Below are 57,671 nucleotides of genomic sequence, written 5' to 3'. Positions count from 1 at the left end.
CACGAGACTGGTCCGTACAGCCCGGTACGATCAACGTTGACGATGCGTTCGTCGTCGATCCACAGATAGAATGCCCCGCCTTGCCTGGAAAAAACTGCGATAACGGTACGTCGAGCGGTTGGCTATTCGAGAATGTGCTCCGCTACGAACTGCAGGTGCCGCTCCCTGAGGACATCGAAGTCAGCGTCGCGCGGGTTTCTACAGGACCTAACCAAGGCGTGTGGTACGTAACTCCTGGAAGCGGAGATCGGGGACCCTTCGAGTTCGATCTTCAACTGCGAGTCGCGCCGTTCATTGCGAATCCCGGCCGCCCGGATCTGTGTCCGACGTTTGCATTCCAACAGTGCGACGAGCCAGATCGGCAACCCTTCCCCGCATTCGCAAGCTGGCGTGAACACGTTCTGGAACTCTATGATGACCCGTCTGGTGGCTATCTTGAATACCTCCGAGATCTGATAGACAACGGAACGTTGGTAGATCCAAACGCTGAGGCGGAAGCCTTCACTGGGCCGCCGGAGTGGAACACCGAGACGTTTGAACAACTCGTTCAGTCAGTGGTTCAGGTTAGTGCGCAAGGGATGTGGTCACAGTTCGTCGCTAACGCAACGGAATTGGATCTGGATTGCGAGAGTATCGTGGGTCAGTTTACGGACTGGCCGAGCGGTATTGGCAAGCTTGGAGCTTTTGACCCGAACTCAGGCAATGATTGTCGTCATCTGGTTTCATTCGTACGGCCTTCGGATCAGGTGGGGCTGCTTCTGTACGCCTACCATCACACAGAGCCATCTGTTGAGGTCAGGGTAGATATTGACAACGTGGACGCATCCGGCAACCATACATCCTGCCTGGAGAATCAGAGCATAACTCTTTACCAGGCGCAAGACGGTCAACAACGCGATCTTCCAGGAGTCTATGTCTATCCCGGACCCGGCCAGATCCCTGCCCTGCCATTCTACGGCCAGTGGTGCGCCGGACCCGTGTTGGAGGTTGAACCTCACTCGCTGTGGAGGCTTGAGTTCACGGACGGCTTCGGAACAGTCTTGGGCGAAGTCGCGGTGGATCGCCGCGTGAATTATTTTGAAATCGGTCAATTGCCTGAGTCGATGACCTATGCTGATTACCGGCCAATGTACGGGCAGACGTTGTCGTTCCGCCTCACGCCTCGGTACCCAGCCCGATGGATGGTTGTTTGCAAGCCGTCCATGTACGAAGGCGCGGCCATGAACTGGGCGGTACCGCAGGAAGAGGATCAGTATCTGGACGCGGTCATGGTCGCTGACGCGGGATGGGAGACTCCTTTGAATGATCATCAGGACTTTGGGCAGTCCACGATGATCAGCAGTGAAGCCACGGAAGACCCAATTGAATTCCGTGTTTTGGTGCTCGACTACGCGGCTGAGATGGAAATCAGTGTCTGGGAAATCGCGGAAGACGGTACGCGTATCAGGTCCGCGGAGTTCCGCCCCCCGGATGGGGGCTCTGCATTGGAAAGCTGTAAGCTCCCGCTGGGATACGATCAATGGCACGACGATGTGGATTGGGCAAGTGATGATTCCGACCTCGACGGTTTGACGCGGTGGGAAGAGTATCGGGGTGTCATTACTGCCACCGATCCCTTCAGTTGGAGAAGCCTCGATCACACTCGGCCGCAGATGTTTGTCACGGACATGGGGAATGTCCTCAGCTTCTCCTACTTGAGCGATCCATGGTTCCAGAATGAGGTGATTCCGTCGGTTATTGGCGGCGATCTGATTCTCCTCAGTTCTGATGCAGCCCAGTTGGCCGCGCTGACCGATTCTTTTGAGACGTCAGCGGGCATCCAGTACTTCCTGGATACCAAGCAGCAGCACTATAGCGTGGCGGATGACCAGTGGACGGCGGTGGCCTACGCCGTGATGCCACGCCCGCTGTACCCTTTGCCCCCGGGGTTTCCCAATAGCGACATCGTCCCTCGCCCCCAACAGACGGTGATCCCGCTTCGTCGTACTGGTGACCCCGAGATCGAATACGGTCGTGTCATCCGTACGGGCGACGCGTTCCCGGGGAGCGCGGGTTGCGTTGAGATCGGGGTGCTGGTTAACCTGATTGACGACCGGGTGACAGATTGGAGCGAACACAGCAATCTGGAAGGCAATCAAGTTCAACAAGTGCGCGAAATACTCCTCCAGCGAGTTCTGCTTCATGAGCTTGGACACGCACTCGACATCGATGACCATGTCCCTCAGACCGCGGGGAATGTCGACGGTTGCTTCCTGAAAAACCCGCTGGGAACGATTCCCAATGACGATGACAGTTGGGCACAGTGGATCACACAGTACGCCAACGGCTCGGGGAATTCCGCTTGGGGATTTCGGCATGATCAATTTAGTTGCGATACTCAACGGAGGTACCGTCCGTGAAATGGTCACGTCTCTGGTCTGCGAGCGATGCGATACGGCGGGTCTCGATCAATGCAGTCTTCACGTTTGCCCTAGCCACGGTTGTCCAATTCGCCTGCAGCGCGGTACCGTCGGCGCGGGATGTTTCGGTAGTGCTTGCGGAGGTAGCTGCCCCCGGCGGGGATGGGGACTGTGCAGACAGGATTGATGCGATTCTTGCAGGCAGTTCACTCTACTTCGTGATTAGTGCCTATCTCATGCCAACTGAGGCCAATGCTGACCCGTTCCTGCGGCTCGACCCGGGGTGGCCCGCATACGTAGAAATCGAGTTCAGCTGGGCCGGGGGGAAGAACTTCAGTTCAGATCCGATCCTTCAGCAGCGTTTTCGACTGCGTCCATTCTTCAGCCGCCAGCAACTGAAAGACGATAGCCTTCGCGCGCTTGGGCAGCTGGACTCCAGTCATTGGTCCTCCTTCCGCGAGTTCCAGTTTGCAGCGGTAGTTCCTCCAGAGCTAGCCGGGAAGACTGTCTACGCCCGTGCTTACTATACGACCTCCGAGTTCGGACGTAAGCATAGCAATTACGACCGTGTCTATCACATGGTTGCCCCATGTTCTCGCGAAGACACTCTACAGATCTTGGGGAGCCGGGTTCGGATGGCATATCGCACGAGTGACTTCGCGGAAGGAATCGCTCTCGGCGATTCTCTCGTCGAAGTAGGAATGATTGGGACTCTCGGCCTTCAGTTCGCGCGGTATTGCGCTTCTCAGGTGGGCGATTACGACCGTAGCATATTCTACTTGGACACATTATATCGCGCTACCGGCAAGACAGAGTGGGCTCCGACGGGATGGCGTACGCCGGCACAATGGCAAGAGGAGTACATTAGCATACGCTCTCACCTCCTCGAAGATGCGGCCGGCGGGCCGCGGTAGCGGAGCAGCAGCGCCACCGAGGGTTACGATCTACGGGCCAGGCCATGATGATCCAAATCGCGCTCATATCGTTGTCGCTGCCCCGCGCCGCGCTCTCGCTCCTGCTTGCGGTAGTGACCTGGTCGAACGTCTGGGCGCTGCCAAGTGCGGATCGCATGTCGGTGGTGGTGTCCGAGGTTACGCCAGATGGCCCGGGGGGGGATTGCGGCGGCGGAGTTCACCCACGGTTGGCCGGAACGTCGCTCGACTTGATTGTCCGTTACACGCTGTATCCGTCCGAGGCCAATGTGGATTCATCCCTCCGACTGATCCGCGGCTGGCCGGAGGGCGTGGACATCGAGTTCAGTCTGGCAGGCGGCGCGGGCTTTCGCGCCGATCCGGCGCTACGCGAACGGTTCTCCTTGCGGCCGATCGTCACCCGCGATCAGCTCTATCAGGACAGCTTGTGGGCGGCAGGCCAGCCGTGGAGTGCATACATGTCGTATGAGTTTCGCACGTTTCACTTTACGGCGGTTGTCCCGGCGGAGCTTGGCGGGAAGACCGTGTACATTCGCGGGTATTGCGAGACGCCGGAGTTTGGTCGCGTGCCGAGCAACTATGACCTTCGATTTGATGTCGTGGCTCCGTGTTCGCGGGATGACACCCTGTGGGTTGTGGGTAGCCGGATCTGGCTTGCGCAGCACGCGTGCGACTTCGCCGCGGGAATCGCCATCGCGGATTCTCAGCTTGCGGCAGACATGGTGGGTACCTTGGGCTTTGAGCAGGCGAGGCATTGTGCAGAGCGTCTCGGTCGCTTCGACCTCGCGCTCTTCTATTTGGATACGCTCTACCAGACGACGGGGCAAGTGATTTGGTTTCCGCGGAGTCACGGCGTGACACTCGAGAAATATGAAGAGTTCTATCAGGTGATCCGCCGCGGGCTTCAGGAGGACGCCGCCCGGAACGAGCGGTGAGTTGTCAAGTTGGGGTGGATAGAAGTGACCAAGTCAAGACTTCGGGAGTCGCCATGAATACAAGAATCTTCGCCGTCTCACTACTCCTGCTCTGGGTGCGTGCTGCTTTCGGGCAGTTGCACTTCGTCCAAGAGAGTGACTTCTTCAGTATTCCTGGATTGGACGCGCTGAGCGACGAGTGGTTCATCGCAAGCTCGGACTCCACGGACTTCGGATTCCAGGATCCACTGGATATCGAGGTCATTCGGCTGTCCCCTTACGACTATCGCATCGTGGTTCTCGATGGTGGCCGACCGCACTTCATCCAGTTCCGAGTCACCACCACCGACAGCCTTCACTACTTTGATGTCGTTTCATCCGGTGATGATCCCGGAGCAACAGATCCGCTCCGCATGCCGAGGGCTATGTGTCAGATGAAACGAGGAACGTACTTTGATCCGGTCACAGACTTTCTGGTTGTCGCCGATGCCGCGGAGAGTCGCCTGGCACTCTATCGCTTCTCTGATTCGACCGGAGAAGTAACTCTCTCCCACTTTGTATCGAGTCCGATGCTGGGACGGCCGGTTGGAGTGTACTGGGGCGTGGGAAGTTTCTTTGTGCTCGATGAGACGAATAGCAGAATTGTCAGAGTCGACACCAGCGGAGCCGTTCTCTCTACCTACGGCAGGTGGGGCGTATCTCCGTGGAGCTACCGCTGGATCAGTGACATCGCAGGATTCGTCGATAGTACCGGGACTGCGCACCTATACGTCGTCGATACAAAGAATAGCCGGGTTGATCACCTGACTGCTCGCGAATCCAATGCACGAATCTACAGGCACTCCAGTGTTTGGTGCGTAGCTGATGACTCCCTCTACATGTACCCGCGGGACGTGACGTTGATGCCTGGCGTGGGAGTCGTGGTTTATGACTGGGCAAAGCTCAAGCTCCTCTGCTGGACTACATTCGACTCGTTGAATAGCTCAATCCGCTATGATGCTGAAGTCGAGGATCTGGTACCCGGGGAACAACTGGTGCGAATTCGTCAGGCGTCTGGACGACTTGTGCTAATCTCAGTTTCCGAGGATGGGATCTTTCGACTCCGATCCTTTGGGATTGGATCTACATTGGACGCCATGGGTTCTGAATTCGACGATCCTGCCAGGGAACTGATCGTCTTGCCTACTGAGTATTGGCTCTACCAGAACTTCCCCAACCCGTTCAATCCGAACACGGAGATCCGGTTCGACCTACCCGAGGCTGCGCAGGTTCAGCTCAGAGTCTTCAACATCCTCGGCCAAGAAGTCGCGACGCTGGTTGATGCCATGCGCCCCGCGGGTGCCTACAACATCCTCTGGGACAGCAAGAACATGGGCGGCTCAACTGTAGCGTCCGGCGTCTATGTGTACCAGCTGAAAGCCGGCAAGTTCACCGATCAGAAGAAGATGGTTCTGATTCGATAGTGCCAACGCCAACTTCATAGCTAAAAGAGAAGCCCACGGGATTTCCTGTGGGCTTCGTGCATCCAGCAAGTAGCAATGCTACTCGTCGTCATCGCTTGACCGGTCATTTCCGCAAATGCGATCCGCAATGCCACACACGGCATCGACGATTTTGCATCCGGTTCGAGGTCCGTTCATATTGTCCTTTCAGGTTGTGATTCATTGGGGAATCGTCAGCAACGTGAATGTTGCGAGATCGAGGATAACTCGCGACGGCAGTTGCTCGTCGTTCACGTAACGCCGAATCAGATTGCAGATTATGCTGGCCGCCATCAGCGGCGTGTAGCAGACAGATCGTGCAGTGCAAGACTCTTGCAGGGTCTCCGCGTCGGAGACCAATGTCGCGGAGTATCGAACACGATCCTCCCTGATCTGCGGCCGCACGACATGGACGTCGAGTGTTTCGAGACCCATGCGAGAATCGATGTACAATCGCATTTGCGACTGCTCGCGAACTGCACGCCATATCAACTTGCGACTCTCCATCGAATCAACTGCGGAGATCACGATCTCGGTCAGCGTCTGTTCAGCGAAGCGAGCTGGCACAGCATTGGGTGTCTGACCTCCGTACGTTTCAAGCAGCATAGTGAATGCTGTGGCCTTCAGAGAGCCAATATCGCTGTCAGAATACATCTGATTCGACCAGTTGTGGCTTTCCACAAAGTCTGCATCGTATGCAGTTAGCCCCACCACGCCGAGTTTCGCAAGTGCCAAACCCGTTACGCTGCCAATGGATCCTAATCCGATAAGGGTAATCCCCAACTGGCTCACCTTGCTGGCATCGAGGACATCCGATTGGCGGAGGAATCGATCGTCGGTCATGGCACCTCATCGAAGTCTTCCATGGACAAGCCGCACCACGACATTTCCTCCTGCAGATCTTCGTCCGTAAGACTGCCGCGTTCGTGTGCAGACTTTAAATCAGCAATGTGATCAAATCCCGAACGAAGGTTCGGCATCAGCAATCCGGAGGCCTCCGTGACTTGTGACTTGAACTCCGCAAAGCATGCTTCAGCCAGACCGTCCGCTGTTCGATAATGCACTTCCCAGACGCAATCAGACATGTACAAATGCGCGGGATGGTACTGATCCAAGCGCATGATCGAGTCGCGCCGCTTGTTCACAACGAGGCTAAGTAGCCATTCACCGTTCGCCAGTCCCTCGATACACTGGTCATCTTGCCCCGACCAGAACACAGACATGCCGCCGTGACTATGTGCCCAGCAGCGCAGCTTCTTCGTGTCGACATCTCGAGACTCGAGATCCATGAGCAGCTCGGCTACACCTGCGGGATCCATCGTGGTCTCATCCATGCTGCAGACTTGCTTGGTCAGGAGGAAGTCGGTCACGAGCAGCCCGTTCAGCACACCAGATTCAGCATCACGAAGCTCGTCGACCAGACCCAACGCACTGACTTCGCCTTTAGCCTGATCAGTCCAGAGCCACAGCTTCTGCATCGCAACGGCATCCACTTGTATCTTGATCGGCAGCTTGACCGGATCACGCTGCTTGTTCGTCTGCCACTGCATCGGCTTCCTCCGTTTCTTCGACTTTAGGACGGTTTGGACAGTCTTCTTCTTCATGGTCAACATGTTCGTTACAGTGATCACACCACTAGCAGGATTCGCAATCGCAGATCTCGTGACCATAGTCGTCGCACCAAGAGCAGTACGGTTCGTCATCGTCGCACTCTTCTTCCCAACTCGGGTCCCACTTCTCGATGCGTTGATACGGATCACTCGCATTATACGTCGTGAGAAACGTGTGCACGAGTTGGAACAATCCGAACAGATCCAGCTCGCCGGTCATCCTGCTGACCATGTGTCCGATGTTTCCGAAGCAAACGGAGTCTGACGAAATGTGCGGGTGCAGATAGTCGTTCACGTTGGTCCCGCCTCGGATCATCAGCTTCCCTGTTCGCATGTTGATCTCGATCTCGTACGGGTCAAAAACGTAGGTGTGATCATCATACGTGATTGCGATCTCATGCGTTGTCCCAAAGATGCTTTCCTCGTCGATGACAAAGTGCTGATAGCATCCCGGCACCAGCTTTAGCAGGTCAACGTACGTCCGAATCGCACGAGCCTTGATCCATTCCGCCGACTTCTCGAACAGCCGCAGAATCTGCCGGTCGCTTTCAATCTTCCGCGACAATTGCATCAGCTGTAGACTGAGCCGCTCGAGCTCGTACTGATCTTCGCGCAGGCTTGATTGCAACTCACGCTTGCGATCCTGCACACAGGATGCAATTGCATCGACGAGAGCATCTTTCTGTTCGTGCCTGTACTCCCGACACATCCTGGGCAGTTGCTGATCGATCACATTGCGAACGAATGCGCTTGCAGATGCGTTCACCGGGCACAGATGCAACGCGAGCCACGTCTTGCCGCTGCGACCGACGGACTGGGCATTCTGCACCAGCAGATCACCGCGCAGCTTCAGTCCAAATTCTGGGTCGAAGTGGAATATTGCTTCTCCCAGAAGCAATTCAGCCGGCCCAGACATCGGCATCGCAACGATCAGCCCATTCCGATCCCATGCATCGATCTGGTGTGCTTCGACCAGCAGGTCGATCGGCACATGATAGCGCTGCGAGTAGAATCGCAGCAGGTCTTTGATTTGTTCGATCATCTTTATCTCCCAACGAAAGAGGGCTCCAGCCAGTTACGACCAGAGCCCTCTCGTTGGTGGGTAGCTGCTTAAGACCTGCAGCCTCCCTTGACCTGCGGCACGAGGGTCAATACCGCTCCCTCCGACAAGATGTCTGAATCGAAGGCCGGACTGCCGTTGACATGCCGGGTGTAGCTGGAGTCCTTGGGGAAGCCGGACTGCTGGATTGCCTGCTCGACGGTGGTCTCGGGCGAGACCTCGATTTCCTTGGCCGATCGGCCGAGGCACAAGACCTTGATTTTCACGGCGACCTTCCTCACTGAGTTAGGTGATCAATTCGTTATCCACAATGTGTTCCACCATCTTATGCCATATATTTCTTCACTTTGGAGCTAAATTGAATTCTCCCGTTTAGGGGATGCATTATTCCATTAGATTCAGTAGATTCTCAATAGTCTTAATGGAGATAACATTTTTGTCACCCAACGTAGGAGCGTTTGCAATGGAGTGGTTTGAGCAACAAATAAGGGACTTGCTCTGCAGCTGGGTAAACGATGGCTCACTCAGGGGCAGAAGCGAAGAAGTGATTCAACTCATCGATTCAATCGGACCTCAGAGCTTTGTGCACCAGTTAGTGACCGAATACATGGTGCAACACGACCAACCGTTCAGTTATGAGCTTGAATGGCCGAACTTTAGGCTGCAGCTTTCGATGAGCGTCTGGTTCAGTCAGGACATCAAGAGTTACGAGTTGTACATTCTACCGGCGGATAGTCGCATGAATTTTGACGCTCCCGAGCTTGCAACAAATGGATGGATCCGATCTCGCGGGGAAAATGCTTCGGATTTAGCTTATGGTCCGACTGAGGACGAGCAATTACCGGACAATTTGCGATTTGTGCGCAGCCAGTCGACAGATGGCGTGACATATTGTTTTGTGCCGCTGTTGCGTCGAACAGAAAACGGTCAGTATGAAGTAATGGTGAGTGACGTACAAAAAGGTCTGCGCAAGGCGCTGAATTCAATAATATGGGGAAATGACGGCAGTTCGTACGCCACGGTCCTGATCATACCGTTCGGACTCGAGCTACTCACACATGAGATGGACGATTTGATTTGGGTCGTTTGGAATGAGCTTCGCAGCGCTGGACACCGGCGATCACTTGACGACCGGAAAAGTGTTGAAGGGATGACGATCAAGCTTGCGTTCGGAAACCCAGGCGTTGTGACTTCGTTCTTGAAAGTAATGTTGAATGAAGGTGAAGTTATGCACAACCTTCAAAAAGGTATAGAAGCGACCGATCCGGATATCGTTGAGGTACCTCTCCCGCCGGCCATAACCAGTACATGGAAGAAATCCTACTTGTCTGACTACGAGATTGCAAGACGTAACCCCGCGATCTGGAAGCGGCATCAAACAGATGTGCCTCGAATCGCATCCGACATATTGACAAAGATCCAATATGACAAGGGCGTGCGAGGCGTCACCTTCCGAGAGTATATGACCCGCGAGGCTCCCGAGAGAATACAACGAATGTTAGTCGCGCGGCGGGTAATAGTCGCCTATAACGAGCTCGTAAAATCAAGAAGGAAGGACTATCGCACCTTGCTGCTTGAACTCGGTTTTATCAGTCGTGATGAATCGGACGAACCAGGCGGAGCTGAAGCGGCGAATCACGTTGGCTTTAAGAACTACATGAGCGATCTTGGGTTGTCCAAGTCTGTCCTCAGCTCCCCCAGGAATTCGTATGGACTTTGGCCCGAGGAACTGGAATGGCTAACTGATTACTTGGGCCCGCTTGATTGAATAACTTGCTACTGTTTCTTCTAAATGCCCGGCAAATGCTGGGCATTTCTATATCTGGGATGTGGTTAGGCTAACCATTGGAGACTTAGCGATACTGCCTTCGTCATCTAAAACTGGTACTTTTGTGTTCGCGAGACTTGATTATTCTCGCTTCACCAGGTGTGGCCACGCCTTAACAAATCGGCTACCGGTAGCCGTACACCCAAGCTTAAGGGGTACGGCGATGATTTTGAAACGGAAGAAGATTCAAGCAAGGGATGGATTCGACATTGTAGGAATTGCGAAAAACGAAACACTGTTCACCGACTGGGAGGCACTGCATCAACGTCCCATCTCCGAAGACGAGGCGCTCGCCGATCCTAATTGGCAAGCACCGTTCGACGAAATTGACTGCGAGAATGAAGATGCACCTGGTCAACAGGTGGAACCAAGCAAGGCCATGATGGCATTGGACGACCTGCCGCCTCGATGGAAGCAAGCGGTCGAGTTGCATATGGAGAAGATGACACAGGAGGAAGCGGCGGAGATCATGAACATTAGCCAACCGCGCTATTTCGAGATCCTGCGTGGCAAGGACGGAAGAGAAGGAGCGTTGGGCAGGTTGCGCAATGTCTTGATTGCTGAGGGCTTGGGACCAAAACAAGTGGGAAACAGCCGGGCCTGATGGCTGCCCCTATAAGAAAACCATACTACGTGGGGGCATGGATCCACCCCTACGTAGACGGAATCGGCGATTGGGACGGCCGATGATCTTGGAAGCGATTGTAGCGGCACCCCTATAAGAAAACTAGTCTATGAGGAGACAAGATGGAAAGGAGGTAGTTGTTGTCGAACGCGAACCCCGTCATCGCATGGTGTTGACAGGCCGGAATCCGGCAATCGGTTAACTGCCAGACTACACACAAATATGGAGGTTCACAAATGAGTGAATCAACAGTATTGCCGATTCGCAAGGCTGCCGAGGAGATTGGTATCCCCGACATTGAAACCTTGCGACGTGCGGCAAAGAAGTTCGGCGCTTTGATTCTCGTGGCCGGTCTCGAGTATGTAGACCGAGAACGTTACGATGCCGGCGTTCAGACCGTTTTGCTGACGAAGATTGAGCAGGCCGCTCGGCGCGCCAGGACGAAGAGCACTGGTGGAAGATCGATGGGTCTCGTGAAGGCACGGACCGAACGCGCTCCAGGGCTCATCATGGCCAAGGAATCCACGATTGTCGCCGCAAAGAAGCAAGTCGAAGACGCCCCAACTCCTTACGAGAAATCCCGCGCTAAGAAGACATTGGCTCAGTTGGAAGCCAGTCTGAAAAGTCAGAAGGAAAACTTCGCGAAGGACAAGGCTGAACTCGACCGCCTGCTTAACGAAGAGCCCGAGTAGGGGCGCCCGATACACCCCAGGTGTTCGTCCCGATCCTTAGATCAGACGGCATCAGCGACGGCACCTGGGGTGTTCGTGTCGAAAATTGAGTCAAGCACTAACAACCTAACAATGGAGGAATAAAATGGCACAGCTGCCAAACCCGTTTAATCTGTCGCAGGCCGAGTACGAGCGATTGTTCGAACTACCTGCAATTGACGAAGTCACCATGTCAATTCTTCTGATGGGTGATCCCGGTGCAGGCCCACATGACTTTCAAGCCTGCGGCGATCGCCTCAACACTGACATGAACGACAGTATTATGAGGACTTTACACTCTACCAGCCATCTGGTAAAGCTCTTTGAAAGGCTTCCGGACATTTATGTGGTTGGCACCGGAATTCAGCAGGCTGCCTTATGGAACGTGCTCCCTATATCGGCCAAGAAGTGGGCAGTAGACGGGATCTACGTGCAAGCGGGATACTGTACTGATGAATTTCCTGGTTGCGGCCACCAAATTGCCAACGATGCGATGATGATCTGCGACGCCGCGGTGACAACTGCCGGATCATTCGAGCCTAAGGACAATGTGCCGGTCCGGTTGCCAGATCAGTTCGCGTCGACGTGGAATGCAGCCATAGGAGACCTGTTTCAGTCTCGAAGGGCTGTCTGGTGTCGTGAATTGGTTGATCATCGCAATCTCGTACTCATTGTGTGTCGGGCCATTCTAATGGATCGTGATCCGGAGGACGAGTATGGGAAGTTCATCAAAGCCGGCGGCAAGTATTTTCTCGAGTATCCACGACTCTGTCCGTAGGATACCTCCACATAAAATCCCTCAAGCCGGCAAGAGCTCACCGGCTGGAGGGATTGTAATTATGGTATAAGAAGATGTCGACGACACAAGATCTCAAACACGAGGAGGTGATGGCGATGCTGCGCGAGCTGCGAACCAGGGTGTCAGCGGACCCCAAGCGCTGGCTGTCGCCAGAAGAAGTTGCCGTTTACCTCGGCATCTCGAGATCGCGCGTCTACCAGTATGTCCGCGAAGGCACGATGCCAGGGCACTACCTGCCAGATTCGAGCCTGATTCGACTGGACAGGAACGAACTTGACAACTGGGTTCGATCAGGCCACCGAGCAACTGATGAACTAACCACGAATACAATGAGGAGGTTGTTGAAATAGTATGTCTGTGATTATCCGTTCTCGCATCACGAAGGGACGTCCGACCGTACTGTATCTTGATATCAGCCATGACGGGAAACGGAAGCGCGTTGACCTCAAGACTTCTGACATGCGAGAAGCAAAGCGGATCGCTGCCGAAGTTGAACGCGACCTAGTGCTCAACGGATGGGGCAAGGGGCGCGGGGAGGCCATTCGACTCGATGACTTGATGCGTAACTACCTTTACCACTCACGCACCACAAAAGCTGCAAAGACGACCGAGACCGAGCGCGACGCATTCGCGGCCTTTTTCAAGGTTATAGGGAACCCGAAGCTTGGCGAAATCACTGCTGATCACTTCGAGCGCTTCCGTGCGGTTCGAATTCAAACGGTCAAACCGAGCTCCGTGAACGTCGCGTTGCGGCATCTGAAAGCAGCGTTCAACTGGGCTGTGGAGCGGGGGCTACTGAGGGAAAGCCCGGCAGCAAAGGTTCGGCTGAACCGCGTGCCCAAGAACCTGCATCCACGATTCCTGAGTGAAGCGGAAGTCGAACGACTGCGTGTTGAGATTGCCGATGATCCGGAACTGCTCCACGTTGTCAACTTTGCCCTCTGGACCGGCATGCGGCGAAACGAGATCGTGAATGTGTGCTGGTCCGATCTGGACATGGAGAGACGTACGATCACCGTGCAGAACCGTGTCGGTTTTCAGACGAAGTCAGGTCGGTCCCGCGTGATTCCGATTAACCCCGCGCTGCATACGATGCTGGTCTCGATTCGACCCGTTAGTGCACTGCCAGGCGATCGCGTCTTTCCGATCAACTACTGGTCGTTGGGCAAGAGGTTTCTGCTCTCCGTCCGTCGCGCCAAGATCGAAGGCAAGGTCTCGCTTCACACGCTGCGACACACCTTCGCCAGCCATCTGGTCATGAAGGGTGTCGACCTGGCATCCATCCAGGAGATCCTCGGCCATCACGACGTTACCGTGACGATGATCTACAGCCACGTGTCACCAGAACATCTTGCACGAACGGTGGACAAGTTGCCGTACTGAAAAGGGAGACCGATCACTCGGACCTCCCTTTCTTTTTAGCTTGGGGCGGCCAACCGTCTGGTCAACCTTACGAAAAACTGGGTGCTCTAAATTCTCGGAAGTTATTTCGTCTATATAGACGTTTCGTAGACGAAATCCTTGTCACAGGTTCCTAAACATTGGACTTACATCGGAACTTATGTTCAACGAGCACCCAAACAACAAGCCCGTAAGTCACTGACCTACGGGCTTTTAGCTGGTGCACCCACCAGGACTTGAACCTGGAACCCACTGATTAAGAGTCAGTTGCTCTACCAATTGAGCTATGGGTGCGAAAGACCTTGAATTTATGGGTTTTCCACCTGAAAATCAAGGCCTTCGTGCGCGCAGGTGGTTCACGACTTCATATCTAAATGCATAATTAAAAAAGCGTTACAGCGATAACCGCGAACATCGCTGCTAACTCACGAGGCTTAGTTCGCGCATATTCTAAACGAATCAAGGCCAGCGGACGCTGGCCTTGTTCACTCAAGCCGACAAGTCAAGCTACTTCGCGTCCGGTGCAGCCGGGGCATCAGCGGCCGGGGCCGGCGACAGCATCTTCAGGTACTTTTCCGGGTCTTTCTCGAAGCTGCCGATGCAGCTCTTACAACAGAACTTCACCAGCTGGTTCTTATACATGTAGTTGACCGGGTCGCCCATTCCGCCAAGCTTCTCACCGCTGACGACGCAGGTCTCGATCGGATACGTCTTGCTCTGAACGCTGATGATCGCGTCATCGAGCTTCGTCATCCACTTGGTCTGATCCTTCTCGAACGTCTTGACGCAGTTGTTGCAACAGAACTTCACTTCACGGCCGTCGTACGTCTTCACGACGGGCTTGCCCATCTCCCCCAGGCTTTCGCCGGACACGATGCACTTCTCGAGCGGATATGCGGCCGCCTGCGAGGTTGTCGAGGCCGCGGTCTGTACGGTCGCTTCCGCGGCCGGCGCCGCATGTGACGGGTGATCTTCGGCCCAGAGCGGTACAACGGATGTTGCCATCAACAAGCCCGCGCAGATGGTGGTCGTCAGAATGTGTTTCATCGATTTCTCCTTGTGTGAACGGTGGTCGAATTCTTGCAGAGGGTTAACGGAAATTGACTGGGAAAAGTTCCCCGGCGGCGACTGATTTCCGAATCATGTGGAGCTCAGTGCCGGTGTTTCGGCTGCTGATCCTGAGGCGCAGAATCCGGATGCGCTGTCGCCGCTTTCGATGTGTTTTCGGTGCGGTAGGCATCGCTGATGATCCGCAAGTACTTGTCGGGATCCTGCTCGAACGTCGCCGGACACCGGTTGCAGCAGAAACGCACGAGGTGGTTATCGTAAACATAATCCACGGGGACACCCCGCGTGCTGGGCGTCAGTTCCGCCCCGCTTACCACGCAGGTCCGGAGCGGATAGGCCGCCTGCTCGGCCGCGACAATTGCAGCGTCCAGCTGCTGCATGTGCGTTGCCCAATCCTGCTCGAAACTCCGCGCGCACACCGCGCCGCAAAAGCGAACTTCGCGGCCATCGTAACTGTTCGTCACGGGGTCGGCCGCGTCACCCAGCTTCTGGTCGCAGACGATGCAGTAGTCAATGGGGTAAGTGCTCGTCGCCGCGGAGCGTCTGCTTGCGCTACCGTGCGGTGTGTCACCCGCTGGCGGTTCCGCCGGGCGGGTGTCGGTGGACTCCCGGATTCCGTGACTCATTCCGCACCCCTGGCCGGTCGTATCGGCCTGTCCGGCGTGGTGTCGCTTGCCGGGAGTAATGAGTGTGGAAACGGTATAGGCCGTCATCATGGCCACCATGACGATCGCCATCGTAAGTCCCATTGTTTCTCCCTTTCTTTGCCTCCGATCGGCTGCGATTCGCGCGCGCGGCTCGTCAGCTATCCCGGAGTGACGGAGGTTCCGGATTTCGGTGGTTGCACGGGATCGCGATTCAGAATCAGGCGCCGATCAAGCCGTGATCGGTTCGAGCGCCGACATCCCTTCCGCGGGTGAGGTCGGCGGTCCGGGCACGACTTCCTTGCGCTTCCACAGATAGTAGATCGCCGGATAGACGAGCAATTCCAATACAAACGATGTGATCAGCCCACCCACCATCGGCGCGGCAATTCGCTTCATCACGTCGGATCCCGTTCCCGTTGACCACATGATCGGCAGCAATCCGATGAACGCCGCACAGACCGTCATCGCCTTGGGCCGAATGCGCTTGACGGCACCATGCACGATGGCCTCGGTCAGATCGCCGGTCGTGCGGAGCATTCCTCTGGATTTCGCTTCCCCGTGCGAGAGATCGAGAAACAGCAGCATGAAAACGCCGGTCTCCGCATCAAGGCCGAGCAGCGCAATCATGCCGACCCACACGGCGATCGAGATGTTGTAACCCAGAATGTAGAGCAGCCAGATCGCGCCAACGGCCGAGAACGGGACCGCCAGCATCACCACGAGCGACTTGAAGCCCGATTTCGTATTCATATAGAGCAGGGCAAAGATCAGCACCAGCGTAAGGGGCACGATGAACTTCAACCGCTCCTGCACACGCAGCATGTTCTCGTACTGCCCGCTCCAGACCAGTGCATAGCTGGTCGGCAGCTTCACCGAGGCGGCAACCGCCTGCTTAGCCCGCTCCACATATCGCCCGACATCGACCTTAGCGGGATCAAAGTCCACATAGACGTAGCCTGCCAGGAGTCCGTTCTCGTCCCGGATCATGGACGGTCCCTCGACGAGCTTGATGTCGGCAATCTCTTCCATCGGGATCTGACCGCGGCCATCCGGCAGCGGAATCAACACGCGGCGCATGGCCTCCAGGTCGTTTCGAAAGTCGCGGGCATAGCGCACGTTCACCCCGTACCGCGCCCGCCCTTCGAAGGTCGTGGACTGGTTGTCACCGCCCACGGCGGTCATCACCATCATGTTGGCGTCGTCCACCGACAACCCATATCGCGCCAGCTGGTCGCGCCTGAGATCAAAATCGAGAAAATAGCCACCGGCCACGCGCTCCGCATACACGCTTCGTGTATCCGGCACCGTTTGCAGCGCGCTCTCGACATCCACCGCAATCTGCTGAATCGTGGCCAGGTCAGCTCCGGAGACCTTGATTCCCACCGGCGTGCGAATGCCGGTGGACAGCATGTCCAGACGCGCCTTGATGGGCATCGTCCAGGCATTGCTGATGCCGGGCAGCTGAAGCGTCTCGTCCAGCTCCGCCACCAGCTCCGCTTCCGTGATGCGGTCGCGCCACATCGTGCGCAAGATGCTCTTCAACCAATCGGGTGCCCAGCTTGAATACCAGCGCGCGTGTTCACGCCACTCAGTTTCCGGCTTCAGGAGAATCGTCGTTTCCATCATCGTGAACGGCGCCGGATCGGTGGACGTTTCCGCCCGGCCCGCCTTGCCGAATACGCGATAGACTTCCGGGAAGCTGAGCAGCAGCTTGTCTTGTACTTGCAGTGCTTTTTGCGCTTCGGCCACGGACATTCCCGGCTGGACCGCCGACGGCATGTAGAGCAAACTTCCTTCGCGCAGTGGCGGCATGAACTCAGAGCCCAGCTTCCAATAGACGGGAATCGTCAAGATCACGACCAGAATGCTCGCCGCGATGGTCGCCCGTGGATGCCGCACGACAAACCGGCATGGGCGTTCGTAGATGCGATGCAACAGTCGGCTGATCGGATGTCGCTCTTCCGCGTAGTACTTGCCAACCACGAGTTTCGTGGCCGTCCACGCCAAGAAGCGGGGCCGGAATCGAAAGGGCTCAATGCGGGCGAACATCATTCGCATGGCCGGATCCAGCGTGACCGCGAGCACCGCCGCGATCGCCATGGCCAGGTTCTTGGAATAGGCCAGCGGTTTGAAGAGCCGGCCTTCCTGGTCCACGAGGGTGAAGACGGGCATGAAGGCGACGGCAATGACCAATAGCGAGAAGAATACGGACGGTCCGACCTCGAGCAGCGCTTCGAGCCGCACCTTATAGAAGTCGCCTTTGGATCCGGCCGCCTGCCAGTGATAAATCTTATTGTAGGCGTTCTCCACCTCCACGATGGCCCCGTCCACGAGCACGCCGATCGAAATCGCAATTCCCGCGAGCGACATGAGGTTGGCAGTGAGTCCCATGATGTACATGGGAATGAACGCCAGCGCGACGCTCAGTGGAATGGTCACGATGGGAATCGCCGCCGACGGAATATGCCAGAGAAACAGCAGAATGATGACGGCGACGACGATCATCTCCTCGATCAATTTGCTCGTGACCGTGTCGATCGCGCGGCCGATCAGCTCCGACCGATCATAGGTGGTAACGATGTCGACGCCCGGCGGCAACGACGGCTTAAGGTCCTCCAGTTTCACCTTCACGCGCTCAATCACGTTCAGCGCATTCTCCCCCTGGCGCATCACAACGATGCCGCCCACCACGTCACCTTCGCCGTTGTAATCCGAGATCCCGCGCCGCAGCTCCGGTCCCAATTGCACGGTAGCCACGTCCTTGACGGTAACCGGAGTCCCATTCTCCGTTTTGAGAACGAGCAATTCGAGATCGGCGACGGACTTCACATAGCCGCGGCCCCGCACCATGTATTCGCGGCCCGAGATCTCCACCAGGCGGCCGCCCACATCGTTGTTGCCGTTACGCACGGCCTGAATCACGGCGTCCAACGGCAAGTCGTAACTGGCCAGAGCGTTCGGGTTTACCGTGATCTGATACTGCCGGACCTGACCGCCGACCGTCGCGACCTCGGCGACGCCGGGTACACTCTGAACCGCGTAACGCAGGAACCAATCCTGATAGCTGCGCAACTCGTCGCTCGTGTTCTTCCCGGTCGTATCCACCAGGGCATACTGAAAGACCCAGCCGAGACTGGTCGCGTCCGGTCCCAGTTCCGTTTTCACGTCAGGCGGAAGCTGCGAAGTGATCTTGGACAGATATTCGAGCACGCGGGTCCGCGCCCAGTAGATATCCGTGCCGTCCTCGAAGATCACGTACACATAGCTGTAGCCGAAATCGGAAAAGCCGCGAATCGCCTTCACCTGCGGCGCCCCGAGCAGGGCGCTGATGATCGGATAAGTAACCTGATCCTCCAGGATATCCGGGCTGCGATCCCATCGGGAATAGACGATCACCTGCGTGTCGGAGAGATCAGGCAAGGCATCGAGCGGGATGCGTTTCATCGTCCACACCGCGATCACCAGGGTGACCAGCGTGGCGCCGATGACCAGGAACTTGTTTTCGGCCGAAAACCGGATGATCCGCTGTAGCACGCTAATTCCCTTCGACGGCTGCCAGCGCCGCGCGCAACGAGGATTCAGAATCCACCAGGAAGTTCGCCCGGGTCACCACCGCCTCACCTGCATCCAGGCCCTTGAGCACCTCCGCCACACCACCGGCCTGTTCGCCCAGTGTTACGACGCGGGGTTCAAACCGCCCATCGCCAATCGCGACAAACACGAAGTAACCTCGCCCGGATGGGATGAGCGCATCCGCCGGGATCGTCAGCCCCTCACGGCTTTCTCCCCGCAACATTACTTCACCGTACATACCCGGCTTAAGTTCACCCTCGTCATTCTGCACATTGATCCGGACTTTCAGGGTTCGACTTCGGGAGTCGAGCATGGGATCGATGAATGCCACCTTGCCGATGAATACGCGATCGGGCACCGACTCGAACGCCATCGACGCTCGCATGCCGGTTTTCACCCGCGCGAGATCAGGTTGGTAGGCGTCGGCAAGCACCCATACCGTGTTGAGATCGGTGACTTCGTACGGCGTATCTCCCGGCTCAACGGCGGCTCCTTCGACAACGTTCTTGGCCGTGACGACGCCGGTCACCGGTGAGGTAAACGTCAGTGACTTCACCGCCTCGCCGGTCTGTTCCAGTCGTTCAATTTCGGCGCTCGGCACGTCCCAGCGCAACAGCTTGCGGCGAGCGGCGGCCGTCACCGCATCGCTGGTGTCGCCGACCGCGCCGGACGGATTCCCGCTCTTGAGCGCCAGCAGAAACTCCTGCTGTGCCACCAGCAGCTCGGGACTGTATAGCGTGAACAAGGGCTCGCCACGCTTCACCGGTTTACCGACGAAATCGACGAAAATCCGCTCGACATAGCCGGAAACCTTGATGTTGATCTTGCGCACGTTGGTCGGGTCGATCTCCACCCGCCCCACCGTCTGCCAGCTTCCGCCCACTTCTCCCGGCGTGGCCGTCGCCGTCCTGAGTCCGATCAGCTGCTGCCGGGTGGGGTCAATGACCACTGCGCTGCGACCTTCCACACCGCTCTTTCCACTCCCGTCAGTCTCGTACACGGGAAGATAGTCCATCCCCATCTCATCCTTGCGCGGAACCATGGAAGTCTGCTTCGGATCCATCGGCGAGCGGTAGTATGAAACCCGGTGCATGCTCCCATCGGACTTTTCCGTCTCCGCAGTGGAGCCTTTCATCTTCACGAGTTTCATTCCGCAAGCCGGGCAGTCTCCCGGATGATCCTGCACGATCGCGGGGTGCATCGGGCATTGGTAGTTCTCTTCAGCCGGCGCGTCCGCGGTCAGCTTTTCCATCGTGGCCGGTTCGCGACCCTGCTCTTGAAGCGTGAGATTCATTCCGCAAATCGGGCATTTCCCCGGATGATCCTGGATCACTTGCGGGTCCATTCCACAGGTCCAGACCTGCTTCGCTGAAGCGCTCGACTCAGACCCCGCGGACCCGCGCCGCAACTGGTAGAAATTGTAGCTCACGCTGCCCATCAAGAGCAGCGTCAGCAGCACCACCGGCAGTTTACCTTTCATCATACACTTCTCCCGTCGCGGCTTCAAGCCGGGCGCGAGCGATCGCAAACTCGGCTATTTTCGCCACTGCTTGGCGCTCCTGCTCAAACACGTTCATTTCGCTGGACAGCAGCGCGGTGAAGTCCACTCGCCCGTTGGCATATCCGATCAGCGCGGCCGCCAGGGTCGTGCGCGCCTGCGGTAGGATGGCCGTCTGGTAGAGACCGATCTGTTCGTCCAACGCTTGCAAGTCGGCCAGTGCCTTGCTGACACCCAGGCGGAGATCATTGTAGATCACGTCCCGCTCATCGCCGGCCTGCAGCGCGGCAATTTCGCGCTGCGCGACCAGCCGGTTCTGTTTGCTCTTCCGATACACCGGCAGCGTCGCGCCGCCCATGATCGAGATCATGTTGTCCGGCAACAACTCGGTTTCAACTGTGTGACCGTCCGTCGTCATCACCTCCGTGTGCCGGCGCATATATTCAAGGCCTAAACTGAACATGGGCAGCCCCATCTTGCGCGCAGATTTTACGCCGATTTCCGCTGCCCGATGTTTGAACTCCGCCGCGCGCAGCTCGGGGCTCGCGGCCGAGACACGAGCCAGCACCGAGTCCACTTCATAGTCGCGCGGCTGGAACTCCAGCGGCTGCGGCGGTGTACTGATCGAATCCGGCGGAAGCTGGCAAAATGTGCTCAAGTCCGCAACCACCTTCTGTTCCATCGCCGCGAAGTCAACGCGCATCGCGTCCAGCTTGTTCACCTCGGTTTCCGCGCGCAGCAGGTCGGACAGGTCGCCCAGCCCGACGGCGTAGTTGCTCCGAGTCTGCGCCAGCATCTTCGTAAGCACGGCCCGACTCGAGTCGATCAGTACGAGTTCGGCGCGGATCCGTTGCCACTCGCGGTAACTCATTTTGACCTCAAGCGCCAGCATCACGCGCTCGGCGTCCGTCATCGCCCGTAACATGTCGCGATCCGCGCCCGCCATGCCGCGCTCCAGCCTGCGCGATCCCGGCCACGGAAACTGCTGCTCGATTGAAATGCGCTTGGCCGCCATCCGCAGCCGATCCGTACCGGGTCCGCCCAGCGGATACTCGCTCAAGCCCAGTCCCAGCATCGGATCCGCGAGGGCCCCTGCTTGCGAAATGCGCTCCGTCGCCGCGTTCGTGCGGTGCTCGGCTGCCGAAACTCGCGGGTTTCGCGCCAGTGCCAGATCGATATATCGTCGGAGCACCATGTCTTCCGCTCGCGCACGGCCAGCGGAGGTCAGGAGCAGGGCGCCGATCAGGATGGCGATAGGGAGGATCCGCGAGCGATTCATGTTATCACATTTCGCAAGTCGCGTACCAAAAAAATGGCCCTCGAATTGGTAATCCAAGGGCTTGATAATTCCCAACTTCGAGCTTATTCCTGCGAACGAAATTGTCGGTGCGTTGAAAATCCTTTTCACTTGCATTTGCAAGGACCTTTCACCGTAGATTTTCACTCCTTGCCGCTGCCGATCCCGTACTCTTCCATTTTTTTGCGCAGTGTGGGACGCGTGATTCCGAGCACCTCGCACGCCTTCCCGAGATTTCCGCCGACTTCGTTCAAGGTGCGACGAATATGCTCGCGTTCGACATCCGCCAGCGACTTGTATTCCGCCCGCACGTGAACCTCACTGTCTTCCAACACGACTTCGCCGATCACCGGCCCGCTGGATCGCAACAGCGAGCGGATCAGCACATTCTCCAGTTCCCGGACATTCCCCGGCCAGTCGTACTTGGTCAATTTGGCGAGCACGCCCGGGGTCACGCCGGACACAGGTTGGTGCAGTTCGCGTCCGGCCTTTTCCAGAATGTGGTGCACAAGTTCCGGCAGATCGCGCTTGCGCTCTCGCAGCGCGGGCACGCGAACCTGCGCCACTTTTAGCCGAAAGTAGAGGTCCTCGCGAAACGACCCTCCCTTGACGAGCGCGCCGAGCTCCCGGTGTGTGGCCGCGATCAGTCGCGCCTCAAATCGAATGGCCGCGGTTCCGCCGACCCGTTCAAACGTACGCTCTTGAACCACGCGCAAGATTTTCGCTTGCAGGCCGAGTGTCAGGTCGCCGATCTCGTCGAGAAACAGCGTGCCCGACTGTGCAAGCTCAAACTTGCCGATCTTGCGTTGATGTGCTCCCGTGAATGCCCCGCGTTCATGACCGAACAGCTCCGATTCCAGCAACGTCGGCACGATCGCCGAGCAATTCACCGCCACAAATGGCTGATCGGCCGCCGAACTCCGGTGAATGGCCCGCGCGACCAATTCCTTGCCGGTCCCGGTCTCACCGGAAATCAGCACATTGACGCGCGATCGCGCGAGGATTCCGATCTGCTTGTGAAGTTCGATGATCGCCGCGCTATGCCCCGCGATTCGGTCGGGCCGGTAGTCGGCGTCCCGCGCTTCCGCATTCGACATCCGCGAGCGCAGTCTCGCCTCCGAGTCCGCGCGGTCAATCACCACGTCCAGCTCATCAATGTTCACCGGCTTGTGGATGTAATTGAAGGCGCCCGCCTTCATCGCGCGTATTGCATATTCCAGATCGGAATGACCCGTGACCAGAATAATCAAGGCCGTCGTGCCGGCGGCAACCTGTTCCTCCAGCAGACTGATGCCCTCGCCGTCCGGCAGCTTTAGATCAAGGATCACGATCCGCGGCTCGAAGTCGTTCCACGTCGCCCGGCCTCGCGCAATCGAATCCGCGCTGGCCGTGTCAAAGCCGCGCTCCCGGAGATGCAGTTCCAGCGTCCGCCGGATGGCATCGTCGTCGTCAATGATGAGAATTCTGCTCAGGTCCATAGCGGCAGTAATAGCTTAACTTCCGTTCCTTCACCGGGAGCGCTGATGATCTCGATTCGCCCGCCGTGCGCCTCCGCAATCTTCTTCGCATTTGACAACCCCAATCCGGTCCCCTGCTTGCGCGTGGTGAAGAACGGCTCGAAGACCCGCGACAGCCGCTCCGCCGGAATCCCCGCCCCATCGTCATTGACGGAAATCGCCGCATAGAAACGACCGTCCGATTCCGTCTTGCGCGCGAAAACGGCGATCAGTCCGTTCCGCTTCGCCGCCTGAATCGCATTCAATACCAGATTCATGAGGGCCTGCTCGAGCTTGTCGCGATCGGCGGAAATCGTCAGCAGGGAATCGGGAACTTGCACCTTCAATCGCGCCCCCGTCGCGTCCAACTGCGGCAGGGTACTGCGTGCCACATCGTTAATCACGTCCGCCAGCCGCACCGGGACGCGCTCGAGTGTCAGCGGCTTGGAATAGTCGAGCAGTTCATTCAGCAGTCGCTCAACCCGTTCGGCTTGCTGCCGGGCGATGGCAAACTGTTCCTGACTGATCTGATCCGTCGCGGCCTTTGCTTCCAGAATCTGCAAATTCATCTTGATCGAGGACAGGGGGTTGCGGATTTCGTGAACGATGCTGGCGGTGATCTCCCCGATCGCGGCCAGCCGTTCCGACTGCACCAGCTGCCGCTGCGAATCCCGCAACGAGGCCACCATCTGATTGAACCGCGTTGCCAGTTCGCCGACTTCGTCGTTCAGATCAACGGCAACTTTCCGCTCCAGCTCCCCCTGCGCGATCGCGGCACTGGCCTCGGCCAGGCGACGAATCGGCTGACTGATCGTGCGCGATATTTGCCACACCACCAGCACGATGACCAATCCGGTGATCAGCGCGACGAGCAACGTATCGCGCTTCAATCGATCCAGCGGTTCGAACGCCTCCGCCGCGTCCATTTCCGCGATCAGAGCCCATTGTTGCTGCGGCAGCCAACCCCACGCTCCCATGACTTGTTGGCCATCGAAGCCGGGATAAACACTCGCTCCGCTCCCGCCCGCAATCGCCCGTTGAATTCCCTCCGAGTTCATCTTGTGCGTCAGCGGCGCAGGATGATTCATGAACCGCGAGGGCGTCAACATCACGCGCTCCGCGTCAACCAGATACGCCTGCCCGGTGCGACCCAGACCCGTCGTGTCCAGGATGATCGGATCCAGCGTCTGCGCCAGTGCGAGAGTCACGACGACCGCACCGAGGGTCGCCCCGCTGCTGTCGCGCACCGCGCCCGCCAGGTGCAAGCTCGGACCGTAATTCGGATTCAGATAGATGGGGCTCATCACCGGTAGCGGCTCCGCCAGTGCGTTCGCGATCAGCGCTTCAGGTGCAACCTTTCCCATCCGCAAGTCGTCCCCGGCCGTACACGAGACCGGGGCCCCGTGCGCGTCGTGCAGGCACAGATCGACATAGGCCCCGGATTGCCGCTGATACGTTCGCAAGACGGCAGCTACCTGCTCGTGCGAGCGCGGTGAACGCTCGCGACGCTGCATCAGCCGCACAACTTCCGGCGTGGAAGCGATCACCCGCAGATCCGCCAAGCGCTCCGCAAACCACTGCTCAATCGCCCGTTGTTTGGACACCGCGACCGCCTGCATGTGCAAGAACACCTCGCGCTCGACGGCCGCGCGCGCGAACCGGTAGCTCTGAAATCCCATGAACAGCAGGGGTATCAGCGCTACCGCGAGAAACCACAGCAACAGTCGTCGCCCGATCCGACCCAGCGGACTCATGCCTCAACTCCGCTGGCGACATTACGGCTCCCGCGACCCAGAAACTGCAACGGGACAGCCTGACCGGGCTGTCCCATTACACATGCTTGCTCACTCAAGTGAGACAACGTTGTTCGGTGCCTATAGACTGCCGGTAATGTGCACACCGATGTAGATGTCACTGATGGTGATGTCGTACTGATCCTGATCGCCCCGGCCCCAGGCGGCGAACGTGCCGACCGCGACCGCGTCGCTGAATTGCTCAAGGTTCTCGAACAGCGTCAACGTTTCCGCGCACGTGAAGGTACGCGTTTGACTTGCCGACAGTGCCAGCCCCTGGAACAGCCGGAAACCGCCCGCCGCTTGCACACCCGCGATCGAGTGAATATTGGCCCGATTCGTGTCCAGCGTGATCCAGATTTCTCCCGACACATTCTGGGTCAGATTGTTGGTCGCGGTCAAGCGGATGCAGACGTCTTCCACTCCCTCAACCGTGATGTCGCCCCAATTCGAGTTATCGGTCAAGTCCACCACGACCCCGGTGAATTGATCATCAAGTGCGCCGCGGCCGCGCAGATTCGGTCCCGCTTCCGTACTCGTTCTGATCTGACCGCCTACATCTTGCGAGACAAATACCGTTCCCGACACCAGTCCGCAGCCCGCGATCAGGAGCAGGGAGGCAAGCGCGAGCGCAGCGATCAAAATTGCTTTCTTCATGGTCGTGCTCCTTACGATGCGGATTTGGTCTTGATGGGAAAGAAGTACTGCACTCCGAGCCGCGTCTGCCAGTTCTTACGGGAGGCGTTGTTGTCGTGGAACGGCATCACGAGCAGGCTGGTGTTCACGTCGAGGTAGATCTTGCGATCATACAGGTTGATCCCGGTGCCGAGACCGCCGTTGATGCCGGAGAGCGTCTCGTCCTGCTTGAAACTCGCGCCCGGACTCAGACTGTTGCTCGACACACCCACCATGAAGTACGGCCACACATTCACCGGATTCTTGTTGGCCAGCAACAGATTGAGTCCAAAGCCGGTCAGCGTACCGCCCGCATAGGTCACGGTCTCGGTCTGATTGCCAAATTCCAAGTCCTCATCGACATCTCCCTGCGACGTGCTGCGGAAGTAGAGTTCGCCGTGGAAGAGCTTCCAGACGTTGCCCCGGACCCCAATGCCGAAGAGCGGACCGGCCCCCACGTCGTCTTGAATCACCGGCATATCGTAGCCCCCGAAGGCGGTAACACCCAAGGGGTAGGCTGCCGACGCGCCAATCGGCACTCCGAACAGCAGAGTCAGCAACAAGATTGTCAGTTTCTTCATCACTCCTCCTGGTTCTAAATGGTCCACAGAATGTAAGCCCAATTTACACAACTGTACCTGAAAAATCAAGCCGTTCGTGATCGGCGAGCGATCTCAGTTCGGTTTGCCTTTCAGGGGCAACCCGGCCGGCTGACGCAGTCCTTCTCCACTTCGATGGCATTCGATGCACGCGCGATCCAGTCCGTGGTCCTGCGCGTCTTGTTGATGACACTTCACACAGAGCTGACGCTGGTTCGCATCGGCATAAGGCACCGGCAGCCGGTACGATCCTGAAACGCTGCCGTCCCGATCCAGATACTGCACGTTGAAGTCCCACCGGCCCAAGTCCGGGGCGCTGCTGCCGTGCGCCCGGTGGCAGGTAATGCAGGCGATTCGGCTGGAGCTTGTCGGACCGGAGGTCTGCTGCGGTGTGGCGGAAGGATCCTCGAACGGGAGCTGCGGCAAGTACGAGGTTGCCGGGTTGCCTCCGGTCGGGTTGCCGCTGCCGGCATACAACTCATAGGACTGCCGCACGTCGCCTCCCAGGGTGCGGTCAATCGGGTGCTCAAACCCCGGCCCACCGTCATGGTACCTGCCATGACAATTGGCGCACCAGTTGGTCCAGCCGCCGCGGTAAGCGGTATGATTCGTCGGAGACTCGCTCGCACCCATCACGTTGAGACCCTCGGCGCTTGGCGCAGGATAGCCGAAGTAGAAGTTCGCCACCGGAAGTTGGCCGATCCCGCGCAGCAAACGGTAGTTGGTGTTGCCGTGAGGATCGTGACAACTCGTGCAGCCCAGTTCCGAAGATGGAAAACTTCCGCCGGGCGCGTTGACATGCACCGGATCCGCGGCGAGTCCGTTGGCCGGAGACACGCAGTTGTGAACGCCATGGCTGCCGCTCAGCGGAAGCTGCAAGCCCGTCGGTGAATCGTTAAGGTTATCTTCGCTGGAAAAGACGAAATTGCCGGCCCCATACTCCGGTGCGGGGGTGAGCGGAGTGAATGCCCAAGCCGCTCCGATTGCCGAGGCGTGGCAACTCAAGCAGAGGTCCGTCGGCGAATCAGCGGCCAGCAGAAAGTCATTCGCAGCTGTCGGGTTGACCGGTATCCCGTCTTCGCTATTGTGCATGGTGTGGCAAGCGACACAGGCGGCCACACCCCCGTTATGAAACGATACGGCGGTCCCGCAGGCTGCGAGCAGGCTCAGAATAGTCATGACGAGCCGGGGCGGACTCACTCGGCTGGACTCACGCGGCACATTCTCCAAGTTGGGCAACTAATTTGAACTTTAACAGCAACTTTGATGCCAGCTCCGGCGAAGCGGCAACCTTGCTCCTCCCCTTGGGCGGAATATAAGAAAAGGCGCACAAAAGTGCACCTTTTCTGCCATCAAAGTGGCCGTTCAAACCAAACAGATCAGCGCATGGCCTCCATGGTCGTGGACTCGCGGACCAACTCTGTCCCGCTCACCATTCGTGCGCGAATATAGCTTTCCAGATCTTGCGGACGAAACCGGCGATCACCACGGCCTCCCAGCCTGATACACGGCAACTTGCCGTCGGCGGACCATCGTCGCAGCGTGACCTTGGAAACTCCGAGCATTGCGGCAGCCTCATCCAATCCCATCAAGCCATCCTGTGAACCGACCATCTATTTACCCTTCCTTTCATTCTTATGATGTCGGGCTGTCCTCCGGGTTACTCCTGAACGCCATGGCAGACAACCACATTCTGTGTGTTATACGCTCCAAACCGAAATTTCTCACAGTTCACCCAACCATATCTCAAATTTTCTTGAGCTCAGTCTAACGAGCACGAAGCGGAGCCTCCTGATCGGGAGACTCCGCTAAATATATAAAAAACAGTCGAAATCAGTCGAGACGATTCAGGAAATCCTTGAACACCGGCAGAAATACATGGTCGCGCAGGCCCGCCATCGGGTGTGGCGTGTCCGGAAAGATCGCGAGTTGTCCTCTCGGCAAGGCCCGGTAGAGGTCAACCGCCTCCGACGCTGGCACGAGTTCGTCGCGGTCTCCAACCGACACGACTACCGGAAACTTCGCTTCTTCGAGGTCCATTTCCGTCAGGCCCAGGTCCGGCAGACCGACGAGCAGCTTGTGTAACCAGGGCATCATCGCTTCCAGCTTTTCCTCGCCATGCAGTGCACGCAATTTCTCCAGCCGATCCGGCTTATTCTCCTCCAGCCATGTCATGTCCAGCTCGGTCGCCATGTCCTCGGCCTCCTGTCCGGACCAGTAGAACTTCGTGGCGTGCATGAAGACGCCGACGACGCGGGAGGGGTTCTTGATCGCATACTGCAAACCCGCGTATCCGCCGAGGCTGTACCCCAAGATGACAACCGGCTCCGCCTTGACCCCGGTCAGCAGTTTGTCAATCTCTTCCACGATGACTCGGAGCGTCAACGATTTCGTCATCTCAGACTCGCCGTGACCGGGCAGGTCCGCGGCGATGACCGTATTACCCATCTTCGCGATCGGGTCGATGAGCTGGCTGAACTCGGTTTCGGCCGTACCCAATAAGCCGGGCAGAAGCAACACCGGTGGCCCACTCCCGACAGATTTGTGATGAAGCATGATCCCAGAAACGGTTATTTAGAGTGTCACTCGAATTTACAGTCCGTTAGCGGCGGGACGGATCAACGGACCGCGCGCCGCGTCAGAGTCCGTCGCTCACGTCATCCAACGCCACCAGCTCATCAGCCGAGAGCCGTTTTCCGATGGCGCCCAATGAGTCTTCAAGCTGCGGGAGGGATGTCGCCCCGATGATGGGGGAAACTACCCATGACTTGGTATTCAGCCAAGCCAGGGCAGTCTGTGTCATCGTCTCGCCGCGTGATCCCGCCAGTTCCGCGAGCTTCGTAAGCGTCCGCGCGACCTGCGGGGTCAACTTGTCCTGTGCGCGACCGTTCAGCGTATGCCGCGCGTTCGCCGGCAGCTCTTGCCCCGGCTTGTACTTGCCGGACAGCAAGCCGCCTTCTAACGGCGAATATGGCAGGCAGCCGATCCCCTCCCGCAAGCAGAATGGCCCAACCTCGGCCTCGTAGTCCCGCCGCCAGATCAGGTTGTATTTCGGCTGCGTGCACACGAACTTGGGCAGTCCCAATGACGCGGCATATTGATTCGCCCGTTCATGCAGCCAGGCCGGGAAGTTCGAGACCCCAAGATAGCGGACCTTACCGTCCCGCACGAGTTCGGCCATCGCTTCCAGCGTCACTTCGATCGGCGTATTCTCATCCGGCGAATGACATTGGTACAGGTCAAGGTAATCCGTTTGCAGCCGCTTCAGCGACTCCGCGCACGCCCGCAGAATATGCGAACGCGACAGCCCTTCGCCGTCCGGCCCCTCCCACATCTGCCCGCGGCACTTGGTGGCCAGCACGATCCGGTCGCGCGGCTTGGACTTCAGCCAGTTCCCGATAAACCGCTCCGACACGCCCCCCGGATTCCCCTCCACCCAGCGTGAATACACGTCCGCCGTATCGATGAAGTTGATGCCGGCGTCGAACGCGCGATCCAGAATTGCATGCGACTCGCGCTCGTCATTCTGCCACCCCATCGTCATCGTCCCGAGCCCAAGCTCAGACAGCGATAGAGTCGTGTGGGGAACGGTGCGGTATTCCATAAATCAAATTCGGAAAATCAGAAAGCCGGAAAGGCAGAGAACTCAGACCTTCGCCACGATCTTGGCCCTGCGTTTCTTGCCAACAACCGTCGCAATGATAGCGGTAAGCTCTTCAAGCTCGGCGACCAGCGCCTTCAGCTCGGTGGGCTTGACCGTCCCGACCTCGATCAAGAGGTCAAACCAGTATTTCGTTTCGCTCAGTTCCTGAAGCGCCCCCTCAAGTTTGCTTGCGAAATCCGCATCCGATTTTGCGTAATTCGCCTCGGCAACTTGGGCACCGGTTGATGTTCCGGAGCGCAACAGTTGTTTGCCGATGGTCTGTGCGACGGTCTCCTTGGGCTACGAACCATAGACACGGATGACGCGAACGGCAAACGCCCGAGTCCTCATCACCAAGTCACGTCCCTGCTCCTGTGACCGCCTCACGGTGGGCCCTTACAATCGGTTAGCTTTCTGCATTTCTGCATTTCCGAATTTCTGCGTTTTCAGTACACGTTCCCCCGTCGCGGCGGATCCGTCGCGGGGCGAATCTCTGGCATCGGATTGCCCTTAAACACGGGCGAAAGCTGCGCGTTGATCTCCGCCGCAACGACATCCTCGTCGGGATTCTCAATAATTGCCTCCACCGGGCACTCCGGAACGCACGCGCCGCAGTCGATACAGAGTTGCGGATCGATCACGGCAAACGGCTGTCCATCCCGTTCGCCGGGATAGATGCAGTACACCGGACATACCTGCATGCACGAGGCATAACGCTCGCCCAGGCATTTATCCGTAATCACGAAAGCCATCAGGATTCCTCAAAAAGCGGTACACGACCTCGAAGCCACGGATTCGCCTTCAAGGTCTTAAAACATAGTAATTTAGGGGTCGCGCCCGACGAAAAACGGGCATGACGCCCGTTTCTCTCCACCAGCCCAAATATCGCGATTTTGTGGGTTAGATGCAATGAAATTCTCACCTTCCGGCGGCCGGGACCAGCCGCCGCCTGATCCACAGCACCGCGCCCAGCACGGCGAGCATGGCCGTCATCATCGCCAGAATCGTGGGCGCCGCCGGTTCATCAAGGCGGAAGGCCGCCAGCAAACCGAGAATGCAGCCCGCGAATCCGAACGCCCACCCCACCGCCAGGCGCAAGCCGGAATGCCGGGATGTCATCACCCCGGCGACGGCGGGAATCACCAGCAGCGCGAATACGAGCAGCACTCCGGCGATTCGCACCGACGATGTCACCACAATGCCGAACGTCGCGTAGAACAGCACATCCCACCAGAAGATCTTATATCCCGCGCGCGCGGCCGCCTCCGCATCGTCGCTGATCGCGAACAACGGCTTGCGCACGGCAAAATGGAGCACGCCGATCAGCGCATAAATCACCGCGGTCTTGACGACCAACTCCGGCGCGACCGTAAAGATCCCGCCGATCAGGGTCTCCTTGAGATGTTCAGTTCCCGACGGCGTCTTTTCCAACACGAGAATGACAAGTGCCTGCGCCGTCGCGAACACAATTCCGATGAACGCCTCCAGCGGAACGCGATGGGCGAGTCGTCTCAGCCATGCGAACAGGACCGCCCCGATCAGGGTCATTCCCACCGGGAACAAGTAAGCCGCCAGTGGGTGATCGTGCAGGTCTGTCGCGATGGCGATCGCCATGCCGAGCGCGGCCAACTGCGCCAGCGAAAGATCGACGAAAATCACACCCCGCTTGACGACATGGAAACCAAGGTACGCGTGGATTCCGGCCAGGACCAGACAGGCCGCCAGCGCCCACCACATGAACGGATATGTGAGTGCTTCAATCATCAAGTTTGTCTCCGCCGCGGCACATGTCTTCATGTGCCCGGAATGTCACCGCATCGCCTCGAAGATCTGATCGAAATGCTGCAAGTACGACTCGGGGGACACGTCAGCGCACGACGGTGACAGCTTGACCACCCGAATTCCGGTCTGCCGATTCAAGTAGTTGCTTCCATCGTCCGAGAAGTACGGTTCCTGCAACAGCCGCTTGATCTGTTTCGCCTGAATCATATCAACCAGTTCCTTCAGGTGCGAGGCCGTCGGCGGAATGCCGGGTACCGGTTCCACCTTGGCCGCAATCTCAAACCCGAATGCAGCTGCGAAATACGCCCACGACGAATGATAGGTAACCACCGTGCGATTGGGGATGTCAGCCGCCGCCGCATTCCACTTTTCGATACGGGACTGCGCCTCCGCCGCGAACTTTTCGAGATTGGCGGCGTACACCGTGGCACCGTCGGGATCAACCGCGGCCAACGCACGCTCGACGGTCCGGGCAATCCGGATTCCGTTTGCCGGGTCGAGCCAGTAGTGCGGGTTGCCGCTGGGATGAACATCCCCCATCGATGCATTGACCGCGACCGTCGGTCGCTCCAGGACCGGAACGCCGTCGGAACAATCCACCACTTTCAGCTTGGCATTCCGCGAGCCGTCGATGATCTGACTCGACCACGGATCGAGTCCCAACCCGACTTTCAGATAGAGATCCGCGCGCGAGACCTTAACCATGTAAGTCGGCAGCACTTCCACGCTATGCGGATCATGGGCGGCCTTGGCAATCGAGAAACACTCAACACGATCTCCGCCGATATAAGCGGCAATCGAGCCCAAGTCGGGAAGCGCAGCGGCCACGGTCACTTGGGCCACCGCCGCCGTGGAGAGATTCATCACGAACATCGAAGCCAGAAATATGTACTTCATCAGTTGGCTCCGCTCGGTTAGAATTGGTGAACTTTGTGCGGCCCCATCGAGAACACCGCCTGCACGGTAATCGTGTTGAAGTCCTGTCCTTCTCCCGCTTGATTGTGATCAAGTACCAGCCGGAACAGCGTGCTCTCTTCCATCAGCGCTACGCCCGCGAAGACTCCGAGCGACTGGTTCCACGGCTGCTCATCCGTCGCCTGCTGATAGCGTTCAATGCTGAAGCCCACGTTGTAGCGCTTGCGCAGGCTCAGGTCGGCGAAAAAATAGCCGCCGTTGGGGGTCAGGGATTCGGTCCCGGTCGCCACACCTTCGTCATTGTACGCAGCATATTCCCTGTTCAGACCCAGGAACTCCGCCTGCAAGGTCAACGAACTTAGCGAACTCAGCCAGAGCTTCGCTTTTGCATCGGCACCAGTTGCGGTCGTCGTTGTGCCGTCCACCGCATGGTTCGTTCCCTGTGTCGCCGAGAGTCCGATTTCCATCGACGACTCGCCGTGCAACGTGAAAAAGTTCGACCAGCGGCCAAGGACGGCAGGTCGAGCTTGCCCTGATTCATCTGCGTCAACCTTGAAGCTGTTACCTTGCAGCACATCCACTGAAATCGTGGAGGCCAGAGTGCCCGGCAGCGGAAGTAGATACGACAGTTGACCGCCGATCTCGTTGTACGATTCCTCCCCGGGCAGGTACTCCGCCAGTACGCCGAACCGCTCGGCAAACGGGTAGGCATGCGGATGCACCGGATTCAGCTTGCCGAATCCGGTCCGGTACTTTCCGGCCTTGATCGCGAACCCCTGCGGCAACCCGCGCATGATCTGGAAGAAGCCTTCTTCGACTTCAATCCCCTCCTCCCGGACGACGGCAAATACGAACGTCCCCTTGGCATAGGGATTCAGATAGGCGTCGAAGACCAACTCGGTCTCATCGAAAGCGAATTGACCCCGGTCATGATTCGGGTCGGTCGTGTCGGCGGTATTGAACACCCGCATCTGACCGATGACGGAGATGTCCGGGTTCGTGACTCCGCCATAGACAAGCGAGAGGAGTCCACATGACAAAAATGCACACAAGCACTGGACGGTGCGTAGATATTGCATAGAGCTAACCTCAATAGTGAATTTGAAACCAAACAGTAACGGTCGGCCACCATGGCGGCCGACGAAGCTGTCCGAAAACACTGAACTGGAGGTTAGCGGGCCGGAGGCGCGCGGGATGCGCGGGGGGAGGGAACAGCGAGGCAGTGAAGAGTCTGAGGCGCCGTCTGGACGGCCACAAACTCCTCGGATGTCGGCGTAATCGACGTACAAATAGCAGTTTGCGCCGGCGAGGTCAGGACCTGGCACAGTGCGCAGTCATGGCCATGATGCTCATCGTTATGGCACTCATGGGCCGAGGCGGCCAGTTCGGTCTGCATAAGCAAACCGACAAGCATGCCGACGATCAGCCACCGAATTACACGAGGACGATCGCAGGAATCCGCCGCCGAATCGGGCGACATTGTTGAGACGGACAACATGGCTTGTCAATATAGCGGGATTCCCCCATACTTACAACCTCGGTTCGTCTTGACAGCCCTGCTCGTCGCCGCAGTCTGAGGGGTTGATTCTGTGCCCAAATGAGCTTATATTGCGATACTTTTTGTGGTTCAACCGTCACTCTCTCCCTATGAACATTTCCACCCGCGACGAAGGCGATGCCACCGTTATTGAACTCAACGGTCGGCTGATGGGCGAACCCGACACGACGGAGCTGTTGGATACCGTGAAGTCGTCCCTGTATAACAATCGCACCAAGATCATCCTGGACTTCGGCGGCGTGGACTGGCTGAATTCCACGGGCCTCGGCTCGCTGATCTCCGCTCGAGGTTTGCTGGTTGACGTCGGAGGCGACATCAAACTGGCCAGACTCAACGATACCGTACAAAATATCATGAATATAAGCAAACTCAATCGCGTGTTCGATATCTTCGCCTCGGTACCACAAGCCGTCGAGGGTTTCAAGTAGACCGACCCAAAAGTTCAGTGTCCGGACGCTGTGAGGCGGGCAGAAGCCCGCCTTTTTTCGTGTCCTGCCATGATGTCCCGCCTCTCCCCGCCAAACATCGTGACCCGGCAACTGTCACGAACTTCGTCATTATCCATCTAAGCCGTTCGAGGCACACATGGGGAAATTGTTGTGTGCTATTGGAATTCGCCGCTCATTTGGGTATAATAGGACTTACGGACTCGAATTAGCAAGTTATAACAACCACACCGGATCACCGATGATGAAAACCCTGCTCTGTTTGACCGTTCTTGGTCTGCTTTACACCCTGCCAGCCGCCGCCACCACGCGTTATGTGTCCGCCACTGGCGCGGGGACCTACACCACACTTAACGCCGCCGCGACCGCAGCGGTGACCGGTGACACCATTCTCGTCGGCCCCGGTACGTACTCCACCGCTACTATTAACGAGGCCAACAAGCGCCTAACTTACATCGGTGCAGGTTGGGATCAGACCATCGTAAACATGGGCGCGGCCCAATGGGACTTCAACGGATCAGGTGCCAATCGAACCTCTATTGAGGGCATGCGCATCAGTACGGCGAGTTACTGTTTTCGCGGCTTGAGCAACGTGGACTCGGTAACCTTTCGACGCTGTTACCTGATTCTGACCGACCCTAATCGCGGCATCACATGGACAGACCCGAACGTCAGTGCAACGGGTCGCGGTCTGACCATCGAGGATTGCATCATTCTGTCTTCGCAGACCAGCGGCTACGCGCTGGAGGTCACCAGTCAAAGCTACCCGACAACCATCCGCAATACGGTTATTGTTAATCAGGGCGGAAGCACGAGCACGAGTGTGTGGGCAATTGAAGGCACAGCCACCTCCGGCACGGTTGAACTCTACAACTGCGTATTTCTCAACTGGAAACGGGTGCTCGCTCTGAGTACCGCGGGCGGACCCGTCATCGGCATCAACAACGTCTTCTACGATTGGCTGGCCACCCCCACAATGGGCAGTTACAATGCCTCCAGCGTCTGGGACTATAACTCCTCCCACACGGCAGTCGCCGCTCCGGGTACCAACGCGTTGAGCTTCTCCACGGATCCGTTTGTCAACTACGATGAAGCGCTGAACTACGTGTTGGGAACGACCAATCTGAATCTCGATCCCACCAACGGTGCGGCACAGATCAACTCCGGACACCCGAGCCTGCTCGACTTCACCGACGGCTCGCAATCCGATCGCGGCGCGTACGGCGGTCCCAAGCCGCTCGTGGACAACGGCGTTCCCAACTACCCGTGGGCGGTCAACATCCTTCTGAATCCGAATCTCGTCGGCGTCGGCACCCCCGTCAACGCTACTGCTCTCGGTCGCGTCGGTCCGCAATACTAAACCACAGGAGATTCTCGTCATGAAGCAGAGAATTCTTCTGCCTTTTCTCCCGCTCCGTTCACGGGGGGGCAAGGGGGGGGCCGACCGGAGCAGCCGGTTGTTGCCGCAGCTACTTATCGCTTTGCTGCTTTCGCTCTCATCCGTTTTCGCGCAATCCGCCGTGGTCACCCAGTGTGAATGGTTTACCGGAGTCGATCCCGGCCTCGGCAATGGTACCGCAATCGCCCTTGGCACTCCGGAGGCGCAGGAGAGCCTGGCCTTCAGTGTCGCCACGGGTTCGTTCACTGCCGGTCAACTGACCAGAGTGAAGATTCGCTGTAAGGCGGATAGTGTCCGCGGACCGGATAGTCTCACGGCCGGCCGGACTAATATCTGGGGGATAGCAACGGATGGTTTGTTACTGCTCTCCCCGGCGTCTGGAGTTGCCCGACTCGTGACTTCAATGTCCTACCAAGTCGACAACGGTTCCTTCACCAATGTGGATGTCGCCGATGCGGGCATCGCGAACTTCGCCGACATCGTCTCCACGGTCGGTCTGACCGATGGCCTGCATCGTGTTCGCATTCGCGCCACCGACGACCTGAGTCGCACCGGTGTCGTGACCGATGGCTATCTTGTCGTCTCCAACACGGCGGCCTTTGCGACGCGCCTCGTCACCCAGTTGGAATATCGTTTCGACAGCGGCGCGTTCACGCCCGTGGATGTTGTCGATGGCGCAATCGTCAATCTGAATGAGATTATCGCCACGGCCGGTTTGACGAACGGACTGCATCGTCTGCAAGTTCGTTCAACCGATGATCTCGGTCGTGTCGGCCCGGTGCACGATGGTTATCTGGTCATTTCGAACACCGCCGGTTCGGGTCCGCGTCTGGTCACTCAAATGGAATACCGGATTGACGGTGGGGCTTTTGTCCCCGTGGATAATGCCGATGCCGGGATTGTCAATTTCAATGAACTCTTCGCTACCAATGCACTGGCAATTGGCCTACATAACTTCGACCTGCGTTCGCTTGATGATCTGGGCCGCATCGGTCCAGTTCATCGCGCGTATCTGATTGTCAGTTCACCCTTCGCGGGCGGCGGGGAGCGCTACCTGACGGCGGCGGAGTATTTCATCAATGTTGATCCGGGTCCGGGCAACGGGGTGCCGATTCCGCTTCCCGGCGACGGCACGTGGGATGAAGGAATTGAGGACGAGGCGGTCTTATTGACCGGACTTCCGGTCGGTCTGCATCTGTTCGGCCTGCGCACGCGTGATGATCTGGGCCGCTGGTCGGTCGCCGGCACGGACTCGATTATTGTCGGTCCCGTGCTGACGATTCGCCCCGTTGCCGGCAACATCGTGCTCGATTGGCGGGTCGATCCGGGCGCCACTCAATACAAGATCTACCGTGCGCCAACGTTCGGCGGTTCCTACGCGTTGATCGACTCCACCACCGCACAAACCTATACCGATGCGACCATTGTTCCCAGTCCGGCGCAGCGGTACTATCACGTGACCTTCGAGGCCGGTGCGTTTTCGACCTATCGGCTGCCGGCGGCAACCCCGGTTCTCGAGTAGCCGGTTCAGAGACTATTCGGTCCGCTTCAGGAAGCAAGGGGACAGCCAATCCGGCTGTCCCCTTCTGCTTTTTCCCCTTTGCGACCAACCCCCACTGCTCTCCGTTGCCTTCCGCATGTCCCTCACCGCATGAGTACAATGCGTCGGGTTTGGCTGAAGTCGGCTGTCGTTAGTCTCAACAGATATGCTCCCGAGGCGAGGCTGCGGCGATTGCCATCATCGCCGCCCCACGTCAACACGTGAATGCCTGCCGCTCGCTGCTCATCCACGAGCACGGCCACGCGGCGACCCAGCGGGTCGAATACAGTGATATTCACGAGTCCGGCCTGGGGCAGGCCGAAGCGAATCTGTGTGGATGCATTGAACGGATTCGGAAAGTTCTGATCGAGTGAATACTCGGCGGGGATCCCCTCCCCCGTCCCTGTCGTGCCAGCCACTTGACCTCCCCCCGGCAGCGGCTCACCGCCGGCGTGAATGGCGAAATCTGCGTCCGAACTGTCACCCACCGTGGCATAGTTGATCGACATAACCCGGATGCGCGCGGTCTCGGTCAGCGCGCCAGCCGCGACCCAGCGATAGGAACCGTTATTGGCGGCATTGGAGGCCAGCGTCTCCCACGCTCCCGCGGGATAACCGCGATTCAACATGACTCGCACATTGCCGCTCATGTTCGTCGAAGTCCAGCGCACCGTATCCGCGCGACCGATCACCCAAATCTGTCCGCCGTTCGGGCGCGTCACCGTGATCGACCGCACTCCGATCGCAAAGTTCACGTTGGAAATGTCACTGATGTTCGCGTGCACCGTTCCGGTAACGCGAATGCGCGCGGCAGTCGTCAGCGGTCCGGTCACGGTCCAACTGTGCAAACCGTCATTGGCCGTCGAGTCCGCGATCAGCTCCCATTCACCTGCCGGGTACGTCCGGTTCAGCTCCGCTCTCACAAACTCGCTGTAGAGATACGGCGCCGACCACGTGATATTGCTCGCGGCCCCAAGCATCAGAGTTACGGCGGTATTCGGGGCGGTGACGGTAATCGCTCGTTCCGCGATACGGAAATTCACATTGGACGTGTCACGCACGGTGGCATGCGCGGTTCCACTGATGCGAATCCGGGTCGTGCCGCTGGCGGGCAGCGCGACCAACCAGCGATAGCTTCCCGTATTGGGGATATTGGAGGCCAGGACCGTCCATGTGGAATAGGGATAGGAGCGGTCGATTTCGAGATTCAGGTTTTCCGGCAGATTCTGCGATGTCCACGTGATGCTCGCGCTGTCTCCGACGAGCCACACCACGGCTGTATTCGGCGCGGTCACGGTGATCGAGCGCCTCGCAATGGTGAAGTTGGCGTCGGACGCATCGCTGGCGCTCGGATGATTGATTGCGGTAATCCGGATTCGCGCGGCCGTGCTAATGCCCGCCGGAACCGTCCGCACGTAGGTTCCCGTATTCGGTACGCTCGCGGCCAGCGTCACCCACGTGGACGACGGGAACGTCCGGTTCAATTCGATCCGCATGTTCTCGGCAAGATGAGTTGACGTCCAGCGGATCGTATCGCTGTCGCCTTCGAGTTTGAATTCTCCGCCGTTGGGAGCCAGTACCGTCACGGACGGCGTCACCAACGCGAAGTCGCTGTTGGAGGTGTCGCCCACCGCCGGGTAATTCACCGCCGAGACCCGCACCCGTGCCGAACTGGTGACCGGTCCGGATACGTTCCAGCGATACCAACCGCTGTTCGTGCCGCTGGCCGACAGCACCTCCCAGCTTCCACCCGGATAGTCACGGTTCAGCTCTACGCGCACGTTTCCCGCCAGATTCGCTGATGTCCAGCGAATCGTGTCGGCACCTCCGGTCAGCCACGTGAGGTTCGTGTTGGGCCGCGTGACGGTGATCGTCCGCCGCGCAATCATGAAGTTCGCGTTTGACGAATCACCAACTGTGGTGTGAACCGTGCCCCGCACACGCACCCGCGCCGTTGTGCTCAACGGCTCCGTGATCCCCCAGCGATAGCTGCCGTCATTGGCGGTCGAATCCGCGAGCAGTTCCCAACTTCCCACCGGATACGCGCGGTTCAATTCGATTCGCACCGGTTCTCCGGTCATGTACGCGGACGTCCACTGGATATTCGCGGAATCGCCGGCGACGACGGTGACCGCCGTGTTGGGGTAGGAAACCGTGATCTGTCGCGCCGCGACTCGGAAGTTGACGTTGGAGGTGTCCCGAATCGTCGGATGTGCCGCGCCGCTGATTCGCACGCGGCAGGTTCCGCTCGCCGCACCGGCGATGCGCCAGCGATACGAGCCGCTGTTGGAGATGTTGGAGGCGATCGCGGACCAGCTGGATGAGGGATAGCTGCGATTGATCTCGAGGCTCACATTCTCGGACAGATTCTGCGAGGTCCACGTAATATCCGCGCTGTCACCCAACAGCCACACCACGGCGCTGTTCGGCGCGGTCACCGTAATGGTGCGCGCGGCGATCGTGAACACCGCGTCCGAGCTGTCCCGCACGGCGGGATAGCTGACGCTGCGCACCCGAATCCGGGCATTCGTCGTCGCCCCGGAGGTGACCCCCCAGCGATACCAGCCGGAATTCGTGGCACTCGAACTGATCGCCGCCCATGGGCCCGAAGGAAAGTTGCGATTAATCTCGATGGCTACATTCCCGGAGAATCCCGACGCCGACCAGCGGATCGTATCGGCATCGCCGACGTACCACGCTTCTCCGCCGTTCGGTACCGTCAGCGTGATCGCCGCCGGTTGCGCGCCGTAGAGGTCGGCGGTCATGGAGGCACCGGAATTGCCGATGTTCTGCACGGCGATTCCGGTCAGTTGATCGCTGTAGTTGCGGCTATTCGGATTGCTGCCCGCGTTGTAGCTTCGGTTGTTTGCCGAGCCGGGATAGGGATCGCCGCTGTTGCCGGAGCTGGTCCGTTGTTCCAACTGCCACAGCGCATCGGCCTGCTCCAGCGCCACCTGATAGTGGCCGTAGTTTGTGCGCCCCGGGTACCACTGATTGTTGTTGCCGGCGACGGCGTCGTCCACGTGATAGATCAGCAGCCCGCTGCCCGGCAGGCTCGCGTCGTATCCGGTTTGCTGCCGGTTTTCCACGAGCGCATACTGTGTTCCGCCGCCGCTGGGCACCAGTTTGAATATCGTCGCGCTGTTCTCGACCGCGGGAATGGACGCGCCGAGCTGACTGCCGGTCACAATCGTCGGCGTCACCACGCCCATCTGGATCTTGCACCACGCGTCGGGGTGCGCGGGCGAGCTGCCCAGCGTTCCGTTCCACGAACCGCCGGCCATCAAGCTCCAGCGACCCAGTCCGTGCGAGTCATTGCCGTAATCATAGAGATCAGGAAGGCCAAACGCGGCATGCCCCAGCTCGTGCACGTACACACCGACGGTCATGTCACCGGGATTCGCCCAGAGTTCCGGCTCCATGGAGTAAACGGAGGCGGTCACGCCGTCCACCTGCTGCGGATACCCGGTCTGCCACTTGTGCGACCAGATTTGATTATTGCTCCCCGTGTATTCCGCGCCCGACCCGGCGTGCACGATGAACAGCGCATCGACGTAGCCGTCGCCGTCGTTGTCGTAAGGAGCGAAATCCACCACCGGATCGACGAGGGCGATGGCATCTTCCGTCAACTTTTGCGCGTTGCGCGGATAGGATCCGAACCCGTTTTGCCCGTTCACGTAATAGGCATACGACTGCGGCGCGCGGTGCCAGCCCAGCGCGCTCGGCAGGTTCACGGTCACGACCGTCAGCGCGCCGTAAGTCACTTGTGAAACAAAATGCGGCAGCGTCCCCTGCGCGCTGCCGAACAACAGATTGTCGAAGGACGAAGCCGCGGTGCGGGAGGTGTTGTCACTGAAATCGATTAGAATTGCGATGGCGTGGAAGTCTTCATCCAGCGTCCGTCGGTCCCGCAACCGGTCCAGATAGGGAATCCGCGTCGGCGCATCCACTCCGCGCGCTTCAATCTCCGCATCGTGTGCCAGCGAAAACGGCGGGGAGATGTCGCCCCGGTCGATCCGCTCGACCAGTTCAGGGTGAGGCGGCATCGCCATTGCGGTTGCCCAGAGGAGGGTCAGAATGAGAATGACGAACCGGATCATTAGGGCCTGCTCCACATCGGATTTGCTTGGACTGGGCATCAGCGCGCAGGTTGGCAAATCGCAGCATCCGTGCCAGCCCGCAGGCAAACGAGTCCGTTGTTTGAACAGCAGTTAGCATGGCTTCAAGTCCAGCTAATCCGCGGACTGCAACCCCGGCTGGTGGAAATCAACCATCACAGCACGATTGCACCACAGCGGCGCGGCAACTTCCCGTCGGGCGGCGAGATCGGGAACCAACGAAACGGAATGACAACAGGCTCCGATTGATCGTCGGAGCCTGCGAGTTTCCGGACTGATGACGCCGGTCAGCGCAGCAGCACGAGCTTCTGAGCGGCCACGAAGTCTCCCGCGCTCATTCTGAGCAAGTAGAGACCCGAGCCAAGTCGGATTCCGCTCCCGTCGCGACCGTCCCACTCGACGCTGTAGGAGCCGGTGGCTCGGTATTCGTCAACAAACATCCTGACCTGCTGTCCCGTCAAATTGTAAATGCGAATTTCCACAGGGCCTGATTCCGGCAGGTCAAAGCGAATCCGCGTGCTCGCATTAAACGGATTCGGATAGTTGGGATAGAGCTGGTAGCTGCCGGGAAGCACGGAGTTCTCGGCGATGACCGGCGCGTCCGTGGCTTGTCCCTCGCTCAGGTTCACGCCGTCATAGAATCGCCAGCGGCTGACCTGCAGCGCGGTCGCAACACCATCGCGGCCCCGCGGCACGGCGATGATGGCGACGGTCGTACTTTCCGGCAACGCGGCACCCGTTCCCAGGGCCGCCAGCGCCACCCCCATCGCATGCGCGTCTCCGCTAATTCCGGCCGCGACGAATGAAAGCTCGGCCGATGGCTCCGCAGGTTCAATATCGCAAGTCGTCGGATCGAGGGTCGCGGGACTGAGCACCAGCGTCGCTTCCGCCACGCGCACGCCATGGCTGGCAGCACCGCACAGCGTGACCGCGAACATAGCGGTTTCCGGGTCCGGATTATCCGTTTGAACGACCGAGATCACGAATCGCGCGCCATCGTCTGTTGACCGACCCGAATTTCCGCGAACCGCGGGCGGACTGAATCCGCCCGCCGCGAGCTGCCCAAAGTTGTGGCTGAATGTTGCCAGATCGAAAAAGTCCACCCGTCCATCAGGGGTCGGCACACCTCTGCCCAATCCGCAAAGCGGATCGGGCAGTGTCGGCCCGATATCATAGATGGCAGGCGCGGGCGGACAGTCCATGAAATAGTTCGCGGCCAACAGTCCCAGATCGGGACCATCGACGACCCCGGCGGAACCATTGGGTCCGGGCATGATGTCCCGCGAATAATCACCTAACCAGTAGTTGGTCGCGAAGCCGCAATTCTGTCCGTCAACGTAAGCCGATGCCCGCGACCAGTTCCCCGCGGCGTCGGACACGAAGGCCACGTAACGGTACACATCCCGGTGTGGAGTGCTGTCATTCCAGCTCACATCGCCATCCATCCAGTACCGGGCGGCCTCACCGCCGTGGACGAGTTCACCGCGACCGTTCGTCCCGGAATATACCGCCGAGTTCGTTCCGTTCCCGGCGGCTTGCTGGACCACGAGGGTCCAACCAACCGGCGGATACGCTTTCGGATAAACGTCCACGCTGTCGATATCGGCCCATTGTCGTTGTGCATAGACCGGGTACTCGCCGGAGTCTGGGCTGCGCCAGATTTCCATGGCCACCGCATTGGCCGCATCATACGCCCATTCCCAATCGAGCCACACGCGCAGATCACCGGGAGCGGCATCGATCCGCGTCACGGAATTCTCCGGCAGAGTCAGATCGATCTCCAGGGCAAAACTGTCCACTGCGCAGTTTCCCGCGCAGTCGCAACTCCGCACGTAGAATCGATAGCGCTCGCCGTTGGCGCCGGCGGGAATCTGACTCATCATCCACGTCCACAGCGATTCTGCCTCGGCCGGGGACGTGGGGTAAGCGGTCAGGTCAGGCGCGGGCAACGGCCACCAGACGCTGTAGTCGTAACTGATCGCCGCGCTCCCCGATTCGGCATAGCAACCCACGGCAGCGGCATCCGGATTCAGCCGGATTTCGATATCGACATCACCGGCGATCCGCGCGGCTCCGTAACGGTCCGATCCGGGCGTGTTATTGTACGGAGCGGACTGACCATTGAGGATGAGCGTTGCCGGTGGCCGCGAATCCCGGATCAGAGCAACGGGTTCGGATACCGCATGATTGCAGGCGGCGTCTCCGGCGGCGATCCAAAGCAGATTGCAGCCTTCGCTCAGGTTCGTCCACAGGCTCTCCGCTGCCGCGGCATCCGGATAGTCCGGCGCCAGGAAGTCCGCTGCAATCACAGAATCCATGATCACGAACGAGTGCTGAACGGAGTCCAACACGACCAGCTCGACGTGGTTGAGGGGAGCGTTGATGGTTGAATCCCCGCGCAGGACCTGGATACCGAGCGCGCCGATCAGTTCCTCCGCAGCCTTCACCGCGCACGCGGGGCCGCCGTTGAATGCGAGCGTCGCTACTGGACCCAACGTGTCGATCGCGAGCGGTACCCGCCGGATCATCAGCCGTCGGCTGACCGTATCGGCCGCGGACACGAACCAGGCGGAATCGCCGTCCGTTGTGAACTGCATACCCGCGTCAGTTCCCGTACTCCTGAGCACCGGCAACTCCGCGGCGAACAGCGCTGGAGCGCTGGTCGAAAACGGAGCCTGCCATTCGACCTGCACCTCGATGGTCTGCGACGCCGCTCCCCCGATTCGCCTTGCGGTCGCACTCAGCAGATGCTCCGCCACGTTCTCCGCCGGTCGCACATCCAACGGCTCGACAGCATATTCCCAGGCCGGTATCAGCGGCGACGGCAAGGTGAATTGCCAGACACCGGACTGCAGGAGCGAATCGCTAACGTTCCACCTCAATTGTGTGAAGCTGCAAGAGTCCGCGAGGCCGAGGTATCGCGGATTGAACTCTCCTGCAACGAGGTGCCAGTTCACGCTCGCCGTGTTGGAAAGCCCGGCCTGATTCCCCCACAGGTCGCGACTGTCCACGGCGAATTCATAGCGTTCCAGCGGGCCGGTCAAGTTCTTCAGCAAAGCCGAGGTTGTGCCGAACTGCGCCAGCGTTGACAACCCGGAACTTGTGCGCGTGCGAACGGGCGACGCTGTCGAGACGACGGTCGTATCATAATAGACTCGGTAGCTGTCGAACCAGCGGTCCGCCGCGGGCGGCGCCCAGTACACCCGCACGCAATCCTGCCCGGCATAGTCCACGCGCTGCACGGTCACCGCCGGCGGCGCGGTCACATCGCTCTCGAAATACGTATGTTGCAGCGCACTGTCCATGGCCGCGATGAACGGATCATAATACTCCAAGGCCAGCGCGTACGTCGCGGTGGTCGCCGGCATCGGCCCGGTCAACCAATCTTCCCACTGCACCGGCGTCCACAATCCGTCGGGGTACTCGTCCAATTCGACATGCATGAAATCTTCCGGATCGATGTCAATCTGGTGAGCGGTATGACTGTATTGGCCCTGTCGGTTAACGCCGGCGCCGACCAGATCGGTGATACTCGGAATCAGCAGCGTATCCACGGGTCCGAAGTAGCTGTAACGCGGACTGCACCACAGCGAAAGATACTGATCGACGCGCCGCGTCACCGTGGGATGGCCGCTGATCCCATTCAGCGGATTGCGGCCGAGGTAATGCACGAGGTCGCGATGTTCCGCCAGATCGCGCAGCGGGATGTTCGGCCGTTGGTCATCGGCAAAGGCCGAGATTTGAACATCGCACAGGCTCGCGTGCAGCCCCGTATCGTACGAATGCATTTGCATCGTGACCAGCGGAGACAGCGGCCCGGCGTCTCGCGCATCGAATACGGCCTGAAAGCACACGTGAAACGGCGTCCGCTCATTGCGACTCGGGTCGCTGATCGACTTGGAGTTGTCGTAGGGCGGATGAAGGCTGTCCCACACCGCTTCCCGCGACGCCCCCGCGATCATGAGCAGATAGGCATCCATCCGGCAGAACATTTCGATCGCAATCGGACCGGCCATGAAGTCGTCCTGCGGATGCACCACCTGCATGACCAGCTGCGGCCGCGCTGCCGCCGGGTTGAAGACGAACACGCCCCAACCGTTGCGGAAACTGCCGATGACATCATCCGTCAGGACCGTATCCACGTTCGGGTCGATGAAACTGCTGTCCAACCGCTCGCGGAAGACATAGAACGCGCGGCTCATCGACGTGTCCTGCAGCTCGATCAACTCGTAATTCCACGCGCTGTCCGCCGCGGCCAATTCCGTCTCCGCGAGGCTCCAGTCCCCAACCAGCGCGTGATCAAAGACACTCCGCCAGGCAGTCAGCGTCGCATCGCCTTCGGGAGTGGACGGAATCGTCGAGAAGTGCCCGAACCCGTTCAACTGCGGATCAAAGAACGCCGGCCCAAAATCATTATAGCCGGGCCGGGCCACGCCCTCGACCACGTGGCTCATCCAATTATCATACGCGCACCCCGCGCAACTCCCCTGCAGGAATCCGCGCACGGTTCCGGATTCGACAGCCTGCGCCGCCGCGCTGCCCGCACTCCCCAGTAGGATCAACAATACCAAACTGCCCGTCCGCATATTCTCACCCGGTTAGTCTTATAGCATAACCTATGCGATTTCACATAGCTCAAGAGCCCGTCGAAATGTAAAGTACAAGGTAGCCCGTGCCAGATCGAAAGTCAACTCCCGGACGCGCTGAACCTACAATCCACATGTTTCCGGACCGGGAGGTCATTCACGCATCGAGCATCGTTCCACAGTTCACAAAGCGTCATTCGTGTCGCACCGCCCGCTGCCAGCTTCACTGACGATCGCTGAACACGCTGATTAACAGCACGATCCTCCTCAGGCCAATCGCGACCCGGACGGTCGTATGATAAGCGACCCATGCAGGAAGTTCCTGATTTGACTTGACAATCGCCGGGCGTCATGGTATCTTAGCAATCGTCGGCGGTGGCCGGTTCAACCGATGGTAGCCTGCAATTCATCCAATCCGCCGGTCCCGCTTGAGACCCGCTATGGATGACTATTGCGGATGCCCCCTCCGCTCTTACCGCTCCCGATATTTGTTGAGACCGCTGAATCGACAAGCAAGATCATTCCGGCGCGTGCACCATAGCGCGACGCCGCGTACAAGGAACTGATGGGCATGACTGAGCCTTATCTCGCTGGCCGCCGCACTTCTGGAACTTCGGTTCCGCTCGGTATGATCGTGGCCGTTGCACTGATGCTCTTATCCTCCGGAGCCTATGCTCTTCCTCCCGTCCCCCCGACTGCGGGTCTGGCTGACCCGTCGCCTCTAATCGGCGTGTCCTTGCCTCTCATCCCGTCGCCACCGATCGAGACCCGCTTTCCCGGCCGCAGGGAGGTGATCTCGCCGGGAATCTACGGCCAAGCCGGTCCGTGGATCGCTCCGCCTGTGGATCGTTCGACGCTGGACCTCGTTGCCGAAGTCTGGGTCGATGACGATTTCAGCGAGGGCAACGCCGGCGGCCATACGTGGGCGACCGATGCGTTCGCCACCATTCGTGAGGGTATCGCGGCGGCTGATGCCGGGGCGACCGTGCATGTCTATCCCGGAATCTACCACGAGACCACGCCGGGGTGCTATCTGTTTGACGCTTCCGGACCGCATCAATTCGGACTCTTCCTCCCTGCTTCCAAGCCGGGGATCATTATCGAAGGCGTGGACGGCGCCGGTTCGGCGATCGTTGACTATCACAGCATCGCGGCCGAGGTGCTCTATACCGCGGTCAGTGCGTCCGGGACCAGCGGGGTGTTCGTGGAGGCCGACAGCGCCACGATTACGGGCCTCTGGATTCACAACGAAGCCGCTCAGGAGGTCGATCAGACGTTCGAGATTATCGGTGACGGATTCACGCTGCGGTATTGCAAGATCGACGACTGGGATCAGACCTACTGGTACGGCGGTTCGACGAGCTTCTTCGACTGGCGTTACGACACCGTGAACGCGCAGTCGCACATCCGCACGTACTCGGTCGAGTACAACTTCTTCCCGCGCAATAATACCATCGATATCGCCAACGGTACCGGTTATGGCTGGCCGGCAAGCGGACGCGTGATTCGTTTCAATGATTTCGACTCGAATCTGGATATCTACAGTTCGTGCAGTTTCACCGGCACGGTCCCCGCGATCGGTTGGTATGTGTATCCCGTCGGCGGCGCGGTCATCGCGGGGAACACGTTTTCCAACGGTGCCTCGCAGTATCTCACGGCCCGCGGAGTTTACGACGACGCGCAATTCGACTGGGCCGCCTATTGGAACGACAACACGTTCGACCGCAAAGTGGCGCACGGCTCCAATCCGCCGGGTGTGCTCGCGGAATACACCTCCGACGTCTATGAGCACACGCGTCGCATCGGCACGGTGATCGCGGATGAAATCTTCTACGCGACGGCGGGCGAAACCGTGCTGATCGGCGGCGGCGGCTACGTCGAGAACCTGCTGGTCAACAAGTCCATCTCCTTAACCGGCTCGGGCGCGGCGGCGACGACGATTTATCCCGCGGTCTCCGATCCCGGACCCTGCGGCGGTGCTTCGTTCCAGAATTCTCAGGTGCTTATCGTCGCGGCCCACGACGTCACGATTTCCGACCTTACCATCGACGGCGACAATCCCGCGCTGGCCGGAGGCATTGCCGATGGCGCGGTCGATATCAACGCGCGCAACGGGATCATTGAAGCCGACGGTCCGTGGAACAATCTGGTGGTACACCACTGCACGGCAAAGAACCTTTATTACCGCGGGATCTATGCGCGCAGCGGCGGCAGCGGCTTCCATTTTCATCACAATACCGTGCTGAATCTCGATGCCTGCCCGTACGGCATCGGCCTTTACAATTTCGGCGGATCAGGCATCATCGAGGACAACGCCGTGGCTTACTGCGGGGATGCCATCGCCGCCAACGGGTCACGCGGCACACAATTTCTGCGCAACGTCGTCACCAACAGCAGCAGCGGAGTCCACACCGACAACAGCGTCGGGCCGATCGCGGACCAAATCCGGAACAATCAGGTCAGCGCGGGCGGGCCGAACAGCTATGGCGTGTGGGTGTTCTTCCCGGCTGTGAATACGACTCTCGACAGTAATCAGGTTACGAACAACGATGTCGGCCTGTTTGCGTGGGGCGGAGTCGGCGGTGTCAGCCAATTCACCAGTAATTTCGTGGACGGCCAGAACCGGCCCAATTCAGTTGGGATCGCGGTCACCCCGGGACCGGACAGTTGGGCGTCGTGGCAGGCCGACGTCGCCTGTGATTTCAGCGGCAACACCACCGCCAATTGCACCTATGGCTTCGATCTTGAAACGGATGAAGACGGCGGCTTCGCGACCACCGTCACGTCCGCTGCCTACTCACAGACCGGACATAGCTATGATATCTACGTTGCGGGTCTCGGTGCGTTGAGCTACTCCGGCCTCGGTGGTCATACCGTCGTCGTAGGTTTCCCGGCTCGCGCGCAGGACGGGATCGATTTGGCGTTGGGCAGTACCGTCTATCTGGCGGCGGGAACCTATGTCGGACAGCTTCACATCGCCAATCACGCGGAATTGAACTTGATCGGCGCGGGCATCGGTTCGACGGTGGTGCGGGCCCCGGCCACGGCAATGCCGCTCTACTTTCCGACCCCGGTCTATAACTATCCGATCATCTTCTGCGACCATTCCACGGTCCACATCTCCGACCTCACGGTGGATGGTGACGGCAAGGGAAATCTCAATCAGCGCTTTCACGGCATTGGGTTCTGGAACTCGGCCGGATCGGTTACGGACTGTTACGTGACGCGTGTCCGCAATACGCCGTTGAATGAAGCTCCGGGCGGCATCGGCATCTATGCCAATGGCTCGCTGCCGGGTCCTTACGCGGTAGCGGTCACCGGCTGCACGATCGACGACTGTCAGAAGGGCGGCATTACGCTGAACGGGGCCTCGACCCTCGGCACGGTGTCGAACTGCTCGGTGACACTGGCGGGACCCACCGCCGCGGCCGCGCAGAACGGAATTCAGTTTGGTTTTGGCGCGAGCGGTACGATCTCGGGCTCGACATCGAGCGGCTGTGCCTACCTGCCGAGCGGGACCCTTTCGTGCGGCTACCTGTTCTACGAAGCCGGTCCGGTCAACGTGACGAACTCCGGCGGCTCCAACAACCAGATCGGCGCCTACTATGTCGAGACCAGCGGCAGCTACAACGGCGGCACGTTCAGCTCGGCTTCCGGCATCACCTATTATTCGGCGGGCGTCGGAGCGGATAATCGATCGCTCACGACCGGCCGCCGGAATCTGAGTCCGCTGGTGGATCCCGTGCCCGGGCACGGACCGCTTGATGCCGCGCAGGATGAGGTCGTCAGTTTCTCGAATCTGACCGTGATCGGAACCACGCCCGTCTCGGTCAATAGCTGGGGCATTGACGTCTATAGCTCGAGCTTCAATGTGGATGTAACCGTGACCGACAACGTCGTGACGAATTGGGACAAGGGCATTTCATTGGACATCGTCTCGCCCGGAACCATCAACATCGGCACTATCACGGGCAACCGCATGACGAATACGAATAATGCCCTTGATGATTCTCCGGGCCATAGCTGGAACGGCAACTGCTACAGCGATTACGCACTGAACTCCGGTTTCGGCTTCGGACGTTACGATATCCCCAATGCCGGGAATCAGGACCCGAATCCGAATCCGAATGGCTGTTCCAACGTCGATCTGGCCCTCGCCGATCCGACGATCGGCTGTGTTGCGGGCGATTCCTGCAACGTCGATGTGTTGCACGTCATGATCGACCGTGCCGCGCTCACCAATCTGCGCCTGGTCTTTCAGCTTCCCTCCGGCTTCCAATTGCTCGACCCGGCCAATGGGGCGGCACTGCCGCAAGCTCCGGCCGACTCAAATACGGTCTTCGCGCAGGTCAACGCCCTAGCCGGCGACTCGTTTGAACTGGACATCGCATGGGACGGTTTTGCCGGCGGCAGCTCGGGAAATCCGGCTCAGAAAGTGGCGTCGATCCCGCTCCGGAATGTCGGCGCCGTGAGCGGATCTTACAAGATCAGTGGCGCGCATTCACTCTGGATCGACACCAACGGCGGTCAACACACCGATGACATGATTCTCTCCGCGATTTCGGTCATTGTGGACTGTACGCCGCCGACCATCACCTCGTTCTCGAATCCGGCAACGTGCTCCGCCTTCGGCTCCGCGCTGTTGTTGATTGACAAGTTGACGGTGGTGCTCGACCGCGGGGTCGATGGCTCGGCTCTGGATTCGGCCTGGGTCACCTTCAGCCCGGGCGGTTACTCGTTCCCGCTCTTCGGGTCGAACCCGGTCTCTAATCCGTACACCGTCACCTTTCCGGATGCGGGCAGTGCCGCTGCGTTTTACGCAAACCTGTTGAACAATGGTTGCACGACGCTCACGCTTCACGTGAGGGACGCGCGCTGCAACGAAGCTGCGACCGTCGATCTCGTCGTGGGCCGTGATGAAACAGCGCCGTCGCTCGCGGTCAGCAATGGCACTCCACCGAACTTCTGTTTCAACAACGCGGCGGGTGCGAACTTTGGCGGCAGCGAGCTCGACAACTATCTGGATGTCACGTGGCTGCCCGGCACCGATCCCTGCCATGCGGCAACGGGTACGCTGCACTTCGCCCACGCCGGGGTCCCGGACTGGGTGGCCGAAATCAACGACTCAGGCTATCCCGGCTCCGACTCCACCGCGCTTGAGCTTTGGAACTGGATGCTGACGGTGCCGGGTCTGGCAACGGCCAACGGCGACTCCTTCACATTCGACGTGCGGGCCGAGGACTGCGCTGGAAATACGAGCGGTATCCAGCAATTCACGATTTGTGTGGACACGCAGGCGCCGGAAAATACGATCGCCGCGTTCGATGCCCGCCCGGCACACAACGGTGTCTGGCTGAATTGGTCGTGGGCGGCTGGTTCGCAGGCTCAGGAACTTCGCGTTTACCGCAGCGCGCTGTCGGGCGAATATCCGGGCTATCCCAATGCCCTCTGGAATTCGGACGCCAACTACCCGACGGCGACGGTCCCGCCCGCCGGCTGGACCCTTGTTGCCGCGCAGTCGGCCTTGAGCGGGATGCAGACCTCCGCCGGGATGGTCGCCGCCAACAATCGCGGGGATTTCCATCAGCACATCACCGACTCTGACACGTTTTGGCTTGACGCCGATGCCGGTTGGATCGACGGCGATGGAAACGCCTCGACTTATCGCGACATCTATCGCTATCTCACTTTCGTCCGCGATGCGGGTGGAAACTGGTCCACGGGTTTCGCTCCGACGATGGGCGTGAATGCGGATCGATCCACCAACTACTGGCTCGGCGACTTCAGCACCGCGGACGGTGTCGGCCCGACCTCGTCGCGCGGCCGCGTGGACTCTGACGACCTCACGCTGCTTTCCGTCGTGTACTTCTCGTCGGTTGTCGGCGATTTCCGTAACATCGGCCCGGTCCTCGTCGAGAACGGTGGCGTCGGTAAAGGCATTCCGACACCGGATGTTGCCGGGACGATTGACTTTTCCGATCTGGTTCCGATGACCTTCAACTACAACATGGTCGCGCCGGTCGGCAATCCGCTGGAATTCTGGATGGCGCCGCTGCCGGAGGAGCTGCCGCCCTTCGATCGCCTCGATCAGGCGCCGCCCGGCATCGCGATTTCGATTCCGGACGAATCGGCGCTTGGAGCCGGCGACGAATTCACGGTCGCGCTAACACTAAGCGGGAACACCGAGAACAGGGTTAAGGCAGCCGAGGCGGAATTGCAGTTCGATCCGTCCGTGTACGGATTCGTATCGTCAACCTCCGGCGATGTCCGCGCGGCGGGCGAGTTATTCTTCAAGGTCGCCGAGGTTGCGGGCCATCCGGGCAGGCTCGGAATCATTGCGGCTTCGTGCGGCGGCCGCACGACTCTGACGGGCGACGGAACCATCGCGGCGATCACGCTGCGCGTGCGAAGCGCGGATCCCGCGCGGGCACAGCTCTCGCTCGCGGCGATCAAACTGCTCAGCAACACCGGTGCGACGCTGGAAATGACGGGCAACGTTCTGAATGTAGGTTCTTCGGCCATGCTGCCGCAGTCGTACGCGCTCTACCAGAACTATCCGAATCCGTTTAATCCCACCACGAACATCCGGTTTGATCTGAAGGAAGCCGGGCGGGTCACGCTAATGGTACACAACGTCCTCGGGCAAGCGGTCGCGACGGTACTCGATCAACACCTGGATGCCGGGCGCCATCAGGTTACGTTTGACGCCGGCGGCTTGTCCTCCGGTCTCTATGTGTATTCCATCAGTGTAAACGGTTTCACGGACCTGCGGAAGCTGGTGTTGATGCGCTGATCGCGCGTCCGAACCGATGAAGATGCGAAGCGAAAGTTAATCGGGAAGATCCATGATTCACTATTGGCGAATATTGCTGATTACGGCCTTGGTCGCGAGCAGTGTGACTACGGCTCAGGCGATCCAGCTCTATTTCGCGCCGGACAGTTCCTTCGCCGCGGTCGGGGACACGATCCGGCTCTCCGGTCAAATCACACCGACGGACACGCTGCGCGGGTTTTCGGTGTACCTGGTGTATGACACGACCAAGCTCGCTCTGGTGGGTGCGCCGGTGCCGGGATCGCTGATTGCGAGCCGCTCCGATCTCGATTTTCGCTATGCCGACCATGTCTTGTCCGCTCCGGATTGGTTGGAGGTTGGCGCCACGGTGTTCAGCGCGGACTACTGGGCCGGGCCGGGTGAGCTATTTCAAATGAGCATGGTCATGCGCGGCTGCGGAGACGAAGGCATGACGGCTGAAGTCGGCTTCCGGCAGCCCGGCGGCGAGTACATTGCGGGCGACTTCTCGTCGCCGGCATTTCTGATCTGCGATCGCGTTCCGGTTCAGCCCGGTCAGCTGGTGGCCGCTCCCTGGCCCGCGGGCTCGGTGACCCTTCGTTGGAATCGCGTCATGAGCGACACACTCGGGCGTCCGATTCTGTTCCCCGTGCGGTACGACATCCACCGTCAGCCGGTCTTTCCGTTGTTTGGGCCTGAAATGGTGATCGCAGCAACGGCTGACTCGGTATTCGTGGATGCGCTGGATTCTACGGAAACGTATCACTACACGATCACGGCCACGACGACTCCCTGAGCGCGACTCGAACTCCGCCGCATGATAAGGCCCCGTTGCTCGACGGGGCTCTTTCTGTTATGAAGCGGTGGATGGGTGTGAGTGACGCCGCGGAATGTCACGGAGTGAGCACGATCACTCGATAGTTCCACGACTGCCCGTCCATCCCAATGGTGTTCGAGGCCACGGTGTCAGCGGTTTCGGTGAGCACCACTTCGGGTTCAGGCACGGGCAGCATCTGTTGTCCGAGGACGCGGTAGATCGGCGCAGACCAGAGCGGCCGCTGCAGGGTGTCCAGCAGCACTTCGTGCCAGCGCAGGATTACCGTCGGTCCGAGATTTTGATAGCAGGTCAGGTTTGACGCGGGCTGTGGTACTCGCGGGCACACACCGACAATGGCTCCGGCAAATGCGACGGGGACCGCATTCCCGCCGCCGTCAAGGAAGATCGGCGCAAACGGTGCCGTCATGACGGCATCACCGCACGTCCGCGTGGCCAGCGTCAATTGAAACAGTTCGCCCGGTCCCTGCCAGAGATCGGACCCGATGATGGTCGCGGTCACCTCGAGTAGTGTCGGGTGCATCGGCGCATGATCGAAGTAGTCGAATTGCAGTCCGCTGTGTCCGGCGACCAGAGGTCCCGGCAGCAGAGGCGGGATCAGATCGATAACATTCGTATCGTAGGCCAGGTAAACCGTGAAGCTTCGCAGCAGATCGCTGGCCGTGATCCGAGCGGAGAGTGTGACCTCTTGACCGGCGCTGGCTTGCAGCGTATCCGGATCCAGGTAGAAATCCAGCGATAACGCAGGCACCGTCATCAGAAGCAGCAACGACAACCGTGTCAGGATTCGGATTCGCATGCCGTAAGAAATCTCGATTATTGCTGCCGGGCGGAAGTGACCGATGTTCCGATCGACGGCAGCGATTGAGGAGCAGTTACATGATACCCCGGCGGACAGGGAAAGTCAAGTCGCTTCGGCCCCGGCCACAGAACCGTCGCCATCCGGTTGCAATTCGAGTTCCAGCGGAGTCGCTGTCATGTATTTGAAATTAAAGGTCTTACAGAATCTCAACTTGTACCGACGGGACGGTTGAGCTCCGGGGTGCGCCTCTTTGGTCGGGATGGATCGCTGCGTCGGCCTTGAGGATATCGCACAAATAGCTTACCTTGTGGCGATTCATTTCCACGGACCATAGTCAGAGTCGCATCTCTCCCGCCGGCCCAAATCCATTTCCCCTGTGAGCACTACCCCCGCAACGGATTCTCAGGCAGAATCCAAGAATCTATCGATGCGCGAGAGCTTTCGCATCATGTTCCGCGCCTCGCGCGCCTATTGGCTGGTCAATCTGGTCAATTTCGGCGACGGCATTGCGTACTTCGGTATTCTGAATCTGCTGACGCTGTTCATTCACGATCAGTTGGGCCTAACGGATACCATGACCGGTGTGGCGGTGTCGGTGTTCACGGGTGCGGTGACGCTGTTCATGTTTTTCGGTGGGTTCGTGTCAGACCGGCTCGGCGTGCGCAAGGCGCTGATGGTGTCGCTGCTATTCTTATTGTTGGGCCGGATCTTCCTGACCTCGAGTCCGCTGTTCGATGCGACCGGAGTGCTGCTCTGGACGAGTCTCGCACTGATGGCCTTGGGAACGGGAGTGTTGCAGCCGTCGCTGTATGCGGGAGCGAAGGAATTTTCGGATCCGCGCACGTCGGCGATCAGTTACAGTCTGATCTATGCGATCATGAATTTCGGGATCGTGATCGAGAGCTACATGTCTCCGTTCATCCGCGAGCGCGGCGGGATCGAGGCGGTGTTCTGGACAATGGCGGCGGTAAACGGCGTGGTGCTGGTGGCGATTCTGCTCCTGTTTACGCGCAAGGTCGAGGATCGTGACCGGGTGGTACACATCGAGCCGCCGAGGCCTGAGCACGCGACGCTGAAGCAGAAGCTCAAGGCGCTGCCGATTCTCGATGCGCGGTTCATGGCATTCATCTTCATTCTGCTGCCGGTGCGGACGATGTTCGCGCATCAGTGGTTGACGATGCCGCACTACATCATGCGCTGTTTTCCGGAATCTGTCGGCGCGCGATATGAGTGGTTTCAGGGGTTGAATCCACTGATTATCACGGTAGCGGTTCCACTGGTGGCGGCGTTGACGCGCAAGGTGGATATCATATTCATGATGGTGCTGGGGACGGTGATCTCCGCGGCGGCGACGTTCATTCTCGCGCCCGCGCCGGATTTGACGCTGCTGATCACTTACATATTCGTGTTTTCGATCGGCGAGGCGATCTGGTCGAGCCGGTTCTTTGAGTACATTGCAGATCTCGCTCCGGCGGGACGGGTGGGGGCGTACATGGGGTTGGCGGGGATTCCGTGGTTTTTCGCGAAGTTCACGACAGGTTTCTATTCGGGATTCATGCTGGAGAAGTTCATTCCCGAGCAGGGCGCGCAGGACAGTGGGGCGTTGTGGATGATTTACGGCGTGATCGCGCTGATTTCGCCGCTGGGGTTGTTGGTGATGAAGAAGTGGATGGTCGGCAGAACGGAAGCAAGCGGAGAGCAGAAAGCGGAAATTCGGATAGGGTAAGTGGGCGCGGGGTGGGGAGATGCACGGTAATTGACGGAACGAACTCAGGCTGAAACGATGAAGGATGAACGACGACGTTGAGGAGGGCATGCGAGGACATTGTTTGCCCAAACGAACTGGTTTACTCTTTGAGAATCAGAAGCTTGTACGGTTTTTGTCGAGGTAGATTGCATCGCCAGCAATGGCCGATAGATGAACGAAGATAGATGATAGATGAGGAGTTGAGAGCTGACTCTGACCCACTTGGACGCTCATAATATACGAAATTTTGGTCAAAAAGTCAATCGCTGTGGCTTAAAATGTACAAGTCGCTGTTCATCCTGATGTTGGGGGTCGCGGGCGCTGCCAGCGCCAGAGATGGGGCACATGGAGACATGTGCCGCCAAGGGCAGAGTGTCTTCTTCGTGGCCAATGAGGGGCAGTGGGACGAGCCGTTTGCGTTTAAGCTCAGCGCGGGAGGCACGACGATTTGGGTGACGGAGGCGGGGTTGACGATTGACATTCGAGAAAATCGAAAATCGAAAATTGAAAATCGAAATGCCGAGTTCCGAGACCGATTCCGGCCGGGTTGCGCGGACTTAACCCGGCTCGGCGGGCTAAATCCTTGAACGACTGGATCAGCAGAAATAGGCAGAGGCCTTCACAACTGAGGTACCGCGTGAAGTGTGGCTCCGCGGATTTGGACCCAGCGGCACGTGTGATTATGTGCGAATAGCTGATGAAGGGCTGGTCGCCCAGGTTAACGACTGGATTCAACTCGGACTGCCCGCTCCGCCCGATCCCCTGTATGACCTTGTGCTTTTGCGCCGAATTAATCGAACCTATCCACACGAGATGGGCCACGTTTTCGGAATTAGTCATCACGACCCGAGCGCTGCGGGTCAATATTCTTGTTTTATGAAAGCCCCATTTCTCGACGATTTGCACGCAGATTGGACCCAGTATAGCTGCGGCGAAGGATATTTGGATGATCAGTGGAACTGTGCTAGTGTAGTGTCTCACTCAGATTGCAACTTATCGAGGGCGGCGCGGGCGTGACGGAACTTGGTAATGATGTCGTCGGCGGTTGCGGCCCAGCGAAACGGGGTTGGGTTGTCATTGTGCTGTTCCACCGCTGACATAATGG

The 57,671-nt window shown here is 58.8% G+C and carries 39 protein-coding genes, 1 tRNA gene and 1 pseudogene (1 of these 41 running past the window's edge); 15 read left to right on the top strand and 26 right to left on the bottom strand.

Going from position 1 to position 57,671, the window contains the following annotated elements:
* The 3 genes from HZB60_12350 to HZB60_12340 all read left to right on the top strand — a co-directional run.
* Nucleotides 1-2,399 carry the 3' portion of a hypothetical protein gene (locus tag HZB60_12350; protein ID MBI5060556.1) on the top strand. The gene continues 1,312 nt to the left of window position 1, outside the view, so only the last 2,399 of its 3,711 coding nucleotides appear in the window; its start codon lies beyond the left edge, outside the window; the stop codon is at nucleotides 2,397-2,399.
* Between the two features lie 958 nt (nucleotides 2,400-3,357).
* On the top strand, nucleotides 3,358-4,266 hold the full coding sequence (locus HZB60_12345; GenBank protein MBI5060555.1) for a hypothetical protein: 909 nt from the start codon (nucleotides 3,358-3,360) through the stop codon (nucleotides 4,264-4,266).
* A 53-nt stretch (nucleotides 4,267-4,319) separates the two neighbouring features.
* A complete protein-coding gene (locus HZB60_12340; GenBank protein MBI5060554.1) occupies nucleotides 4,320-5,708 on the top strand; it encodes a T9SS type A sorting domain-containing protein in 1,389 nt (462 codons plus the stop codon).
* Nucleotides 5,709-5,906: 198 nt separating this feature from the next.
* Here HZB60_12340 and HZB60_12335 read toward each other — a convergent pair whose 3' ends face one another.
* The 4 genes from HZB60_12335 to HZB60_12320 all read right to left on the bottom strand — a co-directional run bounded on the left by HZB60_12335 (nucleotide 5,907) and on the right by HZB60_12320 (nucleotide 8,662).
* Nucleotides 5,907-6,569 (bottom strand): ThiF family adenylyltransferase, encoded by a 663-nt coding sequence (locus HZB60_12335; protein ID MBI5060553.1) that lies wholly within the window; start codon nucleotides 6,567-6,569, stop codon nucleotides 5,907-5,909.
* Nucleotides 6,566-7,330 carry a hypothetical protein gene (locus HZB60_12330; GenBank protein ID MBI5060552.1) on the bottom strand — a complete coding sequence of 255 codons (765 nt, stop codon included), beginning with the start codon at nucleotides 7,328-7,330 and terminating at the stop codon, nucleotides 6,566-6,568. The genes HZB60_12335 and HZB60_12330 overlap by 4 nt, the downstream gene beginning before the upstream one ends.
* A 31-nt stretch (nucleotides 7,331-7,361) precedes the next feature.
* Nucleotides 7,362-8,378 carry a hypothetical protein gene (locus HZB60_12325; protein MBI5060551.1) on the bottom strand — a complete coding sequence of 339 codons (1,017 nt, stop codon included), beginning with the start codon at nucleotides 8,376-8,378 and terminating at the stop codon, nucleotides 7,362-7,364.
* 68 nt (nucleotides 8,379-8,446) lie between these two features.
* Complete coding sequence (locus HZB60_12320) at nucleotides 8,447-8,662, bottom strand: hypothetical protein (GenBank protein ID MBI5060550.1); 216 nt, start codon at nucleotides 8,660-8,662, stop codon at nucleotides 8,447-8,449.
* 197 nt (nucleotides 8,663-8,859) lie between these two features.
* Here HZB60_12320 and HZB60_12315 point away from each other — a divergent pair, with 197 nt between their 5' ends.
* The 6 genes from HZB60_12315 (at nucleotide 8,860) to HZB60_12290 (ending at nucleotide 13,741) form a co-directional block, all read left to right on the top strand.
* Complete coding sequence (locus HZB60_12315) at nucleotides 8,860-10,164, top strand: hypothetical protein (GenBank protein ID MBI5060549.1); 1,305 nt, start codon at nucleotides 8,860-8,862, stop codon at nucleotides 10,162-10,164.
* A gap of 229 nt (nucleotides 10,165-10,393) precedes the next feature.
* On the top strand, nucleotides 10,394-10,828 hold the full coding sequence (locus HZB60_12310; protein ID MBI5060548.1) for a hypothetical protein: 435 nt from the start codon (nucleotides 10,394-10,396) through the stop codon (nucleotides 10,826-10,828).
* Between the two features lie 257 nt (nucleotides 10,829-11,085).
* On the top strand, nucleotides 11,086-11,541 hold the full coding sequence (locus HZB60_12305; GenBank protein ID MBI5060547.1) for a hypothetical protein: 456 nt from the start codon (nucleotides 11,086-11,088) through the stop codon (nucleotides 11,539-11,541).
* Between the two features lie 124 nt (nucleotides 11,542-11,665).
* Nucleotides 11,666-12,337, top strand: a complete 672-nt coding sequence (locus tag HZB60_12300) for a hypothetical protein (protein MBI5060546.1) — start codon at nucleotides 11,666-11,668, stop codon at nucleotides 12,335-12,337.
* A 116-nt stretch (nucleotides 12,338-12,453) separates the two neighbouring features.
* On the top strand, nucleotides 12,454-12,708 hold the full coding sequence (locus HZB60_12295; GenBank protein ID MBI5060545.1) for a helix-turn-helix domain-containing protein: 255 nt from the start codon (nucleotides 12,454-12,456) through the stop codon (nucleotides 12,706-12,708).
* A gap of 109 nt (nucleotides 12,709-12,817) precedes the next feature.
* On the top strand, nucleotides 12,818-13,741 hold the full coding sequence (locus tag HZB60_12290) for a tyrosine-type recombinase/integrase (GenBank protein MBI5060544.1): 924 nt from the start codon (nucleotides 12,818-12,820) through the stop codon (nucleotides 13,739-13,741).
* Nucleotides 13,742-13,977: 236 nt separating this feature from the next.
* On the opposite strand, the gene HZB60_12285 is transcribed toward HZB60_12290, so the two are convergent.
* The 19 genes and pseudogenes from HZB60_12285 to HZB60_12195 all read right to left on the bottom strand — a co-directional run bounded on the left by HZB60_12285 (nucleotide 13,978) and on the right by HZB60_12195 (nucleotide 33,824).
* Nucleotides 13,978-14,053, bottom strand: a tRNA-Lys gene (locus HZB60_12285).
* Nucleotides 14,054-14,266: 213 nt separating this feature from the next.
* Nucleotides 14,267-14,806, bottom strand: coding sequence for a hypothetical protein (locus HZB60_12280; protein MBI5060543.1), 540 nt, complete (start codon nucleotides 14,804-14,806; stop codon nucleotides 14,267-14,269).
* A 104-nt stretch (nucleotides 14,807-14,910) separates the two neighbouring features.
* On the bottom strand, nucleotides 14,911-15,564 hold the full coding sequence (locus HZB60_12275) for a hypothetical protein (protein MBI5060542.1): 654 nt from the start codon (nucleotides 15,562-15,564) through the stop codon (nucleotides 14,911-14,913).
* A gap of 138 nt (nucleotides 15,565-15,702) precedes the next feature.
* Nucleotides 15,703-19,008, bottom strand: a complete 3,306-nt coding sequence (locus HZB60_12270; protein ID MBI5060541.1) for an efflux RND transporter permease subunit — start codon at nucleotides 19,006-19,008, stop codon at nucleotides 15,703-15,705.
* 1 nt (nucleotide 19,009) lies between these two features.
* Nucleotides 19,010-20,530: an efflux RND transporter periplasmic adaptor subunit gene (locus HZB60_12265; protein MBI5060540.1), complete on the bottom strand. Its 1,521-nt coding sequence runs from the start codon at nucleotides 20,528-20,530 to the stop codon at nucleotides 19,010-19,012.
* On the bottom strand, nucleotides 20,517-21,824 hold the full coding sequence (locus HZB60_12260; protein ID MBI5060539.1) for a TolC family protein: 1,308 nt from the start codon (nucleotides 21,822-21,824) through the stop codon (nucleotides 20,517-20,519). The genes HZB60_12265 and HZB60_12260 overlap by 14 nt, the downstream gene beginning before the upstream one ends.
* Nucleotides 21,825-21,985: 161 nt before the next feature.
* Nucleotides 21,986-23,314 (bottom strand): sigma-54-dependent Fis family transcriptional regulator, encoded by a 1,329-nt coding sequence (locus tag HZB60_12255; GenBank protein ID MBI5060538.1) that lies wholly within the window; start codon nucleotides 23,312-23,314, stop codon nucleotides 21,986-21,988.
* Nucleotides 23,311-25,092, bottom strand: coding sequence for a HAMP domain-containing protein (locus HZB60_12250; GenBank protein ID MBI5060537.1), 1,782 nt, complete (start codon nucleotides 25,090-25,092; stop codon nucleotides 23,311-23,313). Before HZB60_12250 ends, HZB60_12255 begins: the two co-directional genes overlap by 4 nt.
* Before the next feature lie 120 nt (nucleotides 25,093-25,212).
* Nucleotides 25,213-25,788: a hypothetical protein gene (locus tag HZB60_12245; GenBank protein MBI5060536.1), complete on the bottom strand. Its 576-nt coding sequence runs from the start codon at nucleotides 25,786-25,788 to the stop codon at nucleotides 25,213-25,215.
* Nucleotides 25,789-25,799: 11 nt separating this feature from the next.
* Nucleotides 25,800-26,387 carry a hypothetical protein gene (locus HZB60_12240; GenBank protein ID MBI5060535.1) on the bottom strand — a complete coding sequence of 196 codons (588 nt, stop codon included), beginning with the start codon at nucleotides 26,385-26,387 and terminating at the stop codon, nucleotides 25,800-25,802.
* Between the two features lie 93 nt (nucleotides 26,388-26,480).
* Nucleotides 26,481-27,584: a hypothetical protein gene (locus HZB60_12235; GenBank protein ID MBI5060534.1), complete on the bottom strand. Its 1,104-nt coding sequence runs from the start codon at nucleotides 27,582-27,584 to the stop codon at nucleotides 26,481-26,483.
* Nucleotides 27,585-27,784: 200 nt separating this feature from the next.
* The gene (locus tag HZB60_12230) at nucleotides 27,785-27,994 is read right to left on the bottom strand and encodes a helix-turn-helix domain-containing protein (protein MBI5060533.1); all 210 of its coding nucleotides are present in this window, start codon (nucleotides 27,992-27,994) and stop codon (nucleotides 27,785-27,787) included.
* A 244-nt stretch (nucleotides 27,995-28,238) separates the two neighbouring features.
* Nucleotides 28,239-28,925, bottom strand: coding sequence for an alpha/beta fold hydrolase (locus tag HZB60_12225; protein MBI5060532.1), 687 nt, complete (start codon nucleotides 28,923-28,925; stop codon nucleotides 28,239-28,241).
* Between the two features lie 118 nt (nucleotides 28,926-29,043).
* Nucleotides 29,044-30,009, bottom strand: a complete 966-nt coding sequence (locus HZB60_12220) for an aldo/keto reductase (protein MBI5060531.1) — start codon at nucleotides 30,007-30,009, stop codon at nucleotides 29,044-29,046.
* Between the two features lie 42 nt (nucleotides 30,010-30,051).
* Nucleotides 30,052-30,399, bottom strand: a pseudogene (locus HZB60_12215) (four helix bundle protein).
* 95 nt (nucleotides 30,400-30,494) lie between these two features.
* The gene (locus HZB60_12210; GenBank protein MBI5060530.1) at nucleotides 30,495-30,800 is read right to left on the bottom strand and encodes a ferredoxin family protein; all 306 of its coding nucleotides are present in this window, start codon (nucleotides 30,798-30,800) and stop codon (nucleotides 30,495-30,497) included.
* A gap of 166 nt (nucleotides 30,801-30,966) precedes the next feature.
* On the bottom strand, nucleotides 30,967-31,812 hold the full coding sequence (locus HZB60_12205; GenBank protein MBI5060529.1) for a metal ABC transporter permease: 846 nt from the start codon (nucleotides 31,810-31,812) through the stop codon (nucleotides 30,967-30,969).
* Nucleotides 31,813-31,857: 45 nt separating this feature from the next.
* On the bottom strand, nucleotides 31,858-32,727 hold the full coding sequence (locus HZB60_12200; protein ID MBI5060528.1) for a zinc ABC transporter substrate-binding protein: 870 nt from the start codon (nucleotides 32,725-32,727) through the stop codon (nucleotides 31,858-31,860).
* 17 nt (nucleotides 32,728-32,744) lie between these two features.
* Nucleotides 32,745-33,824 (bottom strand): hypothetical protein, encoded by a 1,080-nt coding sequence (locus HZB60_12195; protein ID MBI5060527.1) that lies wholly within the window; start codon nucleotides 33,822-33,824, stop codon nucleotides 32,745-32,747.
* A 568-nt stretch (nucleotides 33,825-34,392) separates the two neighbouring features.
* Here HZB60_12195 and HZB60_12190 point away from each other — a divergent pair.
* From HZB60_12190 to HZB60_12180, 3 genes are all read left to right on the top strand, one after another.
* On the top strand, nucleotides 34,393-34,731 hold the full coding sequence (locus HZB60_12190; protein MBI5060526.1) for an STAS domain-containing protein: 339 nt from the start codon (nucleotides 34,393-34,395) through the stop codon (nucleotides 34,729-34,731).
* A 259-nt stretch (nucleotides 34,732-34,990) separates the two neighbouring features.
* Nucleotides 34,991-36,109 (top strand): hypothetical protein, encoded by a 1,119-nt coding sequence (locus HZB60_12185; protein ID MBI5060525.1) that lies wholly within the window; start codon nucleotides 34,991-34,993, stop codon nucleotides 36,107-36,109.
* A 100-nt stretch (nucleotides 36,110-36,209) separates the two neighbouring features.
* Nucleotides 36,210-37,670: a hypothetical protein gene (locus HZB60_12180; GenBank protein MBI5060524.1), complete on the top strand. Its 1,461-nt coding sequence runs from the start codon at nucleotides 36,210-36,212 to the stop codon at nucleotides 37,668-37,670.
* Between the two features lie 122 nt (nucleotides 37,671-37,792).
* On the opposite strand, the gene HZB60_12175 is transcribed toward HZB60_12180, so the two are convergent.
* Both HZB60_12175 and HZB60_12170 read right to left on the bottom strand, forming a co-directional pair.
* Entirely contained in the window at nucleotides 37,793-41,788 is a 3,996-nt protein-coding gene (locus tag HZB60_12175; protein ID MBI5060523.1) for a M6 family metalloprotease domain-containing protein, read from the bottom strand.
* Nucleotides 41,789-42,093: 305 nt separating this feature from the next.
* A complete protein-coding gene (locus HZB60_12170) occupies nucleotides 42,094-46,392 on the bottom strand; it encodes a T9SS type A sorting domain-containing protein (protein MBI5060522.1) in 4,299 nt (1,432 codons plus the stop codon).
* Between the two features lie 736 nt (nucleotides 46,393-47,128).
* Between HZB60_12170 and HZB60_12165 the strand changes: the two genes are divergently transcribed.
* Both HZB60_12165 and HZB60_12160 read left to right on the top strand, forming a co-directional pair.
* Nucleotides 47,129-53,185: a T9SS type A sorting domain-containing protein gene (locus tag HZB60_12165; protein MBI5060521.1), complete on the top strand. Its 6,057-nt coding sequence runs from the start codon at nucleotides 47,129-47,131 to the stop codon at nucleotides 53,183-53,185.
* A gap of 52 nt (nucleotides 53,186-53,237) precedes the next feature.
* Nucleotides 53,238-53,978 (top strand): hypothetical protein, encoded by a 741-nt coding sequence (locus HZB60_12160; protein MBI5060520.1) that lies wholly within the window; start codon nucleotides 53,238-53,240, stop codon nucleotides 53,976-53,978.
* Nucleotides 53,979-54,075: 97 nt separating this feature from the next.
* Here the strand turns inward: HZB60_12160 and HZB60_12155 are convergent, their stop codons facing one another.
* Nucleotides 54,076-54,816 (bottom strand): hypothetical protein, encoded by a 741-nt coding sequence (locus tag HZB60_12155; protein ID MBI5060519.1) that lies wholly within the window; start codon nucleotides 54,814-54,816, stop codon nucleotides 54,076-54,078.
* 430 nt (nucleotides 54,817-55,246) lie between these two features.
* On the opposite strand from HZB60_12155, the gene HZB60_12150 reads away from it, so the two are divergent.
* On the top strand, nucleotides 55,247-56,545 hold the full coding sequence (locus HZB60_12150) for an MFS transporter (protein ID MBI5060518.1): 1,299 nt from the start codon (nucleotides 55,247-55,249) through the stop codon (nucleotides 56,543-56,545).
* Nucleotides 56,546-57,671 lie beyond the last annotated feature (1,126 nt).

The organism is candidate division KSB1 bacterium (assembly GCA_016214895.1).
Classification (GTDB): domain Bacteria; phylum Electryoneota; class RPQS01; order RPQS01; family RPQS01; genus JACRMR01.
Note: the sequence above shows the minus strand (reverse complement) of the source record. Positions and strands in the feature narration are given on the sequence as shown.

What these genes read in the sequence shown, in the direction of transcription:
- HZB60_12345 (MBI5060555.1), top strand. Translation starts at nt 3,358, where the DNA reads ATGATGATCCAAATCGCGCTCATATCGTTGTCGCTGCCCCGCGCCGCG.
- HZB60_12340 (MBI5060554.1), top strand. Translation starts at nt 4,320, where the DNA reads ATGAATACAAGAATCTTCGCCGTCTCACTACTCCTGCTCTGGGTGCGT.
- HZB60_12335 (MBI5060553.1), bottom strand. Translation starts at nt 6,569, where the DNA reads ATGACCGACGATCGATTCCTCCGCCAATCGGATGTCCTCGATGCCAGC.
- HZB60_12330 (MBI5060552.1), bottom strand. Translation starts at nt 7,330, where the DNA reads ATGAAGAAGAAGACTGTCCAAACCGTCCTAAAGTCGAAGAAACGGAGG.
- HZB60_12325 (MBI5060551.1), bottom strand. Translation starts at nt 8,378, where the DNA reads ATGATCGAACAAATCAAAGACCTGCTGCGATTCTACTCGCAGCGCTAT.
- HZB60_12315 (MBI5060549.1), top strand. Translation starts at nt 8,860, where the DNA reads ATGGAGTGGTTTGAGCAACAAATAAGGGACTTGCTCTGCAGCTGGGTA.
- HZB60_12305 (MBI5060547.1), top strand. Translation starts at nt 11,086, where the DNA reads ATGAGTGAATCAACAGTATTGCCGATTCGCAAGGCTGCCGAGGAGATT.
- HZB60_12300 (MBI5060546.1), top strand. Translation starts at nt 11,666, where the DNA reads ATGGCACAGCTGCCAAACCCGTTTAATCTGTCGCAGGCCGAGTACGAG.
- HZB60_12295 (MBI5060545.1), top strand. Translation starts at nt 12,454, where the DNA reads ATGCTGCGCGAGCTGCGAACCAGGGTGTCAGCGGACCCCAAGCGCTGG.
- HZB60_12290 (MBI5060544.1), top strand. Translation starts at nt 12,818, where the DNA reads ATGCGAGAAGCAAAGCGGATCGCTGCCGAAGTTGAACGCGACCTAGTG.
- HZB60_12280 (MBI5060543.1), bottom strand. Translation starts at nt 14,806, where the DNA reads ATGAAACACATTCTGACGACCACCATCTGCGCGGGCTTGTTGATGGCA.
- HZB60_12275 (MBI5060542.1), bottom strand. Translation starts at nt 15,564, where the DNA reads ATGGCGATCGTCATGGTGGCCATGATGACGGCCTATACCGTTTCCACA.
- HZB60_12265 (MBI5060540.1), bottom strand. Translation starts at nt 20,530, where the DNA reads ATGATGAAAGGTAAACTGCCGGTGGTGCTGCTGACGCTGCTCTTGATG.
- HZB60_12260 (MBI5060539.1), bottom strand. Translation starts at nt 21,824, where the DNA reads ATGAATCGCTCGCGGATCCTCCCTATCGCCATCCTGATCGGCGCCCTG.
- HZB60_12250 (MBI5060537.1), bottom strand. Translation starts at nt 25,092, where the DNA reads ATGAGTCCGCTGGGTCGGATCGGGCGACGACTGTTGCTGTGGTTTCTC.
- HZB60_12245 (MBI5060536.1), bottom strand. Translation starts at nt 25,788, where the DNA reads ATGAAGAAAGCAATTTTGATCGCTGCGCTCGCGCTTGCCTCCCTGCTC.
- HZB60_12240 (MBI5060535.1), bottom strand. Translation starts at nt 26,387, where the DNA reads ATGAAGAAACTGACAATCTTGTTGCTGACTCTGCTGTTCGGAGTGCCG.
- HZB60_12235 (MBI5060534.1), bottom strand. Translation starts at nt 27,584, where the DNA reads ATGACTATTCTGAGCCTGCTCGCAGCCTGCGGGACCGCCGTATCGTTT.
- HZB60_12230 (MBI5060533.1), bottom strand. Translation starts at nt 27,994, where the DNA reads ATGGGATTGGATGAGGCTGCCGCAATGCTCGGAGTTTCCAAGGTCACG.
- HZB60_12220 (MBI5060531.1), bottom strand. Translation starts at nt 30,009, where the DNA reads ATGGAATACCGCACCGTTCCCCACACGACTCTATCGCTGTCTGAGCTT.
- HZB60_12210 (MBI5060530.1), bottom strand. Translation starts at nt 30,800, where the DNA reads ATGGCTTTCGTGATTACGGATAAATGCCTGGGCGAGCGTTATGCCTCG.
- HZB60_12205 (MBI5060529.1), bottom strand. Translation starts at nt 31,812, where the DNA reads ATGATTGAAGCACTCACATATCCGTTCATGTGGTGGGCGCTGGCGGCC.
- HZB60_12200 (MBI5060528.1), bottom strand. Translation starts at nt 32,727, where the DNA reads ATGAAGTACATATTTCTGGCTTCGATGTTCGTGATGAATCTCTCCACG.
- HZB60_12195 (MBI5060527.1), bottom strand. Translation starts at nt 33,824, where the DNA reads ATGCAATATCTACGCACCGTCCAGTGCTTGTGTGCATTTTTGTCATGT.
- HZB60_12190 (MBI5060526.1), top strand. Translation starts at nt 34,393, where the DNA reads ATGAACATTTCCACCCGCGACGAAGGCGATGCCACCGTTATTGAACTC.
- HZB60_12185 (MBI5060525.1), top strand. Translation starts at nt 34,991, where the DNA reads ATGATGAAAACCCTGCTCTGTTTGACCGTTCTTGGTCTGCTTTACACC.
- HZB60_12175 (MBI5060523.1), bottom strand. Translation starts at nt 41,788, where the DNA reads ATGATCCGGTTCGTCATTCTCATTCTGACCCTCCTCTGGGCAACCGCA.
- HZB60_12170 (MBI5060522.1), bottom strand. Translation starts at nt 46,392, where the DNA reads ATGCGGACGGGCAGTTTGGTATTGTTGATCCTACTGGGGAGTGCGGGC.
- HZB60_12160 (MBI5060520.1), top strand. Translation starts at nt 53,238, where the DNA reads ATGATTCACTATTGGCGAATATTGCTGATTACGGCCTTGGTCGCGAGC.
- HZB60_12155 (MBI5060519.1), bottom strand. Translation starts at nt 54,816, where the DNA reads ATGCGAATCCGAATCCTGACACGGTTGTCGTTGCTGCTTCTGATGACG.
- HZB60_12150 (MBI5060518.1), top strand. Translation starts at nt 55,247, where the DNA reads ATGCGCGAGAGCTTTCGCATCATGTTCCGCGCCTCGCGCGCCTATTGG.